This is a genomic window from Nocardioides sp. 31GB23 (assembly GCF_040012395.1).
GTDB lineage: Bacteria > Actinomycetota > Actinomycetes > Propionibacteriales > Nocardioidaceae > Nocardioides > Nocardioides salarius.
Genome location: NZ_JBDYKJ010000014.1, coordinates 1 through 54,832, shown reverse-complemented (window position 1 = coordinate 54,832; position 54,832 = coordinate 1). Strand labels below are relative to the sequence as shown.

General features: G+C 74.5%; 52 protein-coding genes, 1 tRNA gene and 1 pseudogene (1 of these 54 cut by a window edge). 21 read left to right on the top strand and 33 right to left on the bottom strand.

The features are described from left to right. The 9 genes from ABKW28_RS06440 to ABKW28_RS06400 form a co-directional block, all read right to left on the bottom strand. On the bottom strand, positions 1 to 1,771 hold the 5' portion of the coding sequence (locus ABKW28_RS06440; RefSeq protein WP_348607411.1) for a heavy metal translocating P-type ATPase. The gene continues 467 nt to the left of window position 1, outside the view; the window shows 1,771 of its 2,238 coding nt (coding positions 1-1,771); the start codon lies at positions 1,769 to 1,771; its stop codon lies beyond the left edge, outside the window. Further along, entirely contained in the window at positions 1,768 to 1,980 is a 213-nt protein-coding gene (locus ABKW28_RS06435) for a heavy metal-associated domain-containing protein (RefSeq protein ID WP_341231164.1), read from the bottom strand. The genes ABKW28_RS06440 and ABKW28_RS06435 overlap by 4 nt, the downstream gene beginning before the upstream one ends. Before the next feature lie 11 nt (positions 1,981 to 1,991). Beyond that, positions 1,992 to 2,285, bottom strand: a complete 294-nt coding sequence (locus ABKW28_RS06430; RefSeq protein ID WP_193669917.1) for a metal-sensitive transcriptional regulator — start codon at positions 2,283 to 2,285, stop codon at positions 1,992 to 1,994. Positions 2,286 to 2,377: 92 nt separating this feature from the next. Next, a complete protein-coding gene (locus tag ABKW28_RS06425; RefSeq protein WP_193670032.1) occupies positions 2,378 to 2,569 on the bottom strand; it encodes a hypothetical protein in 192 nt (63 codons plus the stop codon). A gap of 160 nt (positions 2,570 to 2,729) precedes the next feature. After that, positions 2,730 to 2,933, bottom strand: coding sequence for a cold-shock protein (locus ABKW28_RS06420; protein ID WP_056863399.1), 204 nt, complete (start codon positions 2,931 to 2,933; stop codon positions 2,730 to 2,732). A 234-nt stretch (positions 2,934 to 3,167) separates the two neighbouring features. Further along, complete coding sequence (locus ABKW28_RS06415) at positions 3,168 to 4,841, bottom strand: alpha/beta hydrolase (protein WP_348607408.1); 1,674 nt, start codon at positions 4,839 to 4,841, stop codon at positions 3,168 to 3,170. Positions 4,842 to 4,858: 17 nt separating this feature from the next. Beyond that, positions 4,859 to 5,677 carry a crotonase/enoyl-CoA hydratase family protein gene (locus ABKW28_RS06410; protein ID WP_193669919.1) on the bottom strand — a complete coding sequence of 273 codons (819 nt, stop codon included), beginning with the start codon at positions 5,675 to 5,677 and terminating at the stop codon, positions 4,859 to 4,861. 26 nt (positions 5,678 to 5,703) lie between these two features. Continuing rightward, positions 5,704 to 6,471, bottom strand: coding sequence for a crotonase/enoyl-CoA hydratase family protein (locus ABKW28_RS06405; protein ID WP_348607405.1), 768 nt, complete (start codon positions 6,469 to 6,471; stop codon positions 5,704 to 5,706). Next, positions 6,468 to 7,973 carry an AMP-binding protein gene (locus tag ABKW28_RS06400; protein WP_348607402.1) on the bottom strand — a complete coding sequence of 502 codons (1,506 nt, stop codon included), beginning with the start codon at positions 7,971 to 7,973 and terminating at the stop codon, positions 6,468 to 6,470. Before ABKW28_RS06400 ends, ABKW28_RS06405 begins: the two co-directional genes overlap by 4 nt. A gap of 68 nt (positions 7,974 to 8,041) precedes the next feature. Between ABKW28_RS06400 and ABKW28_RS06395 the strand changes: the two genes are divergently transcribed. The 3 genes from ABKW28_RS06395 to ABKW28_RS06385 all read left to right on the top strand — a co-directional run bounded on the left by ABKW28_RS06395 (position 8,042) and on the right by ABKW28_RS06385 (position 9,638). Continuing rightward, positions 8,042 to 8,641 carry a TetR/AcrR family transcriptional regulator gene (locus tag ABKW28_RS06395; protein WP_348607399.1) on the top strand — a complete coding sequence of 200 codons (600 nt, stop codon included), beginning with the start codon at positions 8,042 to 8,044 and terminating at the stop codon, positions 8,639 to 8,641. Between the two features lie 113 nt (positions 8,642 to 8,754). Further along, positions 8,755 to 8,827: transfer RNA gene (locus ABKW28_RS06390), tRNA-Lys, on the top strand. Between the two features lie 76 nt (positions 8,828 to 8,903). Further along, entirely contained in the window at positions 8,904 to 9,638 is a 735-nt protein-coding gene (locus ABKW28_RS06385; RefSeq protein ID WP_348607396.1) for a hypothetical protein, read from the top strand. Positions 9,639 to 9,912: 274 nt separating this feature from the next. Here ABKW28_RS06385 and ABKW28_RS06380 read toward each other — a convergent pair whose 3' ends face one another. Further along, a complete protein-coding gene (locus ABKW28_RS06380; RefSeq protein ID WP_348607393.1) occupies positions 9,913 to 10,560 on the bottom strand; it encodes a response regulator transcription factor in 648 nt (215 codons plus the stop codon). 264 nt (positions 10,561 to 10,824) lie between these two features. Between ABKW28_RS06380 and ABKW28_RS06375 the strand changes: the two genes are divergently transcribed. Beyond that, on the top strand, positions 10,825 to 11,808 hold the full coding sequence (locus ABKW28_RS06375) for an LLM class F420-dependent oxidoreductase (protein WP_348607390.1): 984 nt from the start codon (positions 10,825 to 10,827) through the stop codon (positions 11,806 to 11,808). Positions 11,809 to 11,908: 100 nt separating this feature from the next. Beyond that, positions 11,909 to 12,592, top strand: coding sequence for an HAD family hydrolase (locus ABKW28_RS06370; RefSeq protein ID WP_348607387.1), 684 nt, complete (start codon positions 11,909 to 11,911; stop codon positions 12,590 to 12,592). Here ABKW28_RS06370 and ABKW28_RS06365 read toward each other — a convergent pair. Next, positions 12,589 to 13,389 carry a hypothetical protein gene (locus ABKW28_RS06365; protein ID WP_348607384.1) on the bottom strand — a complete coding sequence of 267 codons (801 nt, stop codon included), beginning with the start codon at positions 13,387 to 13,389 and terminating at the stop codon, positions 12,589 to 12,591. The two genes, ABKW28_RS06370 and ABKW28_RS06365, sit on opposite strands and share 4 nt — an antisense overlap. Before the next feature lie 73 nt (positions 13,390 to 13,462). Between ABKW28_RS06365 and ABKW28_RS06360 the strand changes: the two genes are divergently transcribed. Then, positions 13,463 to 14,335, top strand: coding sequence for an A/G-specific adenine glycosylase (locus tag ABKW28_RS06360; RefSeq protein ID WP_348607381.1), 873 nt, complete (start codon positions 13,463 to 13,465; stop codon positions 14,333 to 14,335). A 130-nt stretch (positions 14,336 to 14,465) separates the two neighbouring features. On the opposite strand, the gene ABKW28_RS06355 is transcribed toward ABKW28_RS06360, so the two are convergent. After that, positions 14,466 to 17,036 (bottom strand): ATP-dependent Clp protease ATP-binding subunit, encoded by a 2,571-nt coding sequence (locus ABKW28_RS06355; protein ID WP_204797177.1) that lies wholly within the window; start codon positions 17,034 to 17,036, stop codon positions 14,466 to 14,468. Between the two features lie 190 nt (positions 17,037 to 17,226). Next, complete coding sequence (locus ABKW28_RS06350) at positions 17,227 to 17,568, bottom strand: Lsr2 family protein (protein ID WP_193669930.1); 342 nt, start codon at positions 17,566 to 17,568, stop codon at positions 17,227 to 17,229. A gap of 493 nt (positions 17,569 to 18,061) precedes the next feature. On the opposite strand from ABKW28_RS06350, the gene ABKW28_RS06345 reads away from it, so the two are divergent. Further along, positions 18,062 to 19,333, top strand: coding sequence for an ATP-binding protein (locus ABKW28_RS06345; protein ID WP_193669995.1), 1,272 nt, complete (start codon positions 18,062 to 18,064; stop codon positions 19,331 to 19,333). 31 nt (positions 19,334 to 19,364) lie between these two features. Here ABKW28_RS06345 and ABKW28_RS06340 read toward each other — a convergent pair whose 3' ends face one another. The 5 genes from ABKW28_RS06340 to ABKW28_RS06320 all read right to left on the bottom strand — a co-directional run bounded on the left by ABKW28_RS06340 (position 19,365) and on the right by ABKW28_RS06320 (position 23,114). Beyond that, a complete protein-coding gene (locus tag ABKW28_RS06340; protein WP_348607378.1) occupies positions 19,365 to 20,294 on the bottom strand; it encodes an alpha/beta hydrolase fold domain-containing protein in 930 nt (309 codons plus the stop codon). Then, the gene (locus tag ABKW28_RS06335) at positions 20,287 to 21,357 is read right to left on the bottom strand and encodes an NADH:flavin oxidoreductase (protein WP_348607375.1); all 1,071 of its coding nucleotides are present in this window, start codon (positions 21,355 to 21,357) and stop codon (positions 20,287 to 20,289) included. The genes ABKW28_RS06340 and ABKW28_RS06335 overlap by 8 nt, the downstream gene beginning before the upstream one ends. Positions 21,358 to 21,400: 43 nt before the next feature. Then, positions 21,401 to 21,808 (bottom strand): GAF domain-containing protein, encoded by a 408-nt coding sequence (locus ABKW28_RS06330; RefSeq protein WP_193669992.1) that lies wholly within the window; start codon positions 21,806 to 21,808, stop codon positions 21,401 to 21,403. 74 nt (positions 21,809 to 21,882) lie between these two features. After that, positions 21,883 to 22,098, bottom strand: a complete 216-nt coding sequence (locus tag ABKW28_RS06325) for a CDGSH iron-sulfur domain-containing protein (protein ID WP_193669991.1) — start codon at positions 22,096 to 22,098, stop codon at positions 21,883 to 21,885. Next, the gene (locus tag ABKW28_RS06320) at positions 22,095 to 23,114 is read right to left on the bottom strand and encodes an iron-containing redox enzyme family protein (protein WP_348607372.1); all 1,020 of its coding nucleotides are present in this window, start codon (positions 23,112 to 23,114) and stop codon (positions 22,095 to 22,097) included. Before ABKW28_RS06320 ends, ABKW28_RS06325 begins: the two co-directional genes overlap by 4 nt. 76 nt (positions 23,115 to 23,190) lie before the next feature. Between ABKW28_RS06320 and ABKW28_RS06315 the strand changes: the two genes are divergently transcribed. Next, a complete protein-coding gene (locus ABKW28_RS06315; protein WP_348607369.1) occupies positions 23,191 to 23,826 on the top strand; it encodes a methyltransferase in 636 nt (211 codons plus the stop codon). A 46-nt stretch (positions 23,827 to 23,872) separates the two neighbouring features. On the opposite strand, the gene ABKW28_RS06310 is transcribed toward ABKW28_RS06315, so the two are convergent. Then, a complete protein-coding gene (locus ABKW28_RS06310; RefSeq protein ID WP_341230453.1) occupies positions 23,873 to 24,121 on the bottom strand; it encodes a hypothetical protein in 249 nt (82 codons plus the stop codon). Positions 24,122 to 24,313: 192 nt separating this feature from the next. Here ABKW28_RS06310 and ABKW28_RS06305 point away from each other — a divergent pair, with 192 nt between their 5' ends. Next, positions 24,314 to 24,961 (top strand): response regulator transcription factor, encoded by a 648-nt coding sequence (locus ABKW28_RS06305; protein ID WP_193669987.1) that lies wholly within the window; start codon positions 24,314 to 24,316, stop codon positions 24,959 to 24,961. 7 nt (positions 24,962 to 24,968) lie between these two features. Further along, positions 24,969 to 26,054 (top strand): aromatic acid exporter family protein, encoded by a 1,086-nt coding sequence (locus ABKW28_RS06300; RefSeq protein WP_193669986.1) that lies wholly within the window; start codon positions 24,969 to 24,971, stop codon positions 26,052 to 26,054. 33 nt (positions 26,055 to 26,087) lie between these two features. Here ABKW28_RS06300 and ABKW28_RS06295 read toward each other — a convergent pair whose 3' ends face one another. Then, positions 26,088 to 26,522: an SRPBCC family protein gene (locus ABKW28_RS06295; RefSeq protein ID WP_348607367.1), complete on the bottom strand. Its 435-nt coding sequence runs from the start codon at positions 26,520 to 26,522 to the stop codon at positions 26,088 to 26,090. Between the two features lie 101 nt (positions 26,523 to 26,623). On the opposite strand from ABKW28_RS06295, the gene paaA reads away from it, so the two are divergent. The 5 genes from paaA to paaE are packed head-to-tail and all read left to right on the top strand — an operon-like array spanning position 26,624 to position 30,605. Then, on the top strand, positions 26,624 to 27,664 hold the full coding sequence (paaA, locus tag ABKW28_RS06290; protein WP_348607364.1) for a 1,2-phenylacetyl-CoA epoxidase subunit PaaA: 1,041 nt from the start codon (positions 26,624 to 26,626) through the stop codon (positions 27,662 to 27,664). A gap of 14 nt (positions 27,665 to 27,678) precedes the next feature. After that, positions 27,679 to 28,005, top strand: a complete 327-nt coding sequence (gene paaB / locus ABKW28_RS06285; protein ID WP_348607361.1) for a 1,2-phenylacetyl-CoA epoxidase subunit PaaB — start codon at positions 27,679 to 27,681, stop codon at positions 28,003 to 28,005. A gap of 11 nt (positions 28,006 to 28,016) precedes the next feature. Further along, positions 28,017 to 28,961: a 1,2-phenylacetyl-CoA epoxidase subunit PaaC gene (paaC, locus tag ABKW28_RS06280; protein WP_193669982.1), complete on the top strand. Its 945-nt coding sequence runs from the start codon at positions 28,017 to 28,019 to the stop codon at positions 28,959 to 28,961. Positions 28,962 to 28,963: 2 nt separating this feature from the next. Further along, positions 28,964 to 29,500 (top strand): 1,2-phenylacetyl-CoA epoxidase subunit PaaD, encoded by a 537-nt coding sequence (gene paaD / locus ABKW28_RS06275; RefSeq protein ID WP_193669981.1) that lies wholly within the window; start codon positions 28,964 to 28,966, stop codon positions 29,498 to 29,500. A gap of 1 nt (position 29,501) precedes the next feature. Next, positions 29,502 to 30,605 carry a 1,2-phenylacetyl-CoA epoxidase subunit PaaE gene (gene paaE, locus ABKW28_RS06270; RefSeq protein WP_348607358.1) on the top strand — a complete coding sequence of 368 codons (1,104 nt, stop codon included), beginning with the start codon at positions 29,502 to 29,504 and terminating at the stop codon, positions 30,603 to 30,605. Between the two features lie 65 nt (positions 30,606 to 30,670). On the opposite strand, the gene ABKW28_RS06265 is transcribed toward paaE, so the two are convergent. Continuing rightward, positions 30,671 to 31,315, bottom strand: coding sequence for a TetR/AcrR family transcriptional regulator (locus ABKW28_RS06265; RefSeq protein ID WP_193669979.1), 645 nt, complete (start codon positions 31,313 to 31,315; stop codon positions 30,671 to 30,673). A gap of 147 nt (positions 31,316 to 31,462) precedes the next feature. Between ABKW28_RS06265 and ABKW28_RS06260 the strand changes: the two genes are divergently transcribed. Next, positions 31,463 to 32,323: a serine/threonine-protein kinase gene (locus ABKW28_RS06260; RefSeq protein WP_193669978.1), complete on the top strand. Its 861-nt coding sequence runs from the start codon at positions 31,463 to 31,465 to the stop codon at positions 32,321 to 32,323. Between the two features lie 23 nt (positions 32,324 to 32,346). Here ABKW28_RS06260 and ABKW28_RS06255 read toward each other — a convergent pair whose 3' ends face one another. Genes ABKW28_RS06255 through ABKW28_RS06240 form a run of 4 tightly spaced genes read right to left on the bottom strand, consistent with a single transcriptional unit; the run spans position 32,347 to position 36,429 of the window. Next, positions 32,347 to 33,159 carry a galactosyltransferase-related protein gene (locus ABKW28_RS06255; RefSeq protein ID WP_348607355.1) on the bottom strand — a complete coding sequence of 271 codons (813 nt, stop codon included), beginning with the start codon at positions 33,157 to 33,159 and terminating at the stop codon, positions 32,347 to 32,349. After that, entirely contained in the window at positions 33,156 to 34,208 is a 1,053-nt protein-coding gene (locus tag ABKW28_RS06250) for a glycosyltransferase (protein WP_348607352.1), read from the bottom strand. The genes ABKW28_RS06255 and ABKW28_RS06250 overlap by 4 nt, the downstream gene beginning before the upstream one ends. After that, a complete protein-coding gene (locus tag ABKW28_RS06245; protein ID WP_348607349.1) occupies positions 34,205 to 35,296 on the bottom strand; it encodes a glycosyltransferase in 1,092 nt (363 codons plus the stop codon). The genes ABKW28_RS06250 and ABKW28_RS06245 overlap by 4 nt, the downstream gene beginning before the upstream one ends. Further along, positions 35,293 to 36,429, bottom strand: a complete 1,137-nt coding sequence (locus tag ABKW28_RS06240; RefSeq protein ID WP_348607346.1) for a glycosyltransferase — start codon at positions 36,427 to 36,429, stop codon at positions 35,293 to 35,295. Before ABKW28_RS06240 ends, ABKW28_RS06245 begins: the two co-directional genes overlap by 4 nt. Before the next feature lie 157 nt (positions 36,430 to 36,586). On the opposite strand from ABKW28_RS06240, the gene ABKW28_RS06235 reads away from it, so the two are divergent. Both ABKW28_RS06235 and ppsA read left to right on the top strand, forming a co-directional pair. Continuing rightward, complete coding sequence (locus ABKW28_RS06235) at positions 36,587 to 37,453, top strand: pyruvate, water dikinase regulatory protein (protein WP_307822875.1); 867 nt, start codon at positions 36,587 to 36,589, stop codon at positions 37,451 to 37,453. After that, positions 37,450 to 39,918 carry a phosphoenolpyruvate synthase gene (ppsA, locus tag ABKW28_RS06230; protein WP_348607343.1) on the top strand — a complete coding sequence of 823 codons (2,469 nt, stop codon included), beginning with the start codon at positions 37,450 to 37,452 and terminating at the stop codon, positions 39,916 to 39,918. The genes ABKW28_RS06235 and ppsA overlap by 4 nt, the downstream gene beginning before the upstream one ends. A gap of 92 nt (positions 39,919 to 40,010) precedes the next feature. On the opposite strand, the gene ABKW28_RS06225 is transcribed toward ppsA, so the two are convergent. Further along, the gene (locus ABKW28_RS06225; protein WP_348607340.1) at positions 40,011 to 41,171 is read right to left on the bottom strand and encodes a hypothetical protein; all 1,161 of its coding nucleotides are present in this window, start codon (positions 41,169 to 41,171) and stop codon (positions 40,011 to 40,013) included. A gap of 203 nt (positions 41,172 to 41,374) precedes the next feature. Between ABKW28_RS06225 and ABKW28_RS06220 the strand changes: the two genes are divergently transcribed. Next, positions 41,375 to 43,981: an AMP-binding protein gene (locus ABKW28_RS06220; protein ID WP_193669971.1), complete on the top strand. Its 2,607-nt coding sequence runs from the start codon at positions 41,375 to 41,377 to the stop codon at positions 43,979 to 43,981. A gap of 269 nt (positions 43,982 to 44,250) precedes the next feature. Here ABKW28_RS06220 and ABKW28_RS06215 read toward each other — a convergent pair whose 3' ends face one another. From ABKW28_RS06215 to ABKW28_RS06190, 6 genes are all read right to left on the bottom strand, one after another. Next, a complete protein-coding gene (locus tag ABKW28_RS06215; RefSeq protein ID WP_348607338.1) occupies positions 44,251 to 45,378 on the bottom strand; it encodes an ABC transporter ATP-binding protein in 1,128 nt (375 codons plus the stop codon). Beyond that, positions 45,375 to 47,132, bottom strand: a complete 1,758-nt coding sequence (locus tag ABKW28_RS06210; RefSeq protein WP_348607335.1) for an iron ABC transporter permease — start codon at positions 47,130 to 47,132, stop codon at positions 45,375 to 45,377. The genes ABKW28_RS06215 and ABKW28_RS06210 overlap by 4 nt, the downstream gene beginning before the upstream one ends. Before the next feature lies 1 nt (position 47,133). Further along, positions 47,134 to 48,159: an extracellular solute-binding protein gene (locus ABKW28_RS06205; protein ID WP_348607333.1), complete on the bottom strand. Its 1,026-nt coding sequence runs from the start codon at positions 48,157 to 48,159 to the stop codon at positions 47,134 to 47,136. A 209-nt stretch (positions 48,160 to 48,368) separates the two neighbouring features. After that, positions 48,369 to 49,061 (bottom strand): response regulator transcription factor, encoded by a 693-nt coding sequence (locus tag ABKW28_RS06200; protein ID WP_193669967.1) that lies wholly within the window; start codon positions 49,059 to 49,061, stop codon positions 48,369 to 48,371. A 188-nt stretch (positions 49,062 to 49,249) separates the two neighbouring features. Then, positions 49,250 to 50,206: a B12-binding domain-containing protein gene (locus tag ABKW28_RS06195; RefSeq protein WP_348607330.1), complete on the bottom strand. Its 957-nt coding sequence runs from the start codon at positions 50,204 to 50,206 to the stop codon at positions 49,250 to 49,252. Between the two features lie 87 nt (positions 50,207 to 50,293). After that, complete coding sequence (locus ABKW28_RS06190; RefSeq protein ID WP_348607328.1) at positions 50,294 to 51,106, bottom strand: sigma-70 family RNA polymerase sigma factor; 813 nt, start codon at positions 51,104 to 51,106, stop codon at positions 50,294 to 50,296. Positions 51,107 to 51,249: 143 nt separating this feature from the next. Between ABKW28_RS06190 and ABKW28_RS06185 the strand changes: the two genes are divergently transcribed. Both ABKW28_RS06185 and ABKW28_RS06180 read left to right on the top strand, forming a co-directional pair. Next, a complete protein-coding gene (locus ABKW28_RS06185) occupies positions 51,250 to 52,875 on the top strand; it encodes an adenylate/guanylate cyclase domain-containing protein (RefSeq protein ID WP_348607325.1) in 1,626 nt (541 codons plus the stop codon). Between the two features lie 66 nt (positions 52,876 to 52,941). Then, positions 52,942 to 53,973 (top strand): annotated as a pseudogene (locus ABKW28_RS06180) (acyltransferase family protein); the annotation flags it as partial. 77 nt (positions 53,974 to 54,050) lie between these two features. Here the strand turns inward: ABKW28_RS06180 and ABKW28_RS06175 are convergent. Then, positions 54,051 to 54,800, bottom strand: coding sequence for a helical backbone metal receptor (locus ABKW28_RS06175; protein WP_348607322.1), 750 nt, complete (start codon positions 54,798 to 54,800; stop codon positions 54,051 to 54,053). Between the last annotated feature and the right edge of the window lie 32 nt (positions 54,801 to 54,832).

Below are 54,832 nucleotides of genomic sequence, written 5' to 3'. Positions count from 1 at the left end.
CGCCGGTGAGCAGCACCGGGTCGAGACCCAGCGCCCGCAGCCGCGCGACGGCCTCGGCGGAGGTGTCCTTGACGGTGTCGGCGACGACCAGCACCCCGCGGGCCGCGCCGTCCCAGCCGACCAGCACCGGGGTGCGACCCTGGGCCTGCGCCGCCTCGAGCGCGTCGGCGAGGGGCGCGGGCAGGGACAGGCCCTCGGCCTCGAGCAGCGCCGGGCGCCCCACCGCCGTACGCCGCCCCGAGACGTCGCCGACGACGCCGAGGCCCTCACGGTTGGCGAAGCCGCTCACCTCGGGGTGCTCCTCGCGGGGCGCGGCCGTGGCCACGGCGCGGGCGATCGGGTGCTCGGAGCCGTGCTCGAGCGCGGCCGCGACCCGGCGCACCTCCCCCGCCTCCGCTCCGTGGGCGACCACGTCGACCAGGCTCATCCGGCCCGTGGTGACGGTGCCGGTCTTGTCGAGCACGATCGTGTCGACGCGGCGGGTGGACTCGAGGATCTCGGGCCCGCGGATCAGGATGCCGAGCTGGGCGCCGCGTCCGGTGCCCACCATCAGCGCGGTCGGCGTGGCCAGGCCCAGCGCGCACGGGCAGGCGATGATCAGCACCGCGACGGCCGCGGCGAAGGCGGTGGTCGCGCCGGCGCCGCTGAGCAGCCACCCGACCAGGGTCAGCAGCGAGAGCGCGATGACGACGGGCACGAAGACCCCGGAGACCCGGTCGGCCAGGCGCTGCACCTCGGCCTTGCCCTGCTGGGCCTGCTCGACCAGGCGCGCCATCTGGGCCAGCTGGGTGTCGGAGCCGACGCGGGTGGCGCGCACGACCAGCCGGCCGCCGGCGTTGACGGTCGCCCCGGTGACCACGTCGCCCGGACCGACGTCGACCGGCACCGGCTCGCCGGTCAGCATCGAGACGTCGAGCGCGGAGACGCCCTCGACGACCTCGCCGTCGGTGGCCACCTTCTCGCCGGGGCGCACCACGAAGACGTCGCCGACCCGCAGGGCCTCGGCGGGCACCTGCGTCTCGACACCGTCGCGCAGCAGCGCGACCTCCTTGGCGCCCATCCGCAGCAGCGCCTCGAGCGCGGCGCCGGCGCGGCGCTTGGAGCGCTTCTCGAACCACCGCCCGGCGAGCAGGAAGGTGGTGACCCCCGCGGCGACCTCGAGGTAGACCTCGTCGAGCCCGTCGCCGCGCTGCAGGCTCAACGAGAACCCGTGCGTCATGCCGGGCATCCCGGCGTCGCCGAGCACCAGCGCCACCACCGACCACAGGTACGCCGCCCCGACGCCCACGGAGACGAGCGTGTCCATGGTCGTGGAGCCGTGGCGCAGGTTGGTCGCCGCGGCGCGGTGGAAGGGCCAGGCGCCCCACAGCACGACGGGGGTGGCCAGCACCAGCGAGACCCACGCCCAGCGGTCGAACTGCCAGGCCGGCACCATCGCCAGCGCGACCACCGGCACCGCCAGCACCGCGGAGACCACCAGCCGGCGGCGCAGCGCCGCGAGCTCGTCGGCCGCGTCGTCGGTGTCGCTCTCGGGGTCGGGCACGCTGGCGGCGTACCCCGCCTTGGCGACGGTCTCGAGCAGCAGGTCGGTGCTGGTCGAGCCGGGAGCGACCACGTGCGCCTTCTCGGTGGCGTAGTTGACCGTGGCGCTGACGCCCTCGAGCTTGTTGAGCTTGCGCTCGATGCGGTTGGCGCACGACGCGCAGGTCATGCCGGTGATGGCGAGGTCGACCTCGACCTCGCTGGTGCTGGTGGTGCTGGTGGTGGTCATGACGTCAGCTCGTAACCCGCCTCGCTCACGGCGCGCTCGACGCTGACCCGCTCGAGCGGGGCGTTGCTGGTCACGACGACCTCGCCGCTCTCGAGGGTGACGTCGACGCTCTCGACGCCGTCGATCTCGGCGATCTCCTCGGTGACCGAGGCGACGCAGTGCCCGCAGGTCATGCCGGCGACGGTCCAGGTGCTGGTGTGGGTGCTCATGCGGTGCTCCTTCAGGACTTCACGAGTCGGGTGATCGCGGCGACGGCCTCGTCGATCTTGGCGCGCCCCTCGGCCTCGCCGGCCCGGGCGGCGTCGGCGACGCAGTGGTGCATGTGCTCGTCGAGCAGGCCCAGCGAGACCGACTGCAGGGCCTTCGTCATCGCCGAGACCTGGGTCAGGATGTCGATGCAGTACTGCTCCTCCTCGACCATCCGCTGCAGGCCGCGGGCCTGGCCCTCGATGCGGCGCAGTCGGGCGAGGTAGTCGTCCTTGCGGTGCAGGTACCCGTGCTGGTGCTCAACCATGACCATAGGGTACCCCCCTAGGGTAGGAAAGCAACAGAGAGGAAGCCCGGCGCCGCAGGGCCGCTTCGGGGCCCGCGCTGCGGGGCCGGGCGTCAGGAGGCGTCGCGGTGCAGCGCGACGCCGAGGATGTCGTCGATCTCGGGCTGGCTGAGGTGCTCCTCGGACTCCGAGGCCGCGATGATCAGGTTGGTGGTCAGCTCGACCTCCCCGAGCAGGTCGGAGTCCTCGAGCGAGACGTCGAACTGGTCGTGCACTCTTCCTCCGCTCAGCTCGTGGATGTCCATCGCCATCCAGACTGCCCGACGCACGGGCCGGACAAACCCCCGCGGCCCACATTCTGTGCCAAAACTCAGCAAGACGCGCCCCGGACACGACGAAGGCCCCACCCGTCACCGGGTGGGGCCTCGTCGTGGTGCTACCGGCTAGGAGCCGGCGACGTCCTGATCAGACGGGGCGAACGTTCTCCGCCTGCGGGCCCTTGGGGCCCTGCGTGACGTCGAACTCGACCTTCTGGTTCTCGTCCAGGGACTTGTAGCCCTGGGTCTGGATCGCCGAGTAGTGCACGAAGACGTCGTCGCCGCCGTCCTCCTGCGCAATGAAGCCGAAACCCTTCTCGGCGTTGAACCACTTAACGGTGCCCTGTGCCATGTGCTTGGTACTCCTTAGTCAAAGCGAGGACCGTCACTTCGACGGCCCGGCAAACTTGATGCGGTGACACGTCGCTCCGACTTGCTTTGACCTTGGCAGGACCCGTACAAGCTGAAACGCCGTTGGATCACAAACTCCGCTGGCGTCGACCTGCTGGAACTTGCATCTGTTGCTGAGCCACACACTACCGCGCCCACCCCGTCTGCAAACCAATCGCGGGCGTCTTTTTGTGGATCAGGGCGTGAACGGCTCCCGTTCGCGGGCGCAGACGACGTCCTCGGCGGGCGTCTCCGCGGTGCGCAGCACCGCTCGCACGACGCTGGTGGCGCAGTCGTTGGTGCCGGTGGCGACGTGGCCGGTGTCACCCGTGGTGACCAGCCGCGAGCCCGGCATCAGCTCCTGCAGCGCCAGCGCGCCGCTCAGCGGGGTGGCCGGGTCGTGGCGGTTGCTGACCACCAGCAGCCGCTCGGCGCCCGGCATCGTGAACGGGCCGCGGTAGGCGTCCTCGCCCGAGCCCGGCCAGGCCGCGCAGGCCGAGGAGCTCCACGACCACAGCGGGCCGAAGTCACCGCCCGCGGCGCGGGTGCGCTCGGCGTTCTCGACCCAGGCGCCGGTGTCGGTGGGGTTGAGCCCGTCGGAGCACAGCACCCCGTGGAAGCTGCCGTCGATCCACACGCGCGAGCCGGCCTGGCGCTGCCCGGTGACGGTGGGGGCGGCGGCGTACGGGCCGGGGAACGGCGAGCGGGCCAGCTGCTCGCGCACCTGGCGCACGGTGCGGGCCAGCGACGCGTCGGCCTCGGCCGGCTCGCCGGAGAGCGGGCGGCCGCCGGTGCGGGCGAGGCGACGCTCGGCGCGGAAGGCGAAGTCGGCGATGAAGGCGACGTCGCCGCCGTAGAGCATGCCGAGCGTGGAGCCCACGAAGTCGGAGTAGGACAGCCCGATGCGGCGCCCGGCCGCGCGGTCGCCGCGCAGCCGGGCCGCGACGGCGTCCCAGCGGCCCAGCGCGTCGCCGGCCAGCCGGCAGGTGCTCCGCCCGGCGGTGTCGCACTCGGCGAGCCCGGCGACCAGGGCGTCCCGGGCGCCGACCTCGCTGCCCAGCCGCCCGCTAGAGGGCAGGCTGGAGCCGGGGGTGCCGTCGGGCAGGTCACGGCCGGTGGTCCAGGCCACCGGGTCGAGCACGCCGTCGACGACCGCCACGCGCATGGTCTCGGGGAACAGCGAGACCCAGGTCGCCCCCAGCACCGAGCCGTAGGAGGCGCCGAAGAAGCTCGCCTGCTCGTCGCCCAGCGCCTGGCGCGCCAGATCCATGTCGCGCGCCGTGTCGGCGGTGCTCATGTGGTCGACGATCCGCTTCTTGGCGCACAGGCGCTGCTCGGTGGCGTCGAAGGCCAGCCAGTCGCGCCGCTGGGGGCGGGTGTCGGGGAAGGCCACGCGCGGGTACGACGCGTCGCTGCGACCGCGGCAGAGCAGACCGCTGCTGCCGCCGACGCCCCGCGGGTCGATGCCGACGATGTCGAAGCGGTTGCGGACCTGGGGGCCGAGCAGCCTGGCGGCGTACGGCGCGAAGCCGGCCGCGCCGCCGCCGGGCCCGCCCGGGTTGACGAAGACCGCACCGATGCGCCGCGCCGGCTTGCGGGCCGGGACCCGCGCCACCTCGAGGTCGATGCTGGCGCCGTCGGGCTCGTCGTGGTCGAGCGGGACGGACATCCGCCCGCAGTCGACGCGTCCGCAGTCGCGCCAGCGGATGGTCGGCGTGTCCGGGGCCGCCGACGCACGCGCACCGACGGCTGCGGAGGGCGCAGTGGGCGCAGAGGAGGCCGGCACGGTGGCCAGCGTGGCGAGCAGGGGGACCGAGACCGCGAGCGCTGCCACCAGGGAGGCGGCGCGGCGGGTAGTGGGCGTCTTCACCCGAGGAGTATGAGTGCCTAGCGGCGGGTGCGCTCCACGAAGGCCTGCACCGCGTCGGTGTGGGCCTGGGTGTGGTGGGAGATCGCCTGCATCGCGGCGCTGAGCTCGAGGACGCCCTCGAGGTCGCGCTGCTGGGACTCCTGGATGAGCTTCTTGGCCATCCGGGTGGCGTGCGGCGGGTTCTTGGCGACCCGGGCGGCCAGGTCGCGGGCGGCGTCGAGGAGCTCCTCGGGCTCGACGACGCGCGAGACCATCCCCCACTCCAGGGCGGTGGCGGCGTCGACGCGGTCGCCGGTCAGCGCCATCTCCGCGGCCCGGGCGGGCCCGATCGCGCGGGTCAGGAACCACGCTCCCCCGTCGCCGGGGATGATCCCCAGCTGCACGAAGGACTCGGCGAAGAACGCCTTGGTGGAGGCGATGCGCAGGTCGCACATCATCGCCAGGTCGCAGCCCGCGCCGACCGCGGGGCCGTTGACGGCCGCGATGAACGGCACCTCGCAGCGGCGCAGCGCCAGCGGGATCTGCTGGATGCCGTGCCGGTAGCCGTTGCGCTGCTCGTACGGCGCCCCCGAGAACATCCCGCGCCGCTCGGCCATCTCGTGCACGTTGCCACCGGCCGAGAAGGCCGACCCGGCGCCGGTCAGGATGACCGCCCGCACGTCGCCGTCGCGGTCGACGCGGGCGGTGTGCTCGACGAACGCCGCGACCACGTCGGGCCCCGAGATCGGGTTGCGGGTCTCGGGCAGGTCGATCGTCCAGGTCTCGACGTGGCCGTCGCGCTCGACGCGCAGGGGGCCCTCGTGGGTGGTCGTGGCCTCGGGTCCGGTGCTGGTCATGGCCGCACCCTAGTGGCGCGCCGTGGTCAGATGTCCTCGAAGGAGCCGCCGCGACCCCTGCCCGCCGCGAACCGGCCCGCGCCCGCGACCCCGTCTGCCTCGAGGGAGACCAGGCCGATGGCGAGCTCGCGCCGCATCGCCGCCTCCTCGGTGTCGCCCCACTGGGCGCGCGCCGAGCGGAGGTCGCCACGCAGGCAGGTCTGCGGCATCCGCGCGATCTCGTGGGCCAGCGCCGTGGCCGCGGCCCGGGCGGTGCCGACGGGCACCACCCGGTTGACCAGGCCCAGCTCGAGCGCCTCCTGCGCACCCACGGCCCGGCCGGTGAGGATCAGGTCCATCGCGCGGCCGTGGCCGATCAGGCGGGGCAGCCGCACCGTCCCGCCGTCGATGAGCGGGACCCCCCAGCGCCGGCAGAAGACACCGAGGACGGCGTCCTCGTCGGCCACCCGCAGGTCGCACCACACGGCGAGCTCGAGGCCGCCCGCGACCGCGTGCCCGTGGACCGCCGCGACCACCGGCTTCGAGAGCTCCATCCGGGTCGGACCCATCGGCCCGTCGCCCTCGGGCGAGACCCGGTTGCTCTCGGCCGTGCCGACCGCCTTCAGGTCGGCCCCGGCGCAGAACGACGGCCCGTCGCCGGCCAGCACGGCGACCTTCGCCTCCGACTCCTCGAAGTCGCGGAAGGCCTGCGCCAGCTCGTCGGCCATGGAGCGCCCGACCGCGTTGTGCCGCTCGGGGCGGCTCATCACGATCGTGGTGACGTCGCCGTCGGTCTCGACGCGCACGTCGCTCATCGCGCCTGCTCCCACAGCGGCTCGCGCAGCGCGCGGCGCAGGATCTTGCCCACCGCCGACTTCGGGATCGCCTCGACGAACTGCACCGTCTTGGGGGCCTTGTGGGTGGCGATCCGGGCCCGGACGTGCTCGACCAGCTCGGCCTCGGAGGCGCTGGCGCCGTCGCGGAGGGCGACGAAGGCGGTGACCGCCTCGACCCAGGTGGCGTCGGGCGCGCCGACGACGGCGCACTCGGCGACCGCCGGGTGCGAGGCGAGCGCGTCCTCGACCTCGCGGGGGTACACGTTGTAGCCGCCGGTGATGATCATGTCGCTGGTGCGGTCGACCAGGTGCAGGTAGCCCCGCTCGTCGAAGCGGGCCAGGTCGCGGGTGCGCAGCCAGCCGTCGTCGCTCAGCGACGCCGCGTTGAGGCCGTCGGCCTCGAAGTAGCCCTGCATCTGGAACGGGGCCCGCAGCGAGATCTCGCCGATCTCGCCCGGCCCGACCGGCGCGCCGTCCTCGTCGAGCAGGCGGATCTCGACGTCGGTGGCGGGCCTGCCGCAGGCGCTCCACAGGCTCGGGTCGGCGTGGGCGTGCTCGTCGAGCACCGCGATGCACAGCGGCGCCTCGGTCTGCCCGTAGTACTGGGTCAGGATCGGCCCGAAGACCTCGATCGAGCGCTCCAGCACCGGCCTCGGCATCGGGCTGGCGCCGTAGATCACCTTGCGCAGCGAGGAGAGGTCGGCACCATCGAGGACGCCGGTGCTGTGCAGCATGGCGAACATCGTCGGCACCAGGTTGATCTCGGTGGCGCGGTGCTTCTCGATGGCCGCCACGAAGGACGCGGGCTCGAAGCCGGGCAGGATCGCCGAGGCTGCGCCCCGCACCCAGTAGGGCAGCACGAAGGTGCCGCTGGCGTGGATGAGCGAGGCCGCGTGCAGCATCACCGAGTCGGGCTGGGGGTCGAGCACGTTGGCCAGGATGTTGGTGCAGATCGCCCCGTAGGTGCCCTGGGTGTGCACGACCGCCTTGAGCTTCCCCGTCGTGCCGGAGGTGTAGAGCAGCAGCGTCGGGTCGTCCTCGCAGAGGGCCACGTCGGGCTCCTCGACGGCCTCGGCCACCGGGGCCACCAGGTCGTCGAGCGCGAACGCGCGCAGGCCGGGGACGCGCTCGACGAGCTCGGCGGCGCGGGGCGACAGGGCGGCGTCGGCCACCACGACCGTGGCGTGCGAGCCGGCGAGCATGTCGGCGTGCTCGTCGAGGGAGAGGCGGGCGTTGAGGGGCACGCGCACCAGGCCGGCCTTGATCGAGGCGAACTCCATCGGCACGGAGTGCAGCCCGTTGCCGACGAGCAGCGCGACGTGGGTCCCCTTGCCGACGCCGTGGCCGCGCAGGTGGTGGGCGATGAGGTTCGCGCGGGCGTCCACCTCGGCGTAGGTCAGCGAGTCGTCGCCCACCAGGACCGCGGTGCGGTCGGGGAAGGCGGCTGCTCCGCGGCGGACAAGGCTGGCGGCCAGCACCATGGGGTTCTCCTCGGTTCGTCAGCAAAACAGTCCAAATGGTCTGTTTCGGGTTCTGCGAGGATTGTGCTGTGGAACCCGAGCGCCGTCAATCACGCGCCCTGCGCACGCGCGACCTGGTGCTCTCGGCCGCGGTCGAGGTGATGGTCGAGCACGGGTACGCCGGCCTGACCATGCAGCGCGTGCAGACCCGCGCCGGCGTGACCCGCGGAGCCCTGACCCACCACTTCTCCTCGATGCGCGAGCTCGCCGTCGCGGCCGTCGACCACGTCGCCCGCGCCCAGGGCGCCGAGATCCAGGGCGCCGTGGGCACCGCCGACCCGACGGCGCTGATCGACGTGCTCCACGAGGTCACGCGGCGCCCGACGTACGTCGCCGGGCTGGAGCTGTGGGTCGCAGCCCGCACCGACCCGGCCCTGCGCGAGGCGCTGGGGCCCGGCGCGCGCGAGCTGGCCCGCCAGCTCAGGGAGCCCCTCCTGGGCCTGGTCGGCGAGCTCGACGACGAGCGCCTCGAGGTGTTCGGCGACGGGCTGCTCTCGCTGCTGCGCGGGCTGGCCATCGGGGGCGTGCTGCGCGACCGGCCGGCCCTGGAGAAGGCGGTGCTGCAGGCCTGGCTCGTGGCCTTCGGGGCCGACCTGCGCCCCGTGCCGTCGAGCAGCGCCCAGGGCTGAGCGCCGTACCCACGACAGGGCGCGGGGCTCTCCTCGCGGCCCGACGCGGCGGTCTGGGATACTCGCCGCGCGGACCGGTCCGGCCGCCGGGAGACCCGGTGGACGCGGTCCCCGGGCCTCTAGCTCAATTGGCAGAGCAGGAGACTTTTAATCTCTTGGTTGTGGGTTCGAGTCCCACGGGGCCCACCCCTTCGCAGGTGTGCGCCCGCTCGCGGCGGGGTACCCGTGCCGGTGAGACCGAGCACGGAGGTGGCAACCGACGATGACCGACGAGCGAACCCCCGACCGCACGACCGACGACCAGGAACCGCACTTCAGCGGACGCACGCACACGGTGCACACCCGGTGGACGTGGGCCAGCCTGCTGGTGCTGCTCGCCGGGGTGGTGGTGCTGGGGATCGGCGTGATCCTGCTCGACCTCCTCGTCGGCGCCATCGGCGGCGTGCTGCTGGCCGCCGGGGCGGTGGGCGCCTGGCGCAGCGGTCTGATGTGGGACGTCGACACCGGCTCCTCCCCCGCCGACCTGGTCAGCAGCGAGAGCGAGACCGTCGAGCGGCCCGGCGCCGGCACCCACCAGGACGACGAGGCCACGGCCGAGCACGCCGAGGAGACCACCCACGACGTACGCCGCCGCCTCGCGGACCGGCGCGGCACCCGGCTCAACCTGGTGCCCGTGGGCGCCCTGCTGGTGCTGCTCGCCGGCGCCTGGCTCGCCCTCTCGCAGTGGGTCCTCTACCCCGAGACGCCTGAGGGGCGCGTGGGCACCTGGCGGGCGATGGGCGGCGGGGTGGTGCTGCTCCTGGTCGGGCTGTGGCTCCTGCAGCACGGCCGGACCCTGGTCGCCACCGCGATCGCCCTCGTCACCGGCGCGGTGCTGGTCCTGCTGGGCATCGTCGGGGCGCACGACACCCAGACCACCGTCGCCAGCGAGATCGGCTCCGGCGCGGTGGCCGTGCTGGGCGCCCTGGTCAGCCTCGACCCGCGTCGACGACGCTGAGGCCCTGCTAGATCCGTCCGGCTCGGGAGGATTAGGAGGCGTCGAGCCGGGGAAGAAGACCACCAGGCGGGCACGGACCGCCCCACAACGACAGAACGGTGGGCCCCGTTAGGGTCGGGGCCCACCGCCTGCGTCGCGGCCACGAGGGCCGCGGACACGTATCGAAATCACCCGGCGCTGGTGATGCATCACCCGGTCGAGGAGTGTCCTCGTACGTTCGCGGAGGACAGTAGCAAACTTCTGGGCGCCTGCAGGTCCTCCTGCAGATTTTTCCTCAGACGCCGGCCGTCTCGCGCTCGCTGAGCGGCGCGAGGCCGTGCTCCATCCCCCACGCCACCGCCTGGGCACGCCGGGTGACCGCGATCTTGCGGTAGGCCGCACGGATGTAGGTCTTGACCGAGTTGATGCTCAGGTAGAGCTGCGCGCCGATCTCGGAGTTCGTCAGCCCCTGGGTGACCAGGGCCAGGATCTCGGCCTCGCGGGGCGTCAGCTCGACATCGACGCCCGAGGCCCGCGAGACGATGCTCAGCGGGCCGGGGTCGGCCGGTATCCGGCGCCGCGCGACCATCTCGCCACCGTCGTGCAGCGACTCCAGCGCCGCGACCAGGTCGGAGGCCGGCAGCGCCTTCGACAGGTGGCCGGCGAACGAACCGCGCAGCTCGCCCTCCTGGTCGCGCCAGGAGTAGACGACGGCCTGCTTCTGCGAGGCGCGCACCAGGTCGCGCAGCATCCCCTGGGTGGTCGGCGACTGACGCACCGGCTCGTAGAGGATCACGTCGACGGCGGACGGCTTGTTCATCGCCGTGCGCAGCTCGAGCAGGTTCACCCGTCCCGAGAAGGGGGCGAGGAGCGCCCGGAGACCCACGACGGACACCTCGAAGTTGTCGATGAGGGCCACGCGGACAGGACGAGAGGTAGACACGTCCTCGAACGTACTGCTCCGCCGCCCCCACGCCGAGCCCACGAGGGCACCTTTCACCCGCGGAGGTGAGGTTTTCGGGCGCGCTCGTGGATCTGTGGAGGCCCTGTCCAAGGTTCGGGGTCAGCCTCGCGCCACCCGACGCGCCCGCTGCGTCGTACGGCGACACACATGGTGCCTGCTCCCGGGCCCGTTCGCCGGGAATCGCGCGAAACCGGTCCGACCGGGTGAGCAGCCGGCCCCCGTGCCGTTCCTAGCGTCGGTGGCATGCGATTCGGGTACACGTTGATGACCGAGCAGAGCGGACCTCGAGAGCTGGTGCGCTACGCCGCCGCCGCGGAGCGGGCCGGCTTCGACTTCGAGGTCTCCAGCGACCACTTCAGCCCCTGGCTCACCGAGCAGGGCCACGCGCCGTACGCCTGGTCGATGCTCGGCGCGGTCAGCCAGGTCACCGAGCGGGTGGAGCTGATGACCTACATCACCTGCCCCACGATGAGGTACCACCCGGCCGTGGTGGCCCAGAAGGCCGCGACCATGGGGATGCTCAGCGAGGGCCGCTTCACCCTCGGGCTCGGCAGCGGCGAGAACCTCAACGAGCACACCATCGGGCACGGGTGGCCGGCCGTGGACACCCGCCAGTCGATGCTGGTCGAGGCCCTCGAGATCATCCGCGCCCTGCACGCCGGCGACCTCGTCACCTACCGAGGCGAGCACTTCGACGTCGACTCCTCACGCATCTGGGACCTGCCCGACGAGCCGGTGCGCCTGGCGCTGGCGGTGGCCGGAGACAAGGGCGTGCAGCGCTTCGCCCCGCTCGCCGACGACCTGATCGCCGTCGAGCCCGACCCCGACCTGGTCAGCTCGTGGAACGCCGTCGACGGCGCTCCCCGCATCGGTGACGGCGCCCGGGCGATCGGCCAGATCCCGATCTGCTGGGACCCCGACGAGGACGCCGCCCGCGAGCGGGCGCACGCGCAGTTCCGCTGGTTCGCCGGCGGCTGGAAGGTCAACGCCGACCTGCCGACCACCTCCGGGTTCGCCGGGGCGACCCAGTTCGTGCGCCCCGAGGACGTCGCCGAGAACATCCCCTGCGGCCCCGACCTCGACAAGATCGTCGAGGCGGTCTCCGCCTTCGAGGACGCCGGCTTCACCGACGTCGCCCTGGTGCAGGTCGGCGACGAGCAGCAGCAGCGCTTCCTCGACGAGGCCGCCGAGCCGCTGCTGGCCAAGCTGCGCGACCGGCTGGGCTGAGGCGACGAGGGGCCGGCTGTGGCGAGCTGAGGCGGCGTACGCCGCACCCACGCCCCTCGGGGTGAAGGCGCATCGGCGCTCGCGTGCGACGGTGGCCCCCATGACTTCCCACGACGCCGGCATCGACACCGTCCTGCTCGACCTCGACGGCACGCTCGTCGACTCGGTCTACCAGCACACCGCCGCCTGGCGCGCCGCCTTCCGCGACGTCGGGGTCGACGTGGCGTCCCACCGCCTGCACCGCTCGATCGGGATGGGCGGCGACCGCCTGGTCACCGCGGTGGCGGGCGAGAGCGTCGAGAACGCCGTGGGCGACGAGGTGCGGGCCCGCCACAAGGAGCACCTCGACGAGCGCTTCCACGAGATCGTGGCCACCGACGGCGCCGTCGAGCTGCTGGAGGAGCTGCGCACCCGCGGCTTCACCCTGGTGCTGGCCAGCTCGGCCGACAAGGAGCTCAGCGAGCGGCTGCTCGAGGTCGTCGAGGGCGCCGCACCCCTGCTGCACGACCGGGTCGCCGGCGGCGACGCCGACGAGTCGAAGCCGGCCCCGAACCTGGTCGAGGTCGCGCTCGGCTCCGTCTCCCCCGACCGTGCGGTGATGCTCGGCGACACGGTGTGGGACGTCGAGTCGGCGGCGGGCGCCGGGGTCGCGTGCCTGGGCCTGCGCACCGGCGGCATCAGCACCGCCGAGCTGCTCGAGGCCGGCGCCGCCAGCGTCCACGACACCCCCCGCGACCTGCTCGAGCACCTCGACGAGACGCTCCTGGGGCGTTCGCAGGGCTAGTCGCGGTCCTGCTTCCTCTTCTTCTTGTCGTCGCCCTCGGGCTCGGGCGAGGCGGTGATCGTGGGCGCCACGGGCGTCTCCAGCTCGAACTGCAGGTCGCGCGGCTCACCGGCCAGCGCCGCCGCGGTGACGTGGTAGAAGCCCGGCAGCGCCCAGTCGGTCAGCTTGCTGCACGAGTCGTCGGAGCGACGCGAGCTCCAGACGACCTCGACGGTCGTGGTGCCCTCGTTGCGCAGCACGACCTCCTGGGTCGGCACCGCCTTCGGGCACTGCCGGCTGGTCCAGATCTCGTCGGGCCCCGAGGTGATCTTCATGGTCACCGCGCTGGGCGAGACCTCCCACGTGCAGGCCACCGCGTCGCGGGTGCGCAGCTCGAGCCCGATGGTCACGCTGCGCCCGGCCACCGCGGACCCGACGACGGGCTCGACCCGCACGTCGCTGGCCACGCACGTGCCGACCGGCTCGGGGGGCGCAGCGGCCTTGGCCTTCTTCTTGCCCTTCTTCGAGCCCTGGCCGCCGGACTGCCCGCTCCCCTGCCCGGTGCCGTCACCGGCGGTCGCGGCGGCGTCGCTGGTCGGCAGCACCGACGAGGGGGCGACCTGCCCCGACGTCTCCTCGGTCTCCGCCGTCGTCTCGGCCGAGCTCTGCACGAGCTGCTCCTCGGCGGTGTCCTCGTCGCCGCCGAGCCCGAGCAGCCGGGCGGCGCCGAGGACGAGGAACAGGGCCACCAGCGCCACGACCAGACGTCGGCGCCAGTAGACCGCGGGCGCGTGGGGTCCCCGGGTCATGGTGCTCATGGGGCGTCAATCTAGCCAGCCGGGCCGGGGGTCTCGGCGAGGCGCTCCGAGGCCCTGGCGGAGAATGTCACCGATGCCCACCAGCGACCTGCACGCCCCGATCCTGGACTGGTACGACGAGCACCAGCGCGACCTGCCCTGGCGTCGGCCGGAGGCCTCGCCGTGGTCGGTGCTGGTCTCCGAGCTGATGCTGCAGCAGACCCCGGTCGCGCGGGTGCTGCCGGTGCACGAGACCTGGCTGGAGCGCTGGCCCACCCCGGCCGACCTGGCCGCCGAGCCCACCGGGGAGGCGGTGCGGGCCTGGGGCCGGCTGGGCTACCCCCGCCGGGCGCTGCGGCTGCACGCGGCCGCCACCGCGATCGTCGCCGAGCACGGCGGGCAGGTGCCCTCCGGTTACGACGACCTGCTGGCCCTGCCCGGGGTCGGCGACTACACCGCGGCGGCGGTGGCCAGCTTCGCCTTCGGGCGCCGTCACGTGGTGCTCGACACCAACGTGCGCCGGGTGCTGGCCCGCGCCGTCGGCGGCTCCGAGCTGCCCAGCCGCTCGCTGACCCGCGCCGAGCGCGACGCCGCCGCGGCGCTGGTGCCCGACGACGCCGCCACCGCGGCCACCTGGGCGGTCGCGGTGATGGAGCTCGGCGCCCTGGTCTGCACCGCCACCGGCCCGCGCTGCGAGGCCTGCCCGGTCGCCGAGCAGTGCGCGTGGCGCCTGGCCGGCCACCCGGCGTACGACGGCCCGCCGCGGCGCGCGCAGGCCTGGGACGGCACCGACCGGCAGTGCCGGGGCCGGCTGATGGCGGTGCTGCGCGAGAGCCACGCGCCGGTGCACCGCTCGGCGCTGGAGGCGACCTGGCCCGACGAGGAGCAGCGCACCCGCTGCCTGGCCGGCCTGGTCGCCGACCGGCTGGTCGCCCAGGTCGCGCCCGACGTCTACGCCCTGCCCTGAGGCGCGCGGGACGTCATACGGGCGGGACGTCCGTCCGAGCCAGAGGTATGACGTCCCGCGGCCCGGACGCACGAGTGCCCCGGACCCACCAGGGTCCGGGGCACTCGTCACGAGCCTGTGCTCAGGCGCCTCACTCGGGAGCGGGGCCACCCTTCGGCACGTCGGTCGGACCGCCGTCGTCGTCCGCACCCTCGACCGCGCCGGCGGCCTCGAGCGGCGGGACGTCGGGCAGCGCCGCGACCTTCTGGCCGGTGAAGGTGAAGGTCGCCTCGGCGCCCTCGCCCTCCACGTCGACCAGCACCAGCTGGCCGGGGCCGACCTCGCCGAAGAGCATCTTCTCGGCGAGGGTGTCCTCGATCTCGCGCTGCACCGTGCGGCGCAGCGGACGGGCACCCAGGACCGGGTCGAAGCCCCGCTCGGCCAACAGGTTCTTGGCCGTCTGCGTCAGCTCCAGGCCCATGTCGCGGTCGCGCAGCCGCAGCTCCACACCGGCGACCATGTTGTCGACCATGTGCACGATCTGCTCGCGCGAGAGCGGCGGGAAGACGATCGTCTCGTCGACACGGTTGAGGAACTCGGGCCGGAAGTGCTGCTTGAGCTCGTCGCGGACCTTGCCCTTCATCAGCTCGTAGGAGCCGGCCGCGTCGCCACCCTGGTTGAAACCGAGGTGGACCGACTTGGCGATGTCTCGGGTGCCGAGGTTGGTGGTCATGATGATGACGGTGTTCTTGAAGTCGACCACCCGACCCTGTGAATCGGTCAGACGGCCCTCCTCGAGAATCTGCAGCAGGCTGTTGAAGATGTCGGGGTGCGCCTTCTCGACCTCGTCGAAGAGCACCACCGAGAACGGCTTGCGCCGCACCTTCTCGGTCAGCTGACCGCCCTCTTCATAACCGACGTAGCCCGGAGGAGAACCGAACAGACGGCTCACCGTGTGCTTCTCGGAGAACTCGCTCATGTCGAGCTGGATCAGCGAGTCCTCGTCACCGAAGAGGAATTCGGCGAGCGACTTGGAGAGCCACGTCTTACCGACACCCGAGGGGCCGGCGAAGATGAACGAACCACCGGGACGCTTGGGGTCCTTGAGGCCGGCACGCGTACGCCGGATCGCCCGCGACAGGGCCCGGACGGCCTCGTCCTGGCCGATGACGCGCTTGTGCAGCTCGTCCTCCATCTTGAGCAGCCGCGAGGACTCCTCCTCCGACAGCTTCACGATCGGGATGCCGGTCGCCACGGCGAGCACCTCGGCGATCAGCTCCTCGTCGACCTCGGCGACCTCGTCCATGTCGCCGGCGCGCCACTGCTTCTCGCGCTCGGCCTTCTTGAGGATGAGCTGCTTCTCCTCGTCGCGCAGACGAGCGGCGGCCTCGAAGTCCTGGCCGTCGATGGCGGCCTCCTTCTTCTGCCGCACCGCGTCGATCTTGTCGTCGTACTCACGCAGGTCGGCGGGCGCGGTCATCCGGCGGATGCGCAGGCGCGAGCCGGCCTCGTCGATGAGGTCGATCGCCTTGTCGGGCAGGAACCGGTCGGAGATGTAGCGGTCGGCCAGGGTGGCGGCCGAGACGAGCGCCTCGTCGGTGATGGTCACCCGGTGGTGCGCCTCGTAGCGGTCGCGCAGGCCCTTGAGCATCTCGATGGTGTGCGCGATCGAGGGCTCGGCGACCTGGATCGGCTGGAAGCGGCGCTCGAGCGCGGCGTCCTTCTCCAGGTGCTTACGGTACTCGTCGAGCGTGGTCGCACCGATGGTCTGCAGCTCGCCGCGGGCCAGCATCGGCTTGAGGATGCTGGCGGCGTCGATCGCGCCCTCGGCCGCGCCGGCCCCGACGAGGGTGTGGATCTCGTCGATGAACAGCACGATGTCGCCGCGGGTGCGGATCTCCTTGAGCACCTTCTTGAGGCGCTCCTCGAAGTCACCGCGGTAGCGCGAGCCGGCCACCAGCGCACCCAGGTCGAGGGTGTAGATCTGCTTGTCCTTCAGCGTCTCGGGCACGTTGCCCTTGACGATGTCGGCGGCCAGGCCCTCGACGACGGTGGTCTTGCCGACGCCGGGCTCACCGATCAGGACCGGGTTGTTCTTCGTGCGCCGCGAGAGGATCTGCATGACCCGCTCGATCTCCTGGTCACGACCGATGACCGGGTCGAGCTTGCCCTCGCGGGCGTCCTGGGTCAGGTTGCGCCCGAACTGGTCGAGCACCAGCGACGAGGACGGCGCCTCGCCGGCACCCGAGGTCGCTGCCGCGGCCGAGGCCGAGGACTCCTTGCCCTGGAAGCCCGAGAGCAGCTGGATGACCTGCTGGCGGACCCGGTTGAGGTCGGCGCCGAGCTTCTGCAGCACCTGGGCGGCCACGCCCTCGCCCTCGCGGATCAGCCCGAGCAGGATGTGCTCGGTGCCGATGTAGGAGTGGCCGAGCTGGAGCGCCTCGCGCAGCGAGAGCTCGAGCACCTTCTTGGCGCGCGGGGTGAAGGGGATGTGCCCGCTGGGCGCCTGCTGGCCCTGGCCGATGATCTCCTCGACCTGGGCACGCACGGCCTCGAGCGAGATGTCGAGGCTCTCCAGCGCCTTCGCGGCCACGCCCTCGCCCTCGTGGATCAGGCCCAGCAGGATGTGCTCGGTGCCGATGTAGTTGTGGGAGAGCATGCGGGCCTCTTCCTGGGCCAGCACGACCACCCGGCGGGCTCGGTCGGTAAACCGCTCGAACATGGGCATCGCTCCTCAAGCTGTGTGGGGGATTCCCCGCCCGATCGTCGAGCGGTGGAGACATCTGTTCCAACCCCGCGACCAGCCTACGCGTTCCCCCACACGACCGAAGACCCGTCCGCTGTCAGCGAACGGGTCTCCGGGTGGTGCGGGGTGCTGCGGGGTGCTGCGGGGTGGCGCGGGGTGGCGCGGGTCAGTGCGCGGCGTCGTACGCCTCGCGCACCTCGCTGCTCACGCGGCCCCGCTCGGAGACCTCCATGCCCTGCTCGCGCGCCCAGTCGCGGATGTCCTTGGTGCTCGGGCCGCCCGAGGAGCCGGCGCCACCGGTCGACGCGCGACGCCCCGAGCCGCGGCGCGAGGAGGAGACCTTGCGGGCGTGGCCGACGTAGCGGGCGAACGCGTCGCGCATCTCGGCCGCGTTCTCGGCGGTCAGGTCGATCTCGTAGGAGGTGCCGTCGAGTGCGAAGGAGACGGTCTCCGATGCCTCGGTGCCGTCGAGGTCGTCCTCGAGAATGATCTGGACCTTCTGCGCCATTTGTTTTCTTCCTTGCTGTCGCTCGAACAGAGATATCGATCCCGCGGGCGTCACCGCCTAATGCGGGGCAATTGCTGCGTTTCGCCGTGCAGCATTGTGCATCATGCCATCACGTTCGTATCGCCGACAATTGACGCGGCTTTCTTTACCTGCAATTGCGACGCCACCTGAGCATCCACGAGAAAGCGTCCGTCGAATTGCAGGATCGCGCGCCGGGGAATGGCTGCGGACCGAATTGCGGCTCGAGTCGTGGTTCGGGTCGTGGCTTGGGTCGTGGTCTGAGTTGTGGCTCGACTCGTGTGCCCCAGGACGCGCCCTGGCGCGTCCACAGGCCACGACCCGAACCACGACCCGAACCACGACCCGGGCCACGTCCCGCGCGGACGCCACGGTGGGACGGACGGCGAGGGTGGGAGCGGTGGGAGCCGGGGCTGGCTACGATGCCGGAGGCGGCTCCCTGCCGCCCCAGGGCGCTCGAGGGGGGTGGTGGCCCGTGCCGGCGTCGGTGCTGAGCGAGGAGCAGGTGCTGCCTGCCGAGCCGCGCAGCGCCCTCGAGGCCCGTCGTCTCGTACGCCGCCTGCTCGCGGAGGCGGGCGCCGAGCGGTTCGTCGAGGCCACCGAGCTGGCCGTCTCGGAGCTGGTCACCAACGCCGTGGTGCACGCCGGCGGGGAGGTGCGCCTGCGGGTGCGCTGCGGCCCGCGCGCCGTGCGCGTCGAGGTCGACGACTCCAGCTCGCACCGGCCCGTGCCGCGGCACTGGACGACCACGTCGGGCACCGGCCGGGGGCTGCACCTGATCGCCGACTGCGTCGACGTCTGGGACGTCGAGATGCGTCCGGGGCGGGGCAAGACCGTGTGGTTCGAGATCGGTGAGACCCGGGCCCGGGCCGGTCACGACCCGGGTGCGGCCTACCAGGGCGGCGCCGGCGTCGTCGAGGTCGAGCTGCTCGACGTGCCGCTGCTGATGCACCACGCCTGGCAGGAGCACGCCGCCGGGCTGCTGCGCGAGCACCTGCTGCTGCGCCTCGAGGAGGAGCCGGGCGCACTCGACGAGCACGCCGCCGCCAGCGACGCCCTCAACCTGCTCCACGAGCAGCTGCCGCTGCCGCTGCTGCACGACGACGGCGAGGCGATCATGGCCGGCGCCGTCGAGCCGGGCGTCAGCGCGGCGCGCCTGGTGCTGAGGGTGCCGGCCGCGTCGGTGCCGCACTTCGAGGTCCTCAACGCCTCGCTGGGCTCGGCACTGGCCCACGCCCGCGAGGGCCGGCTGCTGGCCCCCACCACCCAGCCCGAGATCGAGCTGATGCGCGACTGGCTCTGCGGCGAGGTGACCGGCCAGGCGCGCGGCGCCCGGCCGGTGCCGTGGCGCAGCACCGGCCTCGACGTGGCCCGCCCCGCGCCCTCGCCGCTCATCGGCTCCCCGGCGGTCGCGGCGCTGGTCGCGCAGGCGCCCGTCGTGGTCACCGACGCGCGCCACGACATCGTGGGGGTCAGCCCCGAGGTCGCCGCCTTCCTGGGCTACGACGACCCCTCGCGGCTCGAGGGCCGGCGGGTGCTGGTGGTGGTCCCCGAGCGCTTCCGCCAGGCCCACGTGGCCGGCACGACGATGCACGCCTCGCACGGGCGCGACGTGCTGCTCGACCAGGTGGTGCGGGTGCCGGTGGTGCGCGCCGACGGCAGCGAGGTGGTGGCGGCCTTCGAGGTCACCGCCCAGCGCCTCGACGCCGACGACCGGGTCTTCGTGGCCCGCTTCCTGCTGGACTGAGCGCCCGGCCGGCCCAGTCAGGTCAGCCGGCTCAGTCGGCCAGCCAGGCCACCAGCTCGGCGGCCAGGCCGCGCTGCTCGGGCAGGCCCGGGAAGAGCGCCCAGTCGTGCGGCAGGCCCTCGCGCACCCGCAGCTCGAGGTCGGTGCCCCCGGCGGCCGCGGCCTGCTGGGCCAGCCGCTCGCACTGCGGCCAGAAGACCTCGCGGGTGCCCACCAGTGCCAGCACCCGGCCCAGTCCCGAGAGGTCGGCGAGGCCGGGGGAGATGCGCGGGTCGTCGAGCCCGTGCGGCCCGGCGTACAGCCGGGCGGCGCCGTGCAGGGCCCGCCGGCTCAGCAGGGGGTCGAGCCGGTCGGCGGCGATCGTGCCGGCGTCGGCCATCACGGCGTCGACCCACGGCGAGAGCAGCACCGTGGCGCGCGGCATCGTCGCGCCCTCGTCGCGCAGCTGCTGCAGCAGCGCCAGCGAGAGCCCGCCGCCCGCGGAGTCGCCGGCCAGGACCGGCGCCGGGCGGCCGTCGTCGGCCGCGGCCTCGACGGCCAGCCCCCACGCCTCGCGCACCATGGGCAGCGTCTCGTCGACGGTGTGCTCGGGCGCGAGGGGGTAGTCGACGAGCGAGACGGCGTAGCCGTGCGGCAGCAGCCGCGAGAGGAAGGGCCAGTGCTGCGCCTGCAGCGTGTAGGCGCCGCCGTGCAGGTAGAAGACGTGGTCGCGCGCGCCGGCCGGGGTCACGGTCGCGACCCGTCCGGCGCCGACCTCGGTGGTGGCCACGTCGTGGCGCGCGGCCAGCGAACGGGGCACCAGCGGCGTGCGCAGGCGCGGCGGGTGGGTGAAGACCCGGGTCACGAGCGCGCCGGGCACCAGCCCGAAGGCGCGCACCGCCAGGCGGGCCTGCCAGGAGGGGGTGCCGGTGGCGGGCACCGGCTCGGGCCCGGGCACCGGGGAGGGGGTCGGCTCAGGCAACGAAGTCCCACCCCGCGGCGAGGTACTCGATGAAGTCGGGGCCCACGCGCTCGGCGCGCAGGTGGTCGCGGCTGACGGGCGTGGCGGCCATGGCGAAGGCGGGGTCGGCCAGCGCGCGGCGGGCGAAGTCGTGGTGCAGGATGCCGGCGGTGCCGACGGTCACGAAGTCGGCGCCCCGCTCGAGGCACCAGTCGGCGTCGGCGGTCGAGACGATGCCGCCGGCCACCCCGAGACGGGCGCTGCCGCGCTCGAGGGCCGTGAAGTGGTCGATCAGCGCGCCGTCGTACGCCGTCTCGAAGGGCGCCTTGCGCACGTCCCACAGCGACATGTCGAGGTGGTCGACCGCGCCCGAGACCATCAGCTGCTCGGCCAGCGCGGTCGACTCGGCGAGCGCGATGCCGCTGCGCTCGGGGGTCAGTCGCATCCCGACCTGGAAGTCGGGCCCGGTGGCGGAGCGGATGCCGTCGACGACCTCGTGGAAGACCCGGGCCCGGTTCTCGGCGGAGCCGCCGTAGGCGTCGGTGCGGTGGTTGGAGCGCGCGTCGAGGAACTGCGCCAGCAGGTAGGCGTGGGCGCCGTGCACCTGCACGCCGTCGAAGCCGGCGCGCTCGCAGCGCACCGCGGCGTCGACGAAGTCCTGCACGACCCGCTGCACCTCGCCGGTGCTCAGCGCCCGGGCGCCCTTGGCCTCGTCGTCCCACGGGGCCACGGTCGGGTGGCCCGACAGCTCCTGCGAGGCGCGCATGCCGCCGTGCTGCAGCTGCACGCACGAGGTGGTGCCGCTCTCGCGCAGGGCCGTGGCCAACCGGGTCAGGCCCGGCAGGAACCGGTCGTCCCACACGGCGAGCTGGCCGTCCCAGCACTGGCCCTCGGGCGAGACGTGCGCGGCGCACGTCATCACCATCGCGAAGCCGCCCTCGCCGCGCGCCACGAGCCAGTCGAGCTCGTCGTCGGAGAGGCTGCCGTCGGGGTGCGACTGCAGGTTGGTCAGCGGCGCCAGCGTGATGCGGTTGGCCCACGCGGGTCCGTGGGCGAGGGCGAGGGGGTCCTGGAGCGAGGTCACGGCCCCATCATCCACGCCCCTCCCACCGGCAGACGGGTCGGCGTCAGCGGTCGTGGATGCGCTGCAGGTTGCGCCCGCCGCGGGCGAAGGAGGTCCGCACCGCCGGCGGGACGTCGACGTCGGCGACCTCGCGCCAGGCGCAGGGCCGCACGTGCGCCAGGTCGAGGCGGTGCGCCTCGGGGTCGACGTCGTAGCGCCAGCCACCCTCCAGCTCGCCCATCCACCAGCCGCCGTCGGCGTCACGGGTCCAGGCCAGGGTCCCGTCGGCCTCGTCGGCGAAGCGCCGCAGCCGGGCCGCGACGCGCTGGTCGTGCTCCTCCTCGACGAGCGCCAGCGCGTCGGCGAGGTCGAGCGGCTCGCGCGAGAGCCGCCCACCGACCCCGCACACGCGCCGGGCCAGCGCGCGGCGTACGGCGGCGCCGTGGTCGACCGTGTCGTCGCGCGAGCGCATCGGCGCCCTCAGGACCCGGGGTTCCCCGGGCGCGCCGGGCCTGCCTGGCCTGCCGGGCTCGGACGCCGCGGGGCTCACACCGAGCCGAGCCGCCGGGCGCGCTGGCCGCCGGCCAGCGCCTTGTGCGAGCCGTCGCACCAGGGCTTGAGCGAGGAGGCGCCGCAGCGGCACACGGCCGTGACGGGCCGCGTCGAGACGTGCCGCTGGCCGTCCTCGTCCTCCACGACCACCTCGCCGCGCACCAGCATCGGCCCGTCCTCGCAGAGCGTGACCTGCGTGGGCTCGCTCATGCCACGTCCTCGCTGGCCTCGGTCTCGCCGGCACCGCGGCGCACGTGCTCGAGCACGGCGGTCGCCGTGGCGGCCTCCGCGAGCAGGCACACGGCCGCGCCGAACGCGATCTCCGGCTCGCTGCCGGGCACCTCGGCGACGTAGGAGCCGACGAGGTCGCGCACCGCGAGCTGCTCGTGCACCGCGTCGGCGACCATGTGCTCGCGGTAGTAGGCCACCATCGGCTCGGGCGTGCCGAGCCGCTCCATGCCCCGCACCACCCGCCGCGAGGGCACCGCGCTGGTGACCTCGAAGGCCGCCAGGTGGCCCAGCGCCGCGGGCGCCAGGCGCCGGTGCAGGCCCAGCAGGCTCATCAGGTTGTTCTGCTCGAGCACCTCCGGCAGCGCGCCGTCGACGTGGGCGGCGTACGACGCGTCGAGGCCGCAGGCGCGCATGCCGCGCGCCCACAGCTGGGCGTGCAGGTCGTCGGGACGGCCGTTGCCGTACTCGTCGGCCGCGATCGTCACCAGGTGCGCCTTGGTGGTGTCGGGCAGGCGCGGCAGGGTCCACATCGCCGCGTCCTGCTCCTTGACGTGGTAGATCGAGCGCTGCCGCAGCACCTCGGCCAGCTGCTCCTCGTCGGCCTCGCGCTGCACGAACCGGGCCACCGACTCGGCGCCGGTGTCGGCCTCGCAGAACGCGAAGAAGGCGCGGGCCAGGTCGGCCGGCTCCGCCCCGACGGGCAGCTCGGGCAGGTCGGCGGCCGCGACCCGCTCGCGCCAGCGCTGCTCGAGGCGCCGCTCGAGGTCGCCGCGGACCGCCAGCAGGTCGGGGCGCCACTCGTGGTCGGCACCGCCGGCGACGGCGTCGTCGAAGCCGTGGTGGTGCAGCTCGTAGAGCAGCCACAGCGCCAGCTCCTCGTCGCCGGAACCGGGCCGGCCCGGAGCGGGCGCGTCGTCGGGCAGGGGCTCATCGCCGCGCAGGTCCGCGATCAGGGCGGCGCTGAGCGGGCCGCGGGCACGGGGAAGGAGGGGCATGTCCTGACCGTTCCCCGCCCGGAGGTGGCTCATCCACCCCCACAAGGGTGTCCGTGCGTGACCTAGGTTGCTGCGCATGCCTGCACCAACCCCGGAGACGAGCCTGCGCCGGATGGGCTTCGGCCCCCTCGAGATCGCGTACGACGACAGCGTGCTCGAGCCGCGCCCCTGGACGCAGGCGCAGTCGCTGTGGGCCCGCGAGCTGCTCGACGCGGCCCCGGCCGGCCGGGTGCTCGAGCTGTGCGCCGGGGTGGGCCACATCGGCCTGCTGGCCGTGCACGGCACCGACCGCTCGATCGCCTGCGTCGACCTCTCACCGCGCGCCGTCGAGCTGCTGGCGGCCAACGCGGAGGCCAACGCGATGGCCGCGCAGGTCGAGGTGGTGCACACCGACCTGGCCCGCCTGCCCCTCGACGAGGAGCGCTTCGCGCTGGTGGTCGCCGACCCGCCGTGGGTGCCGAGCGCCGAGGTGGGGCGCTACCCCGCCGACCCGACGCTGGCCATCGACGGCGGCCCGCAGGGCCTCGACGTGGCCCGGGCGTGCATCCGCGCCGCCGGCGCCTGCCTGGCGGGAGACGGGCTGCTGGTGCTGCAGCTGGGCACGCCCGAGCAGGCTGCGTCGCTGGCCCCCGACCTCGAGGCGGCCGGCCTGCGCACGGTCGAGGTGCGTGCCCTCGAGCGCGGCACGCTGGTGCGCGCCGACCGGCTCTGAGCCCACCCGGCCCACGAGCCGGCTCGTCCGGGCCGGCCGGCCCGGCTCAGCAGGGCTCGACAGCGGGCAGGGGCGCGGCGGTGTCCGCCTGCTCGCGCACCTGGTCGCACAGCCCGGCCAGGCGCAGGGCGTACTCGTCGGTGTCGAGACGCCGCCCGGTCCAGGCCCGGTGCAGGTCGATGGCCTGCAGCCGCACCCGGGCGGACAGGACCGGATCTCGCCGCTCGATCCGTGCGAGCTGCTGCATCAGGCTCATCCGCGTCTGGGTCACCTGTGCGTCGACGTGCGTGTCCATGTCCCACCTCCCGGGTGTCGTTGGTCTGGTCCTCGTCATCGTAGGTCGCGCCCCCGCGCCCGGCCGAGTCGACGAGGAGCGGGCCGGGCTGCCACAGGTCCTCGCGCGACAGCATCATCCCTGGGGATGAGCAGCGTCCCGCCTCCCGGCGGCGACGAGGTGTCCGGCACGTGTCGTCCCTATGATCGAGCCATGTCCAGCCACGTGCGCGTCGCGATCGTCAACGACTACGAGATCGTCGTCGCCGGCATCGCCGCCGTCCTCGAGCCGTTCTCCGACCGGATCAGCGTCGTCGAGCTCGACAGCGGGATGCCGGTGGTCGGCGACGTCGACGTGGTGCTCTACGACTCCTTCGGCCAGGTGCAGGGCGGCGACGTCGACGTGGCCCGGCTGATGGCCGGCGGCAGCGGTCGCCTGGTGATCTTCAGCTGGAACACCGAGCCCGAGCTCGTCGAGGCCTCGCTGGCCGCGGGCGCCGCCGGCTACATCCCCAAGGGCATCCCCGCCAAGGAGCTCGTCGACCTGATCGAGGCCGTGCACCGTGGCGAGCGGGTGCTGCCCGGCAACGTGGCGACGCCCGAGAGCGACGACTTCGGGCGCTGGCCGGGCCGCGAGCACGGGCTGAGCCCCCGCGAGGCCGAGGTGCTGGCGCTGATCTGCCAGGGCCTGAGCAACCAGGAGATCACCGAGCGGGCGTTCCTGGGGCTCAACACCGTCAAGACCTACATCCGCTCGCTCTACCGCAAGATCGGCGTCGACAGCCGCACCCGGGCGCTGCTGTGGGGGATCGACCACGGCTTCCGCCCCGACCACGTGCGCCGCCCCGGCCCGCACGCCTGAGCGGGGCATGCCGGTGCAGCGTCCCCAGGTCCGCTCCCAGGTGCGCTCGGCCCTGGGCCGGCTGCGCGAGCCCGCGGTGCACACCGACCTGCTCCAGGTCGTCAAGGCCACCATCGCCACGGTCGTCGCGTGGGTGCTCGCCGACACCTGGCTCGACCTCGAGCAGGCGTTCCTGGCGCCCTGGGTGGCGCTGCTGACCGTGCACGCCACCGTCTACCGCTCGGTGCTGCGCGGCGGCCAGTCGGTGGCCGCGACCTTCCTGGGCGTGCTGCTGGCCTACGCCGTCTTCGAGCTCCTCGGCTACGGCCCGCTGTCGGTGGGGCTCGGGGTGCTGGTCGGGCTGCTGCTGGCCCGGCTGCCCCCGCTGCGGCTCGAGGGCGTGGCGGTCGCCACCACCGCGCTGTTCCTGCTGACCCTCGGCGGCACCTCGGAGGAGTCGGAGCTGGTCGACCGGCTGCTGGCGACCGCGATCGGGGTGCTGACCGGCATCGTCGTCAACCTCCTGGTGGTGCCCCCGCTCGACGACCGCGGAGCCGAGCACCAGCTCGACCTGATCCACCGCCGACTCGGGGCGCTGCTGCGGAGGATGGCCTCCGAGCTCGACGAGGGCGTCGACGACGAGGGGGTGCGGGCCTGGGTCGAGGAGACCCGCGGCATCGACGCCGAGGTCGACCGGGCCGAGTGGCTGCTGGAGTACTCCCGCGAGTCGCAGTGGTGGAACCCCCGCCGCCACCGCTCGTCCAGCGTCAGCGACACCGAGCGCGGCAGCGACGTGCTGGTGCGCCTCGAGGAGGGCGTCGCCCAGGCCCGCGCCATCGCCCGGACCCTGGAGGAGTCGGTGATCGAGGCCGAGGACTGGGACCCGCGCTTCCGCGACCCGTTCCTGCGCCTGCTCGACCAGGTCGGGCGCCGCATCAGCGACCCCGAGGCCTACCTGCACTCGCTGCGCGAGGAGATCGACGCGCTGACCAACGAGCTGTCGGCCCAGGACCTGCCGGGCCTGCGCTGGCCGCTCTACGGCTCGCTGATCACCTCGCTGCGCCACGTCGTGACGATCGTCGACGACGTCGCCTCGACCCTGGCCCGTCCCTGACCCTCCCCCAGAGCCGGCCGCAGAGCCGGCGGGTCAGCGCTCGAGGTGCGCCTTGAGCAGGGCCAGGTCCTTGCGCGTCGCCCGGCGCACCGCCAGCGCCATCACCGGTGCCGAGACCCCGGCGAAGCCGCTGGGCCGGCCCCGGTTGGCGAGGGTCATCCGGGTGCCGTCGCCCTCGGGTGACCACGTGTAGGTGGTCTCCATCGGGAAGGGTCCGTCGCTGGTGCGCATCACCAGCCGCTCGCCGGGCACCAGCTCGACCACCTCGTAGGTGTAGGCCAGCCGCCGGCCCAGGAACCGGGCCACGAAGTCCATCCGCGAGCCGATCGCCACCGGCGGCGGCGTGCGCCACTCGACGCTGCGGATGTTGGCGTACCACCGCGGCGCGTTGCCCGGGTCGCCGGCGTACGCCGCGACCTCCTGCGGCGAGCGGGCGATGTGGGTGTGCACCTCGACGTCGACGTCCATCCGCCCATCCTCGCGCGTCGTCCCTGCGCGGGGCACTTGTGAGCGGGGCCACGCCGTGGTGCAATTAACAGACCGACCGGTCAGTAATTCCAGGAGGCCCGATGAGCACCAGTGCCGGAGAGCGCACGGACGAGCGCTCCGACGAGGCCCGGCTGGAGGAGCAGTTCGAGGCCGTCATCGCGCGCCACGAGCGCATCGAGCCGCGTGACTGGATGCCCGAGGCCTACCGTCGGACCCTGGTGCGCCAGGTCGCCCAGCACGCGCACTCCGAGATCATCGGGATGCAGCCGGAGGGTGCCTGGCTGACCCGGGCGCCCTCGCTGCGCCGCAAGGCGGTGCTGCTGGCCAAGGTGCAGGACGAGGCCGGCCACGGGCTCTACCTCTACTCGGCCTGCGAGACCCTCGGCGTCTCCCGCGGCGAGCTGACCCAGATGCTCGTCGACGGCCGGCAGAAGTACTCCTCCATCTTCAACTACCCCACGCTGTCCTACGCCGACGTCGGCACCATCGGCTGGCTGGTCGACGGCGCGGCGATCTGCAACCAGGTGCCGCTGTGCCGCACCTCCTACGGGCCCTACGGGCGCGCGATGATCCGGGTCTGCAAGGAGGAGTCCTTCCACCAGCGCCAGGGCTACGAGCTGCTGATGACGATGATGGGCGGCACCGACGAGCAGCGCGCGATGGTCCAGGAGTCCGTCGACCGGTTCTGGTGGCCGGCGCTGATGATGTTCGGCCCGCCCGACGACGCCTCGCCCAACACCGCGCGCTCGCTGGCCTGGGGCATCAAGCGCAACACCAACGACGAGCTGCGCCAGAAGTTCGTCGACATGACCGTGCCGCAGGCCGAGCGGCTCGGGGTCACCCTCCCCGACCCCGACCTGCGCTGGAACGACGAGCGCGGAGCCCACGACTTCGGCGAGCCCGACTGGGACGAGCTGACCCGGGTGATCAGCGGCGCCGGGCCCTGCAACGCCGAGCGCATCGCCCACCGGCGCCGCGCCCACGAGGAGGGTGGGTGGGTGCGCGAGGCGGCAAGCGCGTTCGCGCGGGCGACGAAGGAGCCCGGGCGAGGCCGCGCGCAGGTCGAGCGAGCCCCGGGGTCGAGCCTGCGAGACCCCGACGGGCGGGTCGAGACCCCGTGAGCGAGGAGACGACGATGACCACCACCCCTGACGGCACCACCCCCGACGACACCAGCCCCCGGGCCGAGTGGCCCCTCTACGAGGTCTTCGTGCGCGGCAAGCGCGGCCTCAACCACGTGCACGTCGGCTCGCTGCACGCCGCCGACGACACGATGGCGCTGCACCACGCCCGCGACGTCTACACCCGCCGCAACGAGGGCGTGAGCATCTGGGTGGTGCGCGCCGACGCGATCACCGCCTCGAGCCCCGACGAGAAGGACCCGCTCTTCGCGCCGTCGGGCGACAAGGTCTACCGCCACCCCACCTTCTACGACGTCCCCGCCGACGTCCCCCACATGTGAGGCGTGCCCCCATGAGCCAGCACGCGAGCCAGCACACGAGCCACGAGTCGGTGTACGACGGCCTGGTCGAGGACCACGGCGACGTGTCGGGCCAGTGGGCCTTCGGCACGTCCTTCGAGGACCCCCTGGCCGGTGTCGACACGACGATGCCCGAGGGGGTCGACGGCGCCGACCTGGCGGCGTACTGCCTGGGGCTCGGCGACGACGCGCTGGTGCTCTCGCACCGGCTCTCGCAGTGGTGCAGCCGCGCGCCCGACCTCGAGGACGACATCGCGGTCGCCAACATCGCGCTCGACCTGCTCGGCCAGGCCCGGCTGCTGCTGGCCCGCGCCGCGGCCGCCGACCCCGCCGTGGTGCCGGTGCTCGCCGAGGGCTCGCCCGCCCCCGACGAGGACCGGCTCGCCTTCTTCCGCGAGGCCGGCGAGCTGCGCTGCACCCGGCTCGTCGAGCTCGAGCACGGCGACTTCGCGCACCTGGTGGTGCGGCTGCTGCTCTTCTCCACCGCCCGGCTGGCGCTGCTGCACCGGCTGGCCGGCACCCGCGACCCGGTGCTGGCGGCGATCGGCGCCAAGGGCGCCACCGAGGTCACCTACCACCGCGACTACGCCGCCCGCTGGGTGGTGACCCTGGCCCGCGGCACCGAGGAGTCGCGGCGCCGGCTGCTGGCCGCCCTCGACGAGCTGGCGCCCTGGCACCCCGAGCAGCTCGACGCCCACCCGGTCGCCACGCGTCTGGCGCAGGCCGGCGCGGGCGTCGACCCCGCCGCCACGGCCGAGGAGGTCGAGGGGGTGCTGGCGCAGGTGCTCGCGGAGGCGCGGTGCTCGTGGCCCGACGTCGCCCCCCGGGCCGGGGTGCGGGGACGCACCGGACGCGACGGCATGCACACCGAGGCGCTGGGCCGGATGCTGGCCGAGATGCAGGTCGTGGCCCGCGCGCACCCGCTGGGGCGGTGGTGAGCATGAGCACGGCCGAGCGCACGCGCGGCCCGGGCGTCGCCGACGCCGAGGCGGTCGCCGCAGGCGTCACCGACCCCGAGATGCCGATGCTGACGCTGCTCGACCTCGGGGTGCTGCGCGAGGTCACCGTCGCCGACCACCCCTGCGGCACCGCGGTGACGGTGGCGCTGACGCCGACGTACTCCGGCTGCCCGGCGATGGCCACGATGCGCGACGACCTGGTGCGGGCCCTCACCGAGGCCGGCTTCGACGAGGTGCGGGTGCAGGTGCGGCTCAGCCCGCCGTGGACCAGCGACTGGATCACCCCGCGTGGGCGTGCCGCGCTGCGCGAGCACCGCATCTCCCCGCCGGGCACGGCCGCGCCGCGCCCGGCCGGCCCGGTGCCGCTGAGCCTGGGCGTCACCCGGCGCCGGCTGGACTGCCCGCGCTGCGGCTCGGGCGGGCCCGAGCTGACCTCGGAGTACGGCCCGACCGCCTGCACCGCGCTCTACCGCTGCACCGCGTGCGGCGAGCCGTTCGAGCACGTCAAGGAGATCTGAGATGAGCGCACCCGCCGTCGAGCGCCCCCGCAGCCGCACCTTCCACGCCCTGCGCGTGGCCGCGGTCGACGCGCTGACCGACGACGCCGCCGCGATCACCTTCGAGGTGCCCGACGAGCTGCGCGAGCAGCTGGCCTTCGACGCCGGTCAGTCGCTGACCGTGCGCCGCGTCGTCGACGGCGTCGAGCACCGCCGCTCCTACTCGATCTGCGCCCCGGCGGGCGCGGCGCCACGCATCGGCGTCCGCGAGATCCCCGGCGGGGCCGTCTCGTCGTGGTTGGTGCGCGCGGTGCGCCCCGGCGACGAGGTCGAGGTCCAGCTGGCTCCCGGCGGGTTCCGCGCCACCCCCGAGGTCGTCGCCGCCGGCGGGCGGCACCTGTGCGTGGCGGCCGGGTCGGGCATCACCCCGGTGCTCTCGATCGCCGCCAGCCTGCTCGCCCACCCCGACGCCCGGGTCACGCTGCTCTACGGCAACCGGACCACCGCCTCGGTGATGTTCGCCGAGGAGGTCGCCGACCTCAAGAACGCCCACCCCGCCCGGCTGCAGGTCGTGCACGTGCTCAGCCGCGAGCCGCGCGACGTCGAGCTGCTCTCGGGCCGCCTCGACGCCGAGCGGCTCGAGCGGGTGCTGACCAGCCTGGCGCCCGTCGATGACGTGGACCACGCCTGGCTCTGCGGGCCGCACCGGATGGTGCAGGACGCCCGCAGCGTGCTCGGGCGCCTGGGCCTGGAGCCCGAGCAGGTGCACGCCGAGCTGTTCTTCGTCGACGAGCCGCCGCCCGAGCTGGTGCGTGCCGCAGCCGCCCCCGGCGCCGGGCCGGGCCGGGCGACCAGCGAGGCGACCGTGGTGCTCGACGGGCTCAGCTCGACCGCGACCGTCGCGCGCGACCGGCCGCTGCTCGACTCGGCCCAGGAGACCCGGGCCGACCTGCCCTTCGCCTGCCGCGGCGGGGTCTGCGGCACCTGCCGGGCGCTGGTGCGCGAGGGCGAGGTCGAGATGGCGCGCAACTACGCGCTCGAGCCCGCCGAGGTCGAGGCCGGCTTCGTGCTGACCTGCCAGGCGCGCCCGCTCACCGACGCGGTCACCGTCGACTTCGACGCCTGAGCGGTCCTGCCGGGCCTGGCCGGGCTCGGCAGGGTTCAGGCGGGTTCAGGCGGGTTCAGGCGGGTTCAGGCTGGGTCGGGCTGTGCCGCGCGCAGGCCGTCGAAGGCCAGGGTGGTCACCGCGTGCGCGAGCACGCCCGCGTCGACGTCGCCGCCGGGTCGATGCCACTCGACCAGCGAGTTGACCATGCCGAAGAGCAACCGGCTGACCAGGTCGGGGTCGACGTCGTCGCGCAGCGAGCCCTCCTCCGCCGCGGCCCGCACCAGGTCGGCCAGGCGCGCGTCGATCCAGCGCCGCCGCTCCAGCGCCGCCACCTCGACCGGGCTGTTGCCGCGCACCCGCAGCAGCAGCGTCACCTCCGGCTGGTGGGCCACCAGCACCTCCACGCTGCGCGCGACCAGCGCCCGCAGCCGCTCGTAGGCCGAGGCGGGCGGCCGGCCCGCGGGGGCGGCGTACGACGGGGTGGTGGCGGCCTCGACCGCCTCGCTGAGCTCGGCCAGCGCGGCGTCGAGCGCCATCTCGAGCAGCTGCTCCTTGCTCGTCACGTGGTGGTAGATCGCCGACTTCGTCAGCCCCAGCTCGCGCGCCAGGTCGCCCATGCTGGTCGCGTCGTAGCCCTGCCGGTTGAACAGCGCCACCGCCTCGCGCAGCACGTCGGACCGGTCGTGGCCGGGGCGCCCGCGGCGGGCCGGGGCGGCGGGGTCGGCCATGGGGCCAGGATGGCACGGACGTGACCGGTCGGTGGTGCAGGACCGACCGGTGGGTGGTGCGGAAGTGACTGCTCGACCGTCGAGCCTCTCACCTCTATGGGCGGGGAGGTGGTCAGGGGTGGGGTGGTCGGTGCGATCATCACGACGATGACCACGCACCGTTCCCCCGAGACCCCTGCGGCGACGTCGCTGGTGGTCGGTGGGCGCTACGAGCTGGTCGAGCTGATCGGCAGCGGCGCGATGGGCAGCGTCTACGCCGCCCAGGACCTCGTCGACGAGCGCCTGGTCGCGCTCAAGCGGCTGCACGCCCAGCGCGCCGACGACGACACCGCGCGGCACCGCTTCGAGGCCGAGGCGCGCACCCTGCGCCAGCTCTCGCACCCCGGGCTGCCCCAGGTCTACGACGTGGGCGAGGACGACGACGGGATCGCCGTCCAGCCCTACCTCGCGATGCGCCTGGTCACCGGCGACACCCTCGGCGAGCTGGTCACCGAGCGCGGCCCGCTGCCCCCGCTCGAGGTCGCCGGCCTCGTGGCCCAGCTGGCCTCCGCGCTCAGCGCGGTGCACGCCGCCGGGGTGGTGCACCGCGACATCAAGCCCGCCAACATCGTGGTCGGGGAGTCCGGCCAGCCGGTGCTCGTCGACTTCGGGATCGCCACCGGCGACGACGTCGAGCCGCTGACCAGCACCGGCGAGGTGCTCGGCACGATGGAGTACATCTCGCCCGAGCAGGTCTCGGGCCGGCGCGCGACCGCGGCCTCCGACGTCTACTCGCTGGGCGTCGTGGCCTTCCAGTGCCTGACCGGCGTCAAGCCCTTCCAGCGCGACTCCCCGGTGGCCTCGGCGCTGGCGCACCTCAACGACCCCGCCCCCGACCTGCCGCCCAGCGTCGACCGACGGCTGGGCGAGGTGGTGCAGCGGATGCTCGCCAAGGACCCCGCCGACCGTCCGCTGGCCGCCGACGTGGCGCGGCTGCTCGAGCGGGTGCTGGCGCGCCGGCGGCGCTGACCCCCGCCCCCGCCCGCCGGGGCTCAGGCCCGCGCCCACCCGTCACCGGCCCGCACGACCAGCCCCTCGGCCTCGAAGGCCTCCAGCCAGCCCGTCATCGGCCACCAGCCCCACCGTTGGTGGAAGAGCGCCCCGTTGCGCAGCACGTCGTCGAGGTGCTGGCGCGGCGGGTGCTGGGTCGGGTGGTGCTGGTGGAAGCCCCGGGCCGAGCCCACCCAGCCCAGCGGCACGCCGCGGGCCACCGCGAGCCGGGCGAAGTCGGTGTCCTCGCCGCCGTAGCCGACGTAGTCCTCGCAGAAGCCCCCGATCCGCTCCCAGGTCGCCGCCGAGGTGGCGAAGGAGAGCGACCAGAACAGGTCGGGGGAGGCGTCGTGCACCACCTCGCCCGGCGCCGGTGCGGGCCGGGCCGGGTGCGGGTCGTCGAGACGCTCCAGGGCCCCGAGGTCGTAGCCGGCCGGCGGCGCCGGCGGCAGGTAGGTGACCGGCCCCGACCACAGCCCGTCCGGCTCGCGGGCCACCACGTCGGCGTACGCCGCGAGGAGGCCGGGCCCGGCGAGCAGGTCGACGTCGAGCAGCACCAGCACGTCGGCGCCGAGGCGGACCGCCTCGGCCACCCCGGCGTTGCGGGCCCGGGCCAGGGGGAGCCCCCGGGGGTCGGGCGGCAGGTGCAGGACCCGGGTCGGGGCCCCGGGCAGGTCGGCCACGGGCGGGTCGTCGTCCATGGCGACCACGACGGTGAGGTCGGGCAGCCGGTCGCCGAGCGCGAGCGACGCGCGCTGGCGGGCCAGGTGCTCGTGGCGCCCGTGCGCGATCGTGACCACCGCGGTGCCCGTCATCGGGCCACCTGCTCCACGACGTCGGCGAAGCGCGCCGCGGCGTGCCCGTCGACCCAGCCCGCCCAGGCCGAGCCGTCGAGGGCCCGCGCCTCGTCGAGCACGTCGGGCCAGCGCGCGGCCGCCAACGACGGCACGACCACGGCGGGCCACGGGCCCGCGGCGAGCACCCGGCCGGTGCACCGCTGCTCGTCGTGGGGCCGCTCGGCCGGCACGACCACGGCCGGGCGGCGCAGGGCGGCCACCTCGGCGAGCGCGTTCTGGCCCGCGTGGGTCAGCACCACGTCGGCGTCGCGGATCGCCTCGCGCGGGTCGGCGACCCAGGAGCCGCCGGTGCCGCCCAGCACCTGCCAGTCCCACGACCCGGCGGCGGCCGTCGCCGCCTCGAGCTCGCCCTCGGCCCAGGCGTCGCCGCCGCGACCGCCGAGCACCAGCACCCGCGGCGGCCCGGGGCGCCGTCGCCCCGGAGGCGCCTCGACCTCGAATCGGGACAGCCCGCCCAGGGCCCGCACCCGGCCGGCCACCTCGGGCGCGACCCCCAGCAGCGTCGCGGTCGCCCCGGCGGGCCAGAGCCCGACGAGCTCGTCGCAGACGTCGTGGCCCAGCCCGTGGGCCGCGTCGTCGCGCACCCCCGGCAGCACCACCGAGACCACCGGCACGCCGTGCAGGCGCACCAGCAGGGCCACCTCGACCGACACGTCGACGACGACCGCGGCGGGGCGGGTGCGCGCCAGCCAGTCCGCGACGGCGGCGTGCCTCTCCAGCAGGCCCACGTGGTGTCGCGGCGCCCAGTGCAGCCGGCCGCCGGCGAGCGGGTCGGCGGCGGCGGGGTCGGGGCAGCCGGGCTCCGCTGGGTCGTCTCTTGGCAGGTCCACCCACTCACCGCTCCAGTCGTCCGGGCGGGGCAGCGAGGACAGGCCGGTCACCGAGACCCCGCGCCCGGCCAGCTCACGAGTCAGCGCCCCGGCGCGGTGCAGGTGGCCGCTGCCGTGGTGGTGCACGTAGCAGCCGACGGTCGAGGGGGCCGCGACCGCGAGGGGTCCGGTGCTCATGCGGCGGGTCGGCCGGCGGCGGCCAGGGAGACGTAGAGCGCCTCGTACTCGTCGACCATCCGCTGCAGCGAGCAGTCCCGCACCGCCGTGGCCCGCACCTGGTCGCGGGGCAGCGCCGCGGCCCGCGGCAGGGCGGCCGCCAGCGCGTCGACGTCGTCGGCCGCCACCACCACCCCGGCGGCGGGCGTGACCACCTCGGCGACCGCGCCCCGGTCGTAGGCCGCGACGGGCGTGCCGCAGGCCATGGCCTCGGCCGCGACCAGGCCGTACGGCTCCTCCCAGCGGGGGGTGACCAGCGCGACCGAGGCCGCGCCGACCACCTCGACGAGCTCGTCGTGGGCGAGGTGGCCCAGGTGCTCGACGTCGCCGCCCAGCAGCGGGCGCACCATCGCGTCGTAGTACGCCGGGTCGCTGACCGGCCCGACCAGCCGCAGCGGCACCCCCGCGCGGCGGCAGGCCAGGATCGCGTCGTGCGGCGCCTTCTCGGCCGTCATCCGGCCCGACCAGACCGCCGCGCCACCGCCGGGGCCGGGCCGCCAGCGCTCGGTGTCGACGCCGTTGCGCACCACCGAGGCGCGCACCCGCGGGGCCCACATCCGCCGGCAGGTCTCGGAGACCGCGACGGCCGGGGTGTCCGGGCTGAGGTGGAAGGCCGACTCGAGCCAGGGCAGGGGCGGGGTGTGCAGGGTGGTCACGACCGGCACCGTGAGCGTGCGGGCCATCGCCACCGGCAGGTGGTGCAGCGAGTTGTTGTGCACCACGTCGACCTCGTCGCCGCCCGCGCCGGCCAGGTCGAGCATCAAGGAGAGGTAGGCGTGGTGCTCGGTCATCCACCGCGCCGGGGGCGCGTTGACGTCGCGGCTGGCGGCGGCGCTGGGCCGGAACCGGTCGAGGGTCAGCTCGCGCGCCTGCAGCGCCGGGTCGGAGCCGGGGGCGGCGTACAGCGAGACCAGGTGGCCGCGCCGCCGCAGCTCGCGGGCCAGGTAGTGGGTCTGCGACTCGAGACCGCCGGCGAACGGCTCGCGGATCGGGTGCTGCGAGGAGGCCACCAGGCACACCCGCAGCGGCCCCGTGGTCGGGCGGCTCACCGTTCCACCGGGCGGCCGTGGGCGCGGGCCACGTCGGCGTAGACCCGCTCGTGCGCCCGCGCCACCTCGCGCCGCTGGGCGCGGCGCTCGTCGATGCCGGCCCCCCAGCGCGGGCGCTCGGCGTGTGCGCGCCGCACCGCCGAGGCCAGCGAGTCGAGGTCGACGTGGTCCTCGTCGTGCTCGTAGCCCAGCACCGGGCCCTGCTCGGCGAAGTAGCCGCAGGTGGGCGCGAGCACGGTGGTGCCCAGGTCGCGGCAGGCCTCCAGCCAGCCCGAGTGGGTGCCGAACCGGTAGGGCAGCACCGACAGGTCGAGCGAGCCCAGGTAGGCCCACAGCTCGTCGTCGGGCAGGAAGTCGTGGACGCGCAGGTCGACCCGTCCGGCCTCGGCCGCGCGGCGCAGCCAGCCGCGCAGCTCGGCGTCCTCGCGGGCGCCGCCCTCCATCACGTCGCGGTGCGCGTTGACCTGCAGCACCGCGTCGGGCAGGGCGGCCACGGTCTCGGCCAGCGTGGGCAGCAGCCGCATCGGCGCCATCGAGGCCCGCAGGCTCTTGACGTGCAGCCCCACCCGGAACGCGCCGGTGCGCCGCCGGGCGCGGCAGTCGGCCGCCACCGCCATCGTGCGCAGGTCGACCACGTGCGGGTGCGGCACCACGGTGGCCTCGCGGCCCCAGCGGCGGCGGATCTCCTCGGCCGCGCCGGGGGTCAGCGTCAGCAGCGCGTCGGCGCGCGGCACCAGCGCGTCGAGCTGCTCGTCGTGCAGGCCGCGGTCGGCGTGGTGGGGGTTGCGCAGGTCGTGGACGGTCTGCACCAGGCCGCGGCCGGTGTCGTGGACGGCGTCGGCGAAGGCGACGAGGTCCTCGGGGCGCAGCGCGTCGAAGCCGAAGTGCAGGTGCAGCAGGTCGAAGTCGTGGGCCCGCACCCACGCCGGGTCCAGCATCGCCGGCGGCCACCACTGGCCGGGCTCGGGGTCGGCGACCCGCGGCGGCGGGTCGGGCAGGCGTCGTACCCGGGTCTCGTGCGTCGCTCCCTCGGGCGCGAGGTGACGGACGTAGACGTGACCGCTGGGCACCGAGGCGATCGTCAGGGGTCGGGGGCCGGCCTGCGCGGAGGCCGGGGCGACGGAGATGCTCACGCTCGTCCTTTACCCGCCCCCCGCCGTTCGATCCCCCCTCCAACGGGTGACTCTCGGCGACCACATCCCGGCGCCCCGCCCGGGTGTGACGACCAGGCGCTACGGTGCCGCACAGGACCGGCATCCGCAGGCACGGTCCCTGGCGAGGAGGTGGACGGTGGACGACTCCGACCCGGTGGTGCCCGTCTTCTTCCTCTCCGACTCCACCGGCATCAGCGCGGAGACGATGGGCAACGCGCTGCTCATCCAGTTCCCCGACGCCAAGTTCGAGCGCACCACCATCCCGTTCATCTCCACCGTCGAGCACGCCCGCGAGGTCGTGGCGATGCTCGACGAGCTGATGGAGGGTGCCGTCACCCCGCTCGTCTTCACCACCGCGGCCGAGGACGGCGTGCGTGAGGAGCTCAACCGCACGCGGGCCCCGCTGATCGACTTCTTCGGCATGCACATGCAGCGCGTCGAGTCGATCCTGGGCCGCTCGGGTCGCCGCGAGGCCGCCCGGCTGCACGGCGTCGGCGACATCCAGCGCTACAACAGCCGGATGGCCGCGGTGGAGTTCACCATCGAGCACGACGACGGCCAGAGCCTGCGTGCGATGGACCGCGCCGACGTGATCCTGCTGGCGCCCTCGCGCTGCGGCAAGACCCCCACCAGCATGTACCTGGCCCTGCAGCACGGGCTCTTCGTGGCCAACTACCCCCTGGTCGACGAGGACCTCGAGCGCAGCGACCTGCCCGGCCCGGTGGCGGCGTACGCCGACCGGTGCTGGGGCATCACCACCAACGTCGACCGGCTCAGCCGGGTGCGCAACGAGCGCCGCCCCGGCTCGCGCTACGCCTCGCCCGAGCAGTGCCGGTGGGAGCTGCGCCGCGCCAAGCAGCTCTTCGAGGCCTACCGCCTGCCCGTCGTCGACTCCTCGGCCAAGTCGGTCGAGGAGATCAGCGCGCTGATCCTGCAGAACCGCACCTCCCGAGCCAAGGCCGCCGAGCGCGTCCGCCGCACCCAGGAAGAGAACCCCGCATGACCGAGCAGACCCAGCCCGCCAGCACCGACGAGCCCGGCCAGCCGGGCCAGCCGGGCCAGCACAGCAACGTCCGGTGGTTCTCCGACCTCGGGCTCGACGACATCGACCAGGTGGGCGGCAAGAACGCCTCGCTGGGCGAGATGGTCTCGCACCTGACCGACCTGGGGGTGCGGGTGCCCAACGGCTTCGCGACCACCGCCGAGGCGTTCCACCGCTTCATCGGCGACACCGGGCTGGCCGAGCGGATCTCCGGGCTGCTCGCCGACCTCGACACCGACGACGTACGCCGCCTGGCCGAGGTGGGCCGCGAGATCCGCGAGGCCGTGGTGGGCCAGCCGTTCCCCGAGGACCTCGAGGCCGACATCCGCTCCGCCTACGACGCGCTGGTCGAGGAGTCGACCAGCGAGGGCGCCGACGCGCCGTCGTTCGCGGTGCGCTCCTCGGCGACCGCCGAGGACCTGCCCGACGCCTCCTTCGCCGGGCAGCAGGAGACCTTCCTCAACGTGCGCGGCATCGACGCGGTGCTGCAGGCCGTGCGTGAGGTCTACGCCTCGCTCTACAACGACCGCGCCATCGCCTACCGGGTCCACCACGACTTCGCCCACGACGCCGTGGGCATCTCGGCGGGCGTGCAGCGGATGGTGCGCTCCGACATCGGCTCCTCGGGCGTGATGTTCACGATGGACACCGAGTCGGGGTTCACCGACGCCGTCTTCATCACCTCCGCCTTCGGCCTCGGCGAGGGCGTGGTGCAGGGCGCGGTCAACCCCGACGAGTTCTACGTCTACAAGCCCGCGCTGCGCGAGGGGCGCCCCGCGGTGCTCAAGCGCAGCGTCGGCGGCAAGGCCACCCAGATGGTCTACACCCAGGACACCGCGGTCGGGCGCACCACCGAGTTCGTCGACGTCGAGCCGTCGCGCAGCCGGCTGCTGAGCCTCGACGACGACGAGGTCACCGAGCTGGCCCGCCACGCGCTGACCATCGAGGAGCACTACGGGCGCCCGATGGACATCGAGTGGGGCAAGGACGGCGTCGACGGCCACCTCTACGTGCTGCAGGCGCGCCCCGAGACGGTGCAGTCGCGCCGCTCGGGCGCCCTCGAGCGCTACGCCATGGACCCGGCGGCCTCGAAGGGCGCCGAGGTGCTGGTCGAGGGCCGCGCGATCGGGCAGCGCATCGGCGCCGGCGCGGTGCGGGTGCTCACCGACATCGACCAGATGCACGAGTTCACCCCCGGCGAGGTGCTGGTCGCCGACATGACCGACCCCGACTGGGAGCCGATCATGAAGCGGGCCTCGGCGATCGTGACCAACCGCGGCGGGCGCACCTGCCACGCCGCGATCATCGCCCGCGAGCTGGGCATCCCCGCCGTGGTCGGCACCGGCAGCGCCACCCGGGACCTCGCCGACGGCCGCGAGGTGACGGTGACCTGCGCCGAGGGCGACACCGGGCTGGTCTACGAGGGTCTGCTCGACTTCGAGGTCGAGCGCACCGAGCTCGACTCGATGCCCGAGATCCCGGTCAAGATCATGATGAACGTCGGCACCCCCGAGCAGGCCTTCGCCTTCTCGCGCCTGCCCCACAAGGGCGTGGGCCTGGCCCGCCTGGAGTTCATCATCAACCGCCAGATCGGCATCCACCCGCGCGCCCTGCTCGAGCTGCAGGACGACGCCGAGGCGCTGCCCGGCGACCTGCGCGCCGAGGTCGAGGAGATGATCGCGGCCTACCCCTCGCCGCGCGAGTTCTTCGTGCAGCGGGTCGCCGAGGGCGTCTCGACGATCGCCGCCGCCTTCGCCCCCGAGCCGGTGATCGTGCGGATGAGCGACTTCAAGTCCAACGAGTACGCCAACCTCGTCGGCGGCGAGCGCTACGAGCCCGACGAGGAGAACCCGATGATCGGCTACCGCGGCGCCTCGCGGTACCTCTCCGAGGACTTCGCCGAGTGCTTCGCCATGGAGTGCGAGGCGCTGCGCCACGTGCGCGACGAGATGGGCCTGACCAACGTCTGGGTGATGATCCCGTTCGTGCGCACGCTCAAGGAGGCGCGCGGGGTGATCGACCTGCTGGCCCAGCACGGCCTGGTGCGCGGCGAGAACGGCCTCAAGGTCGTGATGATGTGCGAGGTGCCCTCCAACGCGGTGCTGGCCGAGCAGTTCCTCGAGCACTTCGACGGCTTCTCGATCGGCTCCAACGACATGACCCAGCTGACCCTGGGCCTCGACCGCGACTCCGGCCTGGTCGCCGACGGCTTCGACGAGCGCGACCCCGCCGTGCTCTACATGCTCGAGCTGGCCATCAAGGCCTGCAAGGCCCAGGGCAAGTACGTCGGCATCTGCGGCCAGGGCCCCTCCGACCACCCCGACCTCGCGCAGTGGCTGCTCGAGCAGGGCATCGAGTCGATGTCGCTGAACCCCGACACCGTCGTCGACACCTGGCTGCGCCTGGGCGGCGTCGGCTCCGACTGAGGCGCGGCCGGGAGAGTTTCATCGGCCGGCCGATGAATCTCCCGGGTGGCCGATGAAGCTCCTCGAGCGTGTACGCCGACGCGCGGCCCGGCTCAGCCCGCCGCGCGGGGCAGCGGGAGGCCCGGCAGCCCGCCCAGCAGGTCGCCCAGCACGTCGCCGAGCGAGCCCAGCAGCAGTGCCAGCGTGCCCGCGTCGATCGCGCCGCCGAGCTGGTCGAGGAAGCCGGCCGAGCCGAGCTCGCCGACCAGTGCCTCGAGCACCTGGGCGAAGACGCCGGTGGGGTCGGCGCCGGACAGCGCGCCGAGGTCCTGCAGCTCGGTGAAGAGCCCGAGCAGCGGGCCGAGGTCGGCGCCGTCGAGCTGGCCGGCCAGGCCGGTCAGCGCGGTGGCCAGGCCCTCGGCCGCCGCCAGCAGGCCGGCGGGCCCGGCTGCGGGGTCGAAGGCGCCCAGGGCGCCCTGCAGCGCCGCGAGGGCGCCGGCGAGCTGGCCCAGGTCGGCGCCCGGCAGGCCGGTGCCGCCGGGCAGCCCGCCCAGCAGCGTGGTGAGGACGGTGCTGACCGCGGCCGGGTCGGTACCCTCGAACCCACCACCGGTGAGCTCGCCCAGCAGGGACTGGACCGCCGCGACCAGGCCGGGCACGTCCATCGCCTGCAGCGCCGCGAGGATCTCGGCCAGCTCACCGGCGTCGGCGCCGGGGATGCCGGCCTCGAGCTGGCCCAGCAGGTCCTGCAGCTGTGCGGTGGCGGCGTCGAGCTGGCCGGTGAGCTCGGCCGGCAGCAGTGCGCCGAGCTGGCCCAGCGGCAGCGAGCCGAGCGCGTCGCGCGACTCGTCGACCTCGTCCTGCACCTGGCCGGGCGTCGTGGTGCCACCGCCGGTCGCGCACAGCTTGTCGCGCCGGTTCTTGCGCTTCTCCACCCGCTTCTTGGCCCGGGACACCTTGGTGGCGCGGTTGTGCTTGGCCTTGCGGGCCTTCTTCACCGACTTCTTGGCCTTGCGCAGGTCCTGCTTGGCCTCCTGGCAGGTGCGGGCGCGGCGCTCCTCGACGGCACCGGTGTGGAGGCCGGTGCCGGCCACGGCCGCGGCGGAGACCCGGGGGGAGGTCTGTGCGGCGTTCGCGGCGCCGGCGGCCAGGCCCCCGGCGCCCAGGGTGCCGGCGGTCAGCGCCAGCACGGTGGCGGCGGTGGCGGCGCGCGCGCCCAGGCGCGGCAGCGCGCGGTCGGCGCCGGGGTGGGGGGTGGTGCGGTCGAGACTCATGGGCAGGCTCCCTCGTCAGGTCGTCAGGTCGTCGGGGTGGTGGGCGGCCCCTCCCGGGTCGCCCCGGTCATCGTGGACCCGGCTCGCGCCGCGTGTCCGGCGAACCTGAGGAGACGTCTTGGGAACTGACCGATCGGAGGAGACGGGTCCGGTGGACGGGACCACGACTCGTGCATAGGTGAGCCTTGCCTTACCCTCGGGGGGTGAGCATCGCCCCCCACCTCCCGGACCGCTCCGGGGCGCCCACCACGACTCCCGCCCCGGGCGTCGGGTTCGCGCGCGACCTCGCGGCCTGGGGGCGGCGCCGCGCCCTGGTGCACGACGAGGGGGTGGTCTCGTACGCCGACCTGGCCGCGCTCGTCGCCGAGCGCGCCGAGCGCCTCGGGCCGGTCCGCCGCCTGGTGCTGCTCGAGATGGCCTCCGACGTCGACTCGGTCGCCACCTACCTGGCCGCCCTCGCGGGCGGGCACCCGGTGGTCGTCGTCGACGCGGCCCGGCCCGACGTGGTGACCGCGACGCGGGCGGCGTACGACCCCGACGTGGTGGCGCGCGGCGACGCCCTCGACGAGCAGCGCCCCGGCAGCGCCCACGACCTGCACCCCGAGCTGGCCGCCCTGCTCTCGACCTCGGGCAGCACCGGCTCGCCCCGGCTGGTGCGCCTGAGCGCCGAGAACCTGCAGGCCAACGCCGAGTCGATCGCTGCCTACCTCCCGCTGCGCGACGACGACCTGGCGGCGCTGAGCCTGCCGCTGCACTACTGCTACGGGCTCTCGGTGCTGCACACCCACCTGCTGCGCGGCGCCGGCGTGCTGCTCAGCGACGCCTCGGTCGTCGACCCGTGCTTCTGGGCCGCCGCCCGCGAGCACGGCGCCACCTCGCTGGCCGGGGTGCCGCACACCTTCGAGCTGCTCGAGCGGATCGGGCTCGACGAGGTGGCCCCCACGACCCTGCGCTACCTCACCCAGGCCGGCGGGGCGATGGCGCCCGAGCGGGTGCGGGCCTACGCCGAGCTGGGCCAGCGCCGCGGCTTCGACCTCTTCGTCATGTACGGCCAGACCGAGGCGACCGCGCGGATGGCCTACCTGCCGCCCGACCTCGCCGGCGCCCGGCCCGGCACGATCGGGCTGCCCGTGCCCGGCGGCCGCTTCGAGCTCGCCGACGTGCCCGGCTCGCCCGCGGGCACCGGCGAGCTCGTCTACGAGGGCCCCAACGTGATGCTCGGCTACGCGGAGTGCCCCGGCGACCTGGCCCGGGGCCGCGAGGTGCACCGGCTGCGCACCGGCGACCTGGCCCGCCGCGGCGACGACGGGCTGTGGGAGGTGGTCGGCCGGCTCTCGCGCACCGCCAAGGTGATGGGGCTGCGCATCGACCTCGACCGCGTCGAGCGCGCGCTGGTCGACGACGGCGTGCGCGCCCTGGTCGCGAGCACCCCGCCGGTCGACGGCGCCGCCGAGCAGCTGGTCGTGGCCGTCGAGCCGCGGGCCACCGGCGGGGCCACCCGCCTGCTCGCCCGCGTACGCCGCCTGGTCACCGCCGCCACCGGGCTGCCGGCCGCGGCGGTGCAGGTGCACGCGGTGGCGCAGCTGCCCCGGGTGGCCAACGGCAAGCCCGACCACCGGGCGGTGGCCGCCCTCGCGCGGCCCGCGCCCGAGCGGTCCGGCCCGGCGCAGCCCGAGACCGTGCGCGACGTGCTCACCGCGGTGCTGGGCCGCCCGGTCGGTGACGACGACACGTTCGCCGGCCTCGGCGGCGACTCCCTGACCTACGTCGAGACCTCGGTGCGCCTCGAGGAGGCGCTGGGCCACCTGCCGCCCGACTGGCACCTGCGCACCGTCGGCGAGCTCGAGGGCGCCGGTGTGGCACGGACCCGTCGCGGCCGCGCCGTCGAGACCAACGTGGTGCTGCGCGCCGTGGCGATCGTGGCCGTGGTCGGCACCCACGCCGACCTGCTCACCCTGCTCGGCGGGGCCCACCTGCTGCTCGCGCTCGCCGGCTTCAACCTGGCCCGCTTCGCCCTGGGCGACGTGACCCGCCGCGAGCGGGTGCGGCGGCTCCTCACCGGCGCCGCGCGGGTGGTGGTGCCGGCGGTGCTGTGGATCGGCGGCACCGCGCTGCTGCTGGGTGCCTACCCCTGGCAGACCGCGCTGCTGGTCAACGGCTTCCTGGGCCCCCCGGGCTGGACCGAGCCCGCCTGGCACCACTGGTTCGTCGAGGCGCTGGTGCTGCTGGTGCTCGGGGTCGCCGCGCTGGTCGCCGTGCCGGTGCTCGACCGCACCGAGCGGCGCTGGCCGTTCTGGTTCCCGGTCGCCCTGACCCTGCTGGCGCTGCTGGCCCGCTACGAGCTGGTGCCGCTGCCCGACGGCGACGTCATCCACCGCGCCCCGGTCGTGGCCTGGTTGCTGACCCTGGGCTGGGCCGTCGCCCGCGCCCGCACCACCGGCCACCGGCTGGTCGTCTCGGCGCTCGCCGTGCTCACGGTGCCGGGCTTCTTCGCCGACGACGCCCGCAGCGCCGTCGTGGTCGCTGGCCTGCTGGTGCTGACCTGGTCGCGCCGGGTCCGGCTGCCGGCCACCGCGGCCCGCCTGGTCGCCTGCCTGGCCGGCGGCTCCCTCTACATCTACCTGACCCACTGGCAGGTCTACCCGCACCTCGAGGACGACTACCCCGCCCTGGCCACCCTGCTCAGCCTCGTGGTCGGCGTGCTCGCCTGGCGGGTCGCCACCCGCGCCGAGCGCCGGCTCCGCCACGCCCGCCGACCCGGCGCAAACTTCCCCCCGACCCGGCGCAGATCTCCCGCCGACCCGGCCTGAACTTCCCCCTGACCCGGCGCAGATCTCCCGCCGACCCGGCCTGAACTTCCCCCTGACCCGGCCCGATCTTCGCCCCGACCCGGCGCAGACCTCCTGCCGACCTTCCGCGGCAGTCTGGTCACCCGCTCGAGGAGCCGCCTCGGCAGTGCCCCGGCTCTCGACCCCGGCGTGCCTGGTCGCGCGGACACGAGGTTCGGGCCGGGTCGACGTGAGGTTCGGGCCGGCCCAGCGCGAGATCCAGGCCGGGTCAGCGCGAGATATGGGCCGGGTCAGCGGCGGGCGGTGGCGGGCGGGGCGCTGAGCGCCTCGTCGCCGGCCAGCAGCACCGGGCGCGAGCCCGGCACGACCGAGACCGCGACGGAGGTGCCCGGCGCGTGCTGCACGTCGTGCTGCTGCCAGGACCGCACGGTGCTGCCCGAGGCCAGCCGCACGTGGTGCAGCACGAACGCGCCGTGGTACTCCACCCGCTCGACCAGGTGGCGCGAGCCCCGGTCGACGCGCAGCGCGACCTCGTGGGGGCGCAGCATCACCTCGACGTCGAGGTCGGTGCGGCCCCAGCCCGGCACCGTCGACACCACGCCGATCTCGCAGGTCAGCAGCGCGTCGTGCACGTGCGCGGGCAGGAAGTCGGCCTCGCCCATGAACGCCGCGACGAACCGGCTGCTGGGTGACTCGTAGACCTCGCTGGGGGTGCCGACCTGGCGCAGCAGGCCGTCCTTGAGCACCGCCAGCCGGTCGCCGAGCGAGAGCGCCTCGGTCTGGTCGTGGGTGACCACCAGCGCGGCGCTGCCGGTCTCGTGCAGCGCCTCGAGGGTCTGGGTGCGCACCTGGGTGCGCAGGTTGGCGTCGAGGGAGGAGAACGGCTCGTCGAGGAGCACGACGGTCGGCCGGGGCGCGAGCGCCCGGGCCAGCGCGACCCGCTGCTGCTCGCCGCCGGAGAGCTCGTGGGGGTGCCGGTGGCCCAGGTGGCCCAGGCCGACGAGCTCGAGCACCTCGGCGACCCGGCCGGCCCGCTCGGCGCGGGGCAGGGTGTCGAGGCCGAAGGCCACGTTGCGGGCGACGTCGAGGTGGGGGAAGAGCGCGTGGTCCTGGAAGACCATCCCCACCCGGCGGCGCTCGGGCGGCACCCACGTCGAGCCGGCCACCACGCGGCCCCCCACCCGCACCTCGCCGCTGTCGGGCCGCTCCAGGCCCGCGGCCAGGCGCAGCAGCGTCGACTTGCCGCAGCCCGAGGGCCCGATCACGGTCACCACCTCGCCGGCGGTGACGGCCAGGTCGACGCCGCACACCGCGGGGTGCGAGCCGTAGCTCTTGGTCGCCCCGACGAGCTCGAGCGCCGGGGTCCCGTAGCCGACGGTGGTGGCCCGGGTGGCGCCGCCGCTGCGGGTGCTGGTCATTGCTCCATCCTGCCTGGCGTGCCCGACCGGCCCGGGTCGAGGGTCAGGGTGGTGCTGACCTGGCCGGGTGCCGGCGGCAGCGAGCCCGACAGGGCCGAGGGCGCCGCGGCGCCACCGGGTGCGGCCGCGTCGGGCCGGCGGGTGCCGGTGGCCCGGAAGGTCAGCACGACCGGCACCACGGCCACGGCGACGATGAGCAGCGCCGGCAGCGCGGCGCGCTCCCAGAAGTTCTCCGAGGCCAGCTCGTAGACCCACACCGAGAGGGTCGTGAAGCCGAAGGGGCGCAGCATCAGCACCAGCGGCAGCTCCTTGACCGCGTCGATGAGCACCAGCGTCGCCGCCACCGCCACCCCGGGGCGCGCCAGCGGCAGGTGCACCTGCCGCAGCAGCCGGCCCGGCCCGGCGCCGAGGGTCATCGCGGAGGCGCTGATGCTGGGGGAGACGCGCGAGAAGCTCGCCTCGACCGCCTGGTACGCCGGCGCGGTGAACCGCACGACGTAGGCGACCAGGATGCCGAGGACCGAGCCGGTCGCCAGCAGCCCGGTGCCGCCCTCGACCCCCAGCGCGACCAGCGCCCGGTCGGCGCCCGCGAAGACGGCCAGCACGCCGATGCCGACGACCGCGCCGGGCACGGCGTACCCGAAGGTCGTGACCTGGGCGGCGCCGCGCACCAGCGGCCCGCCGCCCAGGCGCAGCGCGTGCGAGATCGTCAGGGAGACCAGCACGCACACCACGGCGGCGATCGCGGCCACCACCAGCGAGCTGGTCAGGTTGTCGACGAAGCGCTCGTCGACGACCGCGCCGGCGTCGTCGCGCAGCGCCGAGACCGCCCAGGCGACCAGGCGCAGCACCGGCAGCGCGAAGGCCGCGCCCACCACGCCGAGCCCGGCGGCGGTGGCCGCGGCGGCGCGCCAGCCGGTGAGGCGACGCCGCTCGAGGCCGCGCCCGCGCCCGCCCTTCTGGTGGTAGCGCGCCCGGCCGCGCAGCGCCCGCTCGGCGGCCAGCACGGCCACGGCGAAGACCAGCACCAGCACCGCCAGCGAGATGGCCGAGCCGACGTCGTAGGTGCCCTTCCAGGTCAGGTAGACCCCCACCGAGACCGTGCGCACGTTGAAGTACTGCACCGTCGCGAAGTCGGTGAGGACCTCCATCGTCACCAGCGCCAGGCCCGCGGCCAGCGACGGCCGCGCCAGCGGGAGCAGCACGGTGCGGAACGCCCGGGCGCGCGAGGCGCCCAGCGTGCGCGCCGCGTCGTACGCCGTCGGGGCGAGCTCGAGGAACGCCGCCCGGGTCAGCAGGTAGACGTAGGGGTAGAGCGTAAGCACCAGCACGACGACCGCGCCGCCGAGCGAGCGCACCGGCAGTGCGCCGAGGCCGTCGCCCAGCACCGAGCGCAGCGCGCCCTGGACGGGCCCGGCGTAGTCGAAGGTGGAGAGGAAGACGAAGCCCAGGATGTAGGCCGGCATCGCCAGCGGCAGCACCAGCAGCCAGCTCAGCACCCAGCGCAGCGGGAACTCGTAGGCGGTGACCAGCCACGCCAGCCCGGTGCCGAGCACCGCGGTGCCCGCGGCGACCAGCAGCAGCAGCGCCAGGGTGGTGGCCACCATCTCGGCGACCCCGCCGGGCATCCGCAGCCCGCCCTGGCCCAGGGCGTAGGCGGCGACGGCCAGCACCGGGCTGGCCACCACCAGCGCGATCAGCACGACCGCCAGCGACCACCCGGGTCGCCCCGCGCCCCGGGCGGTGCTGCTCACCTCAGCGGTACCCGGCCTCGTCGAGCAGCTCGACGGCCTCGGAGTTCAGCGACCCGTAGGCGCGGGCGTCGACGGGCATCCGGTCGAACTCGCCGAAGGACGCCGCGAGCGGCTCGGGGTCGACCTCGGGGTTGACGGGCAGCTCGTGGTTGGCGTCGACGAAGGCGCTCTGGCCGTCGGTGGCCAGCCACTCGAGGAGCTGCTGGGCCTCCTCGGGGGCCTCGGTGCCCGCGACCAGCCCGGCGCCGGAGATGTTGACGTGGGTGCCGTCGCCGTCCTGGCTGGCCCAGTAGAGCTCGACGTCGAAGTCGGGGTCCTCCTCGAGCATCCGCGCCAGGTAGTAGTGGTTGCTGATCCCGATGTCGCACCCGCCGGCGTCGATGGCCTCGAGCAGCTCGACGTCGTTGCTCATGATCTGCACGTCGTTGGCGACCCAGCCCTGGACGATCGCGAGGGCCTCGTCGCGCCCGTGCAGGTCGATCAGGCTGGCCACCAGGCTCTGGGTGTACGACGCCGTCTCGTCGCGCATGCAGACCCGCCCGGCCCACTGCGGGTCGCCGAGGGCGGCGTAGGTGTCGACGGCGTCGAGGTCGCCCGGGTCGACGCTCTCGGGGTCGTAGACGACCGTGCGGGCGCGCATCGCCAGGCCGTACCACTGCCCGTCGGGGTCGCGCAGGTCCTCCGGCACCGCCTGGTCGAGCACGCTCGAGTCGACCGGCTCGAGCACGTCCTGCTCGGCGGCGTTCCACAGCATCCCGGCGTCGACGGTCATGAACACGTCGGCGGGGGTGGAGTCGCCCTCGGCCTTGAGCCGCTCGAGCAGCTCGGCGTCGTCACCGGAGAGGAACTCGACGCTGATGCCGGTCTCGTCGGTGAAGTCGGCGAAGGCCTCCTCGAGGTCGTAGTGGCGCGCGGTGTAGATCTGCAGGTCCGCGTCGTCGCCGCCGCCCAGCGCGGAGCAGCCGGTGAGGGCGAGGACCGCCGACGTGGCCACGGCGGTGAGGGCGGGGCGGGCGCTGCGCTTCACTCGATGTCTCCTGGAGCGGGCGGGGAAGGCCGCGGACGGACGTCCGGGTGTTGGTGAGGCTAACCTTCCCACCCTGAGCCCGCCGATTCCAGGCCGGTGGACGAGACCCCGGACGCACCGCGGGCGGGGGCGTCCTCCCGGACCGTGTGGGTCCGACGCCCCCGCCCGTGCGGGTCGTGCTGGTCGTGCTGGTGGTGCTGGGTGCTGGCTCAGCCCGCCATCGACGCCTCGACCTCGACGGCCTCGGAGGCCTCGGCGCTCTCCTGGACGGCGAGGTTGTTGGCCATCCCCCAGGCGACGGCCTGGGTGCGGCGCTCGACGTCGATCTTGCGGTAGGCCTGGCGGATGTAGGTCTTGATCGAGTTGATGCTCAGGTTGAGCTTCTCGACGATCTCGCCGTTGGTCATGCCGGCGGTGATCAGGGTCAGGATCTCCAGCTCGCGCGGGGTCAGGCGGCTGCCGGCGGGCGCCTCGGGGCGCAGCGGGGCGGGGGCCGGGGCCTCGACGACCGGCGCCTTCTCGGGGGCCGGGGCCTCCGGGACGCGACGGCCGGAGACCAGGTCCTCGAGGGCCACGACGAGCTGCGCGGCGGTCAGCGTCTTGGGCAGGTACATGTTGGCCGTCGACGTCGGCAGCTGGTCGCCGGTGGCCCAGCTGAACACCACCGGGTGGGCGTCGGCCGAGCGCTGCAGGTCGCGCAGCATCGCGGCACCGAAGGCGGACTGGCCGACGGGCTCGTAGAGCACCACGTCGAGGTCCTCGGGGTGCGCCAGGGCCTGGCGCATGTCCACCAGGCGCACCCGGTCGGCGTACGGCGTCAGCAGCGTCTGCAGGCCGGCCACGGCCAGGTCGTGGTCGTCGACCATCGTGACGGTCAGCGGGGCGGCGTTCTCGTGCGTCATTCTCAACACCTCTGGGTTTCGGCTGTGACGGATGAGCTGTGTCTGGGGCGGCGCCGCGACGTCGTGCGCCGGACTGCCTACACATCAGTGATGTCCGCTTGGTGCAGAGTTCAACCGTCTTCGCCGGTCTTTTCACCCGTCCGGGTGGGCGGAGGTTTGAAGCCGGCGTGCATGGGCACGTTGCCGCCTCAGGGCCGCGCGTCGTCCTCGGTGCCCTCCCGGGCCGCTCGGCGGCCGGTGCCGACCAGCGAGCGGGCAGCGGTGACCGGGTCGCCCTCGAGCACCTCGGCGCCCCACCGCAGCGCGGCTCCCTCGTCGGCGGCGGCGCCCGCGATCACCACGCGCGTGGCCCCGGAGAGCCGCTCGACGCTCGCGCGGTCGGCGTCGGCCACGTCGAAGGCGCCGGGACCGGTGCCGGCCAGGACGAGCAGGTCGGGCGCGATGACCCCGACGGCGACCTCGAGGGAGGCCACGGGGGTGCGCGGGCCCAGGAACCGGGTGCGCCAGCCGGCGCGCAGCAGCACCACCTCGAAGGCCTTGAGGGCGATGTCGTGCTGCTCGCGGGGCGGGCAGGCCAGCAGCGCCAGCGGGCCGCTGCGCGAGCCCGGCGCGATCGAGAGCGCCGCGAGCCTGGCCCTGACCAGGTCGCTGGCGAAGTGCTCGTCGGCCACGTCGAAGTCGCCACGGGCCCACCCGTCGCCCACGCCGGCCAGGAAGGGCAGCAGCACGTCCTTGATGGCCGTCTCGGCCGACACGTCGGCGAGTACGCGGTCGAGCGCGGCGTGCATCGAGCTGACGTCGTAGGCGACCATCGCCGCGCGCAGCTCGTCGAGGGTGCGGGAGACGTCGAGGGCGCCGCTGGTGGCGTAGCGCGGGGCGGGCGCCCCGGGCAGCAGGCTGCCGGAGCGCTCGGCGGCCAGCACCTCGGCGGCGGCCTGGCCGGCGGGCACGCCGCGGCGCCGGGCGTCCTGCATGGCGCGGGCGCGGCGCTCGTCCTCGGGGCCGTAGAGGCGGTAGCCGGCGTCGCTGCGGGTGGGGCTCAGCAGCCCGTAGCGCAGCTCCCAGGCGCGCAGCAGCGTCTCGGAGACGCCGACGCGCGAGGCCAGCACGCCGATGCGCCAGCGCGGTGCGGGTCGGGAGGCCATGGTGCCCCGGAGTTTAGACGAACCCTGCACGGCGTGCCGGGGCTCGTCAGTATCTCCCCGAGGGCGCCGCGCGGCGTCCGCGAGGCCTCAGACGGCCTCGGCGAGCGCGCCCCGCATCTGGGTGAGCACCCGCTGCAGCAGGCGCGAGACCTGGATCTGCGAGAGGCCCAGCCGCTCGGCGATCTCGCGCTGCGAGAGCTCCTCGACGAAGCGCCAGCGCAGGATCCGCTGCTCGCGCTCGCCCAACGACGCGACGAGCGGGCGCACCAGCAGCCGCGCCTCGGCCTGCTCCTGCGAGCGGTCGGCCACGTCGGCGACGTCGGGGGTGGGGCCCTCCCCGTCGCCCCAGCCCGGGCCGCCCGAGCCGATGGGCTGGTCGAGGGAGAGCAGCGAGAAGCAGGTGCGGGCCGACAGCGCCTCGCGCACCACCTCGACCGGCTCCTCGACCTGGGAGGCGAGGTCGTTGAGCGCGCCGGTGTCGTAGCGGTCGAGGCTGGCGCCGGTGCGCAGCAGGCGCGTGTGGGCGCGCTGCACGTCGCGCGGCGGCCGGATGGTCCAGCCGTGGTCGCGGAAGTGCCGGCGGATGTCGCCCTCGATGGTCGGCACGGCGTAGGCCAGCAGGTCGCGCTCGTGCGCGGCGTCGTAGCGGCGCACGGCCCGCACCAGCGCCAGGTACGCGATCTGGGTGAGGTCCTCGACCGGCACGCCGCGCCGGGCGTAGCGCCGCGCCACCGCCTCGGCGACGCGCATGTTCACCCGCACGACCTCGTCGTGGCAGGCGCGCCGCTCGTCCTCGTCGGTGGTGGCCGCGGCGCGGGCCAGCAGGCTCGTGGTAGCCGCGGCGCGCTCGGCGTCGGAGGCGCGGAAGGTGGTGCGTCGCTCGGCGAGGGTGCTGGTCATGTCCTGCTGCCTTCCGTGTCCTGCTCGATGTGCTGCTCGGTGTCCTGCGGGGGAGGTCCGCCGACCTGAACAAGAATCTACACAACATTGCACAAACCTTCTACAACGTCACCCCTTCGGGCGCGTGCGCGATGATGCGCGGCGTGGAGGACTTCCCCCAGGACCCGGCCCCGGCCGCGGCCGACCGGTCCGTACGCCGCTCCCGCGCGCGGCGTACGCCGTTCGGCTCGTGGCTGCTCGGCACCGAGACGCAGTCGACGCGCCGGCTGCGGGTGCGGGTGCAGGTGCTCCTGACCCTGGCGCTGACGCTCACCCACGGCATCGGCGCCGGTGTCGTGCTGCTGCTCTCGCTCTTCGTGGTCACCGCCCCGGCGCCGGAGGGCGCGACCTGGCTGGCCCTGGCGGTCGCGGTGCCCGTCTACGTCGGTGTCGCGCTCGTGGTCGGCACCGCCTGGGGCACCCGGGTCGCGCTGCGCAGCCTGCGGTGGGCCCTCGGCGGCGCCGACCCGACCCCGCGGGAGCGGCGCCGGGTGCTGCGGGTGCCGCTGCGGCTCACCGTGCTGGCCGGCGTGCTCTGGCTGGTCGCCGACGCGCTCTTCGTCGCCCTGGCGCTGTCGCTGCAGCCCGAGCGCGCGCTCAGCACCGGGCTGACGGTGGCCATCGGCGGCGTCGTCGCCTGCGCGGTCGCCTACCTGTTCTCCGAGTTCGCGCTGCGCCCGGTCGCCGCCCGGGCCCTGGCCGGCGGCACCGCCCGGGAGGACGGACGACGCCCCCGCGGCCTGGGCGTCGGCGGGCGGATGCTGATGTTCTGGCTGCTCGGCACCGCCGCCCCGGTCGTCGGGCTGTCGCTGGCGGCGCTGCTGGTGCTGGTCGGCGACTCCGTGAGCACCCGCCGCCTGGCCGTCGAGGTGCTGGTGCTCGGGGGAGTGGTGCTGGTGGTCGGGCTCCTGGTCACCGTGCTCAACGCCCGGTCGGTCGTGGCGCCCCTGACCTCGGTCCGCCTGGCGCTGCTGGAGGTCGAGCGCGGCGACCTCGACCAGCGGGTCGCGGTCTACGACGCCACCGAGCTCGGCGAGCTGCAGGCCGGGTTCAACCGGATGGCCGAGGGCCTGCGCGAGCGCGAGCACCTGCGCGACGTGTTCGGTCGCCACGTGGGCCGGGAGGTCGCCCGGGCGGCGAGCGGCGGCGAGGTGCGGCTGGGCGGCGAGACCCGCGAGGTCAGCGTGGTCTTCGTCGACCTCGTGGGCTCGACGGCGATGGCCGCCGAGCGCGAGCCGGCCGAGGTGGTCGCGGTCCTCAACGCGTTCTTCGAGGTGGTCGTCGACGAGGTCGACCGGGCCGGCGGCCTGGTCAACAAGTTCATCGGCGACGCGGTCCTCGCGGTCTTCGGCGCTCCGGTCGACCAGCCGGGCCACGCCGCCGCGGCGCTGGCGGCCGCGCGCCGCATCGACGAGCGGCTGCGCGCCGAGCGGCCCGACGTCGCCGCCGGCATCGGCGTGTGCACCGGTCCGACCGTGGCCGGCAACGTCGGCACGCGCAGCCGCCTCGAGTACACGGTGATCGGCGACGCGGTCAACGCCGCCGCCCGGCTCACCGAGCTCGCCAAGGCCGAGCGGCTGCGGGTGCTCAGCACCCGCGAGACGGTGCAGGCCGCCGAGCGGGCCGGGGCGGGCGACGAGGCCGGCCGGTGGGAGGACGCCGGGTCGACCGTGCTGCGCGGGCGCCCCTCGGCCACCGCGCTGGTGCGGCCACGCTCCGACGAGGGCTGAACCGCGCCCACAGGCGGGCTGGGCGGGGCTGGGCGGGGGCTGTGAAGCCGGTCACGACGGGGGGTCGTGATTGCCGCTCGCGCGTGCCGGGGCCGGACACTCGGAGCCGTGCACACCCCCCTGCCCGCCTCCGCCGCACCCGTCGTCGCCGGTGCCGGCACCTCCCGGGTCCTGTGGATCGACGTGGCCAAGGGGCTGTCCATCCTGCTGGTGGTGCTGCACCACGCGGTCGTCAAGAACCTCGGCCTCGACGCCCCCGAGCCGCTGGCCGCGGTGGCGGCCGGCTGGGGCGCGGTGACCAGCGCCCTCAAGCCGGTGCGGATGCCGCTGTTCTTCGTGCTCAGCGGCTACGTGGCCGCCCGCGCCGTGCACCGGCCCTGGGCGCAGGTGCGCCGCCGCGCGCTGGCGCCGTACTACACCTACGTCGTGTGGCTGCTGCTGCTCGGCGCGTTCTTCTCGGTCGAGCGGCTGCTGCCGATGAACCGCACCCAGGACCTCGGTGAGCTGGCCGAGGACCTGGTCTGGGCCTCGACCGGCGTGTGGTTCCTCTACGCGCTGGCGCTCTATTTCGTGCTGGCCAAGCTGCTGGCCGGGCTGCCCGCCGGCTGGGTGCTCGGCGGCGCCGCCCTGGTCTCGGCGCTCTCCTCCCAGCTGGGCATCGAGCAGTGGAACCGCTTCTCCGTGCTCTTCCACTTCACCTACTTCGCCCTGGGCGCGCTGGCGCCGCGGGTGGTGCGCCGCCTGGCCGAGGGGCCGCGCGGGCGGTGGGGCGGGCTGTTGCCGGTGGCGGCGGCGTACGTCGCGCTCGCGGTGCTGCTGGCGCGGCTGCCCCTGCCGATCAGCGTGCACCTGCTGGTGGCCAGCGTCGTCGGCGTGCCGCTGGGCCTGCGGGTCGCCGCGGTGCTGGCGCGCAGCGGACCGCCGGCGCGGCTGCTGGGCTGGGTCGGTCGCCGCACGCTGCCGATCTACGTGCTGCACACGGTGGTGCTGGCCAGCCTGCTGCACCTGCCGCCGCTGGTCGACCTCGAGGAGGGCTCGGTCGTGCGCGGCGTGCTGCACCCGCTGGTGGTCACCGCGGTCGCGGTGGTGGTCTCGCTGGCCGCGCACTGGGTGCTGCTGCGCCTCGGGGCGACCTGGCTGTTCACGATGCCGGGTCGGCCCGCGCGGGCGCGTCGTCAGGCGCCGCGGCGCTCCACCGAGGTGCGCGCGTCGAGCAGCGAGGGCCCGTACCAGGTCAGCAGCCGCCCGTCGACGAGCTCGCAGGGCGAGCGCAGCGCCTCGGGCCCGTCGGTGGCCGTGAACTCGTAGGGCTCGTCGGGCAGCAGCACGGCGTCGGCGCCGAGGGCGTCGATCTGCGCCACGTCGAGCGACGGGTAGCGGCCCTCGGCGGCGTCACCGGCGTCGGGCAGCGTCTGCCACCCCAGCCGGCGGCACAGGTCGCTGGTGAAGGTGGCCGGGCCGACGACCATCCACGGGTCGCGCCAGATCGGCACCACCACCCGCCTCGTCACCTCGGGCAGCGGCCCGCACCACAGCTCGCGGGCCCGGGCCAGCCAGTCGGGACGCTGCCAGCCGATGCCGTCGAGCAGCCGCTCCATCGACGCCACGGCGCCGGGCACGGTCTCGATGTCGGTGACCCAGACCCGTACCCCAGAGTCCCGCAGCCGGCGCACGTCGAGCTCGCGGTTCTCCTCCTTGTTCGCCACCACCACGTCGGGCTCCAGCGCCCGGACCGCGGCGAGGTCGGGGTTCTTGGTGCCCCGCACCCGCGTGGTCTCGAGGTCGGTGGGCCGGATGCACCAGTCGGTCGCCCCCACCACCGCGGAGCGCTCGACCGAGACCAGGGCCTCGGTCAGCGACGGCACCAGCGAGACCACCCGCCGCGCCGGGCGCGGGCCGTCGTACGTCGTCCCCAGGTCGTCCATGTGCCCCACCCTCCCCGACCCGTCCCAAATCT

Bases quoted from the DNA above. Each gene is read 5' to 3' on its own strand.
- ABKW28_RS06200 (WP_193669967.1), bottom strand. From the start codon at position 49,061: ATGACGCACGAGAACGCCGCCCCGCTGACCGTCACGATGGTCGACGAC.
- ABKW28_RS06225 (WP_348607340.1), bottom strand. From the start codon at position 41,171: ATGAGTCTCGACCGCACCACCCCCCACCCCGGCGCCGACCGCGCGCTG.
- ABKW28_RS06420 (WP_056863399.1), bottom strand. From the start codon at position 2,933: ATGGCACAGGGCACCGTTAAGTGGTTCAACGCCGAGAAGGGTTTCGGC.
- ABKW28_RS06255 (WP_348607355.1), bottom strand. From the start codon at position 33,159: ATGACGGGCACCGCGGTGGTCACGATCGCGCACGGGCGCCACGAGCAC.
- ABKW28_RS06320 (WP_348607372.1), bottom strand. From the start codon at position 23,114: ATGCCCCTCCTTCCCCGTGCCCGCGGCCCGCTCAGCGCCGCCCTGATC.
- ABKW28_RS06405 (WP_348607405.1), bottom strand. From the start codon at position 6,471: ATGAGCGACGTGCGCGTCGAGACCGACGGCGACGTCACCACGATCGTG.
- ABKW28_RS06410 (WP_193669919.1), bottom strand. From the start codon at position 5,677: ATGACCAGCACCGGACCCGAGGCCACGACCACCCACGAGGGCCCCCTG.
- ppsA (WP_348607343.1), top strand. From the start codon at position 37,450: ATGACCGAGCAGACCCAGCCCGCCAGCACCGACGAGCCCGGCCAGCCG.
- ABKW28_RS06365 (WP_348607384.1), bottom strand. From the start codon at position 13,389: ATGAGCACCATGACCCGGGGACCCCACGCGCCCGCGGTCTACTGGCGC.
- ABKW28_RS06350 (WP_193669930.1), bottom strand. From the start codon at position 17,568: ATGGCGCAGAAGGTCCAGATCATTCTCGAGGACGACCTCGACGGCACC.
- ABKW28_RS06400 (WP_348607402.1), bottom strand. From the start codon at position 7,973: ATGGTGCTGGCCGCCAGCCTTGTCCGCCGCGGAGCAGCCGCCTTCCCC.
- ABKW28_RS06360 (WP_348607381.1), top strand. From the start codon at position 13,463: ATGCCCACCAGCGACCTGCACGCCCCGATCCTGGACTGGTACGACGAG.
- ABKW28_RS06435 (WP_341231164.1), bottom strand. From the start codon at position 1,980: ATGAGCACCCACACCAGCACCTGGACCGTCGCCGGCATGACCTGCGGG.
- paaE (WP_348607358.1), top strand. From the start codon at position 29,502: ATGAGCGCACCCGCCGTCGAGCGCCCCCGCAGCCGCACCTTCCACGCC.
- ABKW28_RS06250 (WP_348607352.1), bottom strand. From the start codon at position 34,208: ATGAGCACCGGACCCCTCGCGGTCGCGGCCCCCTCGACCGTCGGCTGC.
- ABKW28_RS06425 (WP_193670032.1), bottom strand. From the start codon at position 2,569: ATGGACATCCACGAGCTGAGCGGAGGAAGAGTGCACGACCAGTTCGAC.
- paaD (WP_193669981.1), top strand. From the start codon at position 28,964: ATGAGCACGGCCGAGCGCACGCGCGGCCCGGGCGTCGCCGACGCCGAG.
- ABKW28_RS06175 (WP_348607322.1), bottom strand. From the start codon at position 54,800: ATGGACGACCTGGGGACGACGTACGACGGCCCGCGCCCGGCGCGGCGG.
- ABKW28_RS06355 (WP_204797177.1), bottom strand. From the start codon at position 17,036: ATGTTCGAGCGGTTTACCGACCGAGCCCGCCGGGTGGTCGTGCTGGCC.
- ABKW28_RS06370 (WP_348607387.1), top strand. From the start codon at position 11,909: ATGACTTCCCACGACGCCGGCATCGACACCGTCCTGCTCGACCTCGAC.
- ABKW28_RS06315 (WP_348607369.1), top strand. From the start codon at position 23,191: ATGCCTGCACCAACCCCGGAGACGAGCCTGCGCCGGATGGGCTTCGGC.
- paaB (WP_348607361.1), top strand. From the start codon at position 27,679: ATGACCACCACCCCTGACGGCACCACCCCCGACGACACCAGCCCCCGG.
- ABKW28_RS06430 (WP_193669917.1), bottom strand. From the start codon at position 2,285: ATGGTTGAGCACCAGCACGGGTACCTGCACCGCAAGGACGACTACCTC.
- ABKW28_RS06325 (WP_193669991.1), bottom strand. From the start codon at position 22,098: ATGAGCGAGCCCACGCAGGTCACGCTCTGCGAGGACGGGCCGATGCTG.
- ABKW28_RS06305 (WP_193669987.1), top strand. From the start codon at position 24,314: ATGTCCAGCCACGTGCGCGTCGCGATCGTCAACGACTACGAGATCGTC.
- ABKW28_RS06310 (WP_341230453.1), bottom strand. From the start codon at position 24,121: ATGGACACGCACGTCGACGCACAGGTGACCCAGACGCGGATGAGCCTG.
- ABKW28_RS06375 (WP_348607390.1), top strand. From the start codon at position 10,825: ATGCGATTCGGGTACACGTTGATGACCGAGCAGAGCGGACCTCGAGAG.
- ABKW28_RS06385 (WP_348607396.1), top strand. From the start codon at position 8,904: ATGACCGACGAGCGAACCCCCGACCGCACGACCGACGACCAGGAACCG.
- ABKW28_RS06295 (WP_348607367.1), bottom strand. From the start codon at position 26,522: ATGGACGTCGACGTCGAGGTGCACACCCACATCGCCCGCTCGCCGCAG.
- ABKW28_RS06215 (WP_348607338.1), bottom strand. From the start codon at position 45,378: ATGACCAGCACCCGCAGCGGCGGCGCCACCCGGGCCACCACCGTCGGC.
- ABKW28_RS06265 (WP_193669979.1), bottom strand. From the start codon at position 31,315: ATGGCCGACCCCGCCGCCCCGGCCCGCCGCGGGCGCCCCGGCCACGAC.
- ABKW28_RS06300 (WP_193669986.1), top strand. From the start codon at position 24,969: ATGCCGGTGCAGCGTCCCCAGGTCCGCTCCCAGGTGCGCTCGGCCCTG.
- ABKW28_RS06260 (WP_193669978.1), top strand. From the start codon at position 31,463: ATGACCACGCACCGTTCCCCCGAGACCCCTGCGGCGACGTCGCTGGTG.
- ABKW28_RS06330 (WP_193669992.1), bottom strand. From the start codon at position 21,808: ATGCGCTCGCGCGACGACACGGTCGACCACGGCGCCGCCGTACGCCGC.
- ABKW28_RS06195 (WP_348607330.1), bottom strand. From the start codon at position 50,206: ATGGCCTCCCGACCCGCACCGCGCTGGCGCATCGGCGTGCTGGCCTCG.
- paaA (WP_348607364.1), top strand. From the start codon at position 26,624: ATGAGCACCAGTGCCGGAGAGCGCACGGACGAGCGCTCCGACGAGGCC.
- ABKW28_RS06190 (WP_348607328.1), bottom strand. From the start codon at position 51,106: ATGACCAGCACCCTCGCCGAGCGACGCACCACCTTCCGCGCCTCCGAC.
- paaC (WP_193669982.1), top strand. From the start codon at position 28,017: ATGAGCCAGCACGCGAGCCAGCACACGAGCCACGAGTCGGTGTACGAC.